Below are 57,671 nucleotides of genomic sequence, written 5' to 3' on the forward strand. Positions count from 1 at the left end.
GGTGAAGTACTGGTTCTCGATATAGAGGCAGTGGCGGGCCTCGCCGATCAGTCGGCACAGCCGGGTCTCAATCTCGCGCACCTCCGACTGGTCGCGCCAGGCCGGCAAGGTGCGCGCGATGCCCACCCGGGCGTCGTCGAGAGCGACGGCGACGTGCTCGGCCGGCCACGGGGCGGGCGGGTCGACGGGCCCGGGTGGATCCAGCCGTTCGCCGGTGGCCCGGTGCCAGCGCTCGCGTGCGAGATCGCCCAGGTCGCGGCAGATCGGCCCGGTGACCGCGAAGGCCAGGTCATGGAAGGGGGGGAACGGCTTGCCGTCCGGGTCGCGCCGCAGCGGCTCGTCGGCGGCGTGGGCGCGACGGTCCCAGCGCCACTTGGACGGGTCGAAGCCGCCCACCAGGGCGGCCCGGTCGTCGATCACCAGCATCTTCTGGTGGTGCGAGGCCCCCATGGGGTGTTCGCCGTCGTACTGCACCTTCAGGCGCGGGTGGCGGGCCATCGGGCGCGAGAACAGCGGCAGCCACTCGCGCTCGAAGGCGTAGATCATGGCGAAGTCCCAGGGCAGCAGGTGGATGGTCAGCCCCGGGTTCTGCTCGAGTGCGCGGTGCAGCACGGCGGTCAGGTGGCAGGGCGCCCGGCCGGCCTCGCAGGGGCGATGCATCTCGACCCGGCTGTCGACGTCCCAGCAGAGGATCACCGCCTGCTGGCGGGCCGCTCCCAGCATCTCGGCGAACGCCGGGAACCAGTGCTCGCCGTCGACGACCAGCCCGAGCCGGTCGGCACGATTGAGGCGCCAGAAACCCTCGGGGGTGGTCTCGTCGTTGCCGGTGGTCATCGTCATGCGGGCGTTCGTGCCTCCGTTGTGGGTGGCCAGGGGGGCGTCGTGCGTCGATCGTAGTGCACCTGGCCGGGCTCGCGTGGCGGGCGCCGCGATCGTCAGGCGCTCAGCAGGGCCCACCAGGTCAGCGCCGAGATCGCGAGCCAGATTGCCGGGGGTGTCAGCAACAGGCCGCGCAGCAGCACTCCGCGACGCCGTGGCAGCCGGGCCATCAACAGCAGGCCGATGGTGGTAATGGCCGTGGGATCGGGTGCGATGGCGACAAGTTCCGTGCCTGCCGGCGCCCGTCCGGCCACGAGCCAGGCGAACGGGTGGAGCAGCAGGCCCCAGAGTGCCAGCCCCAGCCCCAGCCAGTGGCGGGTTCGGGGTGGTGCCGGTGGCTCGAGCGCGAGGCCCGGGCCGGGCCAGGCCAGGAGCAGCAGGGCGGCCGCCTGGATGACGAACAGGCCGGCGAACCAGGGCGCGGCCAGGTTGATCTCCGCGTACAGCCCGAAAAACCGCCAGGCCACCCAGCCCCAGGCGGCGGCCAGCAGCGCGGCGGCCACCCGGTGGGCGGCCTCGTGGCGCGAGGCGGCCAGCGAAAGCATCGCCAGGACAAGTCCCGCCAGCAGCCAGTGGCCCGGCCAGATCGCCTCGTTGAGTCGTTCGAACAGCCGCGCGTAGCTGCCCGGCGAGAACATCAGCAGGTCGGTCGGGCGGTAACTGAGCCAGGTGTCCATCGGTGCGTTACCGCGCCCGCAGGTGCTCGGCCATGCGGCGGCGCAATCGTTCGTCGGGCAGCGGGCCGCGCAGGGCGGTCATGTTCTCGCGCATGTGCTCGACCCGGCTGGTGGCGGGGATCGCGCAGGTCACTGCGGGGTGGGCGATCAGGAACTTGAGCAGGAAGTCGGCCCAGTTCGTCAGCCCGGCCTCGAGCGCCCAATCGGGAAACGGGTGGCGCTTGACCCGATCGATCAGCCGGCCGCCCTGGAAGGGGCGGTTGGCGATGAAGGCAATACCCCGCTCCCCGGCCAATGGCAGCAGGCGCTCTTCGGCCTCGCGGTTGGCCAGGCTGTAGCTGGCCTGGACGAAGTCGATCGGCCACTCGCGCATGATCCGCTCGATCTCGGCGTGCCGACGGCCATGCGAGGTGGTGATGCCGACGAAGCGCAGGCGGCCTTGCTCGCGCATGTCGAGCAGGTGCTCCAGGTGCGGCTCCCAGGCGACCAGGTTGTGCACCTGCATCAGGTCCATGCGCGCGAGTCCCCAGCGGCGCTCCGATTGCGCGACCTGCTCGGCGGTGGCGTCCCCGTCCGGCGTCCAGACCTTGGAGGCGGCGAACACGGGCGGATTGCCGCCGATCTCGGCCAGTGCGTGGCCGACCACCGCCTCGGACGAGCCGTACATGGGCGAGGAGTCGACCAGCTCGCCGCCGGCGTCGAGAAAGGCGCGCAGCACCTCGGTGCGCTGCGTCCGGGCCTCGGGGTCCGAGCCGACGTTGAAGGTGATCCAGGTGCCCATGCCGATCGCGGGCAGATCCTGACCATCCGGCAGCGGACGGGTGATGCACTCTCCATCGAGTGGCTCGGCGCCGAGGGAGGCGGGCGCCCAGCCGGAGCCCAGCGCGGCCCCGAGGGTGCCGCCCAGGCCGGCGGCGGCCAGTTGCAGCGCGCGGCGTCGCGACAGGTCGGTCTCCGCCATGGCCGTGCCTCCGTGGAAGGGAAAGACTGGGTTGACCATAGTCGTCGCGACCCGGAGAGGCCAGCCATTTTGGTTCGATTTCGACGATCTCCGCGCGGCGCGTTGTCGGGCAAAAGCTGGGCGTGGTTCGGTTATTGAAAACAGAATATTCAAACATTTGATAACGCTGATTTTTATTCTGATTTCAGTCGCCGCTTTGACGACGTTATGCTGGCGTGCCAATAATGACCACACGGGGTTTGTGGTCTTGTGGTCGCGAGCCAGGACGCGGCCCAGGGACGACTTGATAACAGCCGAGCGGGTTGGCGGCTTTCTGGACCAGGGAAGGGAAAGGGCCGATGGAAAACGCGACGGAATCACCGCGGGGCAAGCCGGCCGGTCCGATCGGGCGCGTGTTCGGCTGGTTGCGCTCGCTGCGCGCGCTGATGCTGATCGTCGCGCTGGTCGTTTCGGTGCTGGTGACCGCGGCGGTCTACCTGGTCACCGAATCGGTCTTCACCCAGGCGGTGCAGCGCGCCTCGGTGCAGAACGCCCGCGTGTTGGCCGACGGCACCTTCAACGCCATGTACCAGATCATGCGCCAGGGCTGGACGCGTGATCAGCTCAACGAGTTCCTCGATTCTCTCAACCAGCGCGCCGACCCCGGCGCGGTGATCAACGTCTATCGCGGCTCGCGGGTCAACGAGCTGTTCGGTCGCCTCGAGCAGCCCGCCCCCGACCCCACCGCCATGGCCGCCTTCGAGACGCGCCGGACCCACGTCGAGGCCGGCGACCAGATGGTGCGCTACGACCGCCCGTTGGTCGCCAACGCCGAGTGCCTGCAGTGCCACGTCAATGCCGATGCCGGCCACGTGCTCGGCGTGCTCTCGATTCGCCAGCCGATCGGTCCGATGATCGAGCAGGCGCACGACGAGCTGGTCGACCGGCTGATGCTGATCGTGCCGGCGCCGCTGCTGGCCGCCCTGCTGATCGCGGGGCTGCTGAGCTGGCGGCTGGGGCGCTCGGTCAAGCGGCTCAATCGCTCGGTCGAGCAGGTCAACCGGGTCGAGGACCTGGCCGCCCTGCGCTTTGCCGGTGCCTCGACCGGGTTCACCGAGTTCGACGAGGTGCTCTCGCGGGTCGACGCGCTGACCGACAAGGTCCGCCACGTGGCGATCGACCGCAACCTGCTCGAGTTCGAGATCGGCCTGCTCGAGCACTTCGTGATCACCTCCGACGTGGTGCGCGACTGGCGCCGCTACGTGCGCGACCTGCTCGAGGAGATCAACCGGCAGTTCAGCGTCCACGGCGTGTTCACCGCCTTTTCGATCGCCGATCGGCCCATCGGCGTGGACGTGTTCTGGCACGGCCCGGTCGACGAGGTAGTCGCCGCGCGGCTCGACCAGGAGATCAGCCGACAGGTGGGCGAGGGCCTGGGAGATGGCCTGGGGGGTCAGACCCACGAGGTCACCCCGCGCCAGCACCCCGGCAAGGACGGGGTGCCGGTGACCGATGCCGGTCGCCTCGACCTGCACACCAAGATCCTGTCGATGGACCTGCCGCCAATGCGGGGCATGGTCGGGCTGATCGTGCCGATGGGCGAGGCGCGCGTGCCGGTGAAGAAGCTGGTGATCGAGTCGATCCTCTCCACCCTGATCAACGTGGTCGGTTCGGTGCGCGCGATCGAACGCCACACCGAGGACCTCGAGTACTTCGCCACCCGCGACCCGCTCACCCGTCTGTACAACCAGCGCATGTTCTGGTCGCTGCTCGACTACGAGATCGGCCGCGCCCGGCGCCACGAGTACCGTTTCGGCCTGATGGTGATCGACCTCGACGACTTCAAGCGGGTCAATGATCGCTACGGTCACGGCTTCGGCGACGACTACCTGCGCCGCGTCGCCGACCTGCTCGCCGACGGCCTGCGCGACGGTGACATCGTTGCCCGGTACGGCGGCGACGAGTTCGTCGCGATCCTGCCGGACGCCGACGACGACATCGCCGACCAGGTGGCCGGCCGCCTGCTCGCCCGCGCGCAGCAGACGGTGATCGCCGCACCGGACGGCGAGTCGTTGCGGCTGTCGCTGTCGATCGGCCTGGCCGTGGGGCCGGTGGACGCGGCCGACCCGGCCTCGGCGCAGGCGCTGTTCTCGTTGGCGGACCAGGCGATGTACCGCGCCAAAGCCGCCGGCAAGAACCGGCTGGCGGTGGCCAATCGCGACGAGGTGCGGGCCGTCGAGCAGGTCGAGGGCGCCTCGGCGGAAGCGATCACCGCGATCGATCCGGACACGGTGTCGGTGGTCTACCAGTCGATCCGGCAGGCGAATGGCGAGGTGATCGGCGCCGAGGTGTTCGCCCGTGCCCGCGTCGGCGAGCGGTTGGTGCCGGCCGCCGACTTCGTGCGTGCGCTGGGGCGTGACCAGTTGATCGATCGCGTCGACCGGCAGGTGGTCGAACGCGTGCTGGGCGATCCGGCGATCCGCGGTTTCGCCGGCCGACTGTTCTTCAATATCGCCCCCACCAGCCTGATGGAGGCGCGGTTCGTCGACTTCCTGCTGACCGCGGTCGAGCGCTCGACGCTGGCCCCCGGGCAGGTGGTGGTCGAGATCAGCGAGAGCCCGCTGGCCGGCGAGATCGGCGCGCTGGCCGGGCCGCTGGGCGATCTGCGGGCCGCCGGACTGCGTCTGGCGATCGACCATGCCGGCTCCGGGCGCGAGACGCTCAGTTACCTGCGCCGGTTCGAGGTCGACTACGTCAAGATCGAGGCCGACTGGCTGTGCGATCGCAAGGTCAGTCGCCGTGACCGGGCCTTCATCGACGGGCTACTCACCATCGCCGAGACCCTGGGGGTGACCGTGATCGCCCACAACGTCGAGACCGACGCCCAGGTGGAATTGATCCGCGGGTTGGCGATCGATCTCATGCAGGGCTATCGCTTCGCCCGCGAAAGCAGCACCCCGCCCGTCGTGCCGGCGACGGTCAGCGACCGGGGCGGGCCAGCGTGATGTCGCCGAGCCGCTCGCCGGCCTGTTCGCGCGCCAGTCGCAGGAAGGCGTCCAGGTAGGCCAGCCGGTGTTCGTCACGGCGCACCGCCAGGTGCATGGTCGCGGTCAGGCCATCGCCCAGCGGCCGGGCGGTGACGGTGCCCCGGGTGAGCTCCTCGCTGATGGCCCACTTGGGCAGGGCGGCCACGCCGTGACCGCTGGCGACCCACTGGGCGATCATCGCGGTGAGCTCCGATCGGCGTGATCCGGCCGGCTCGACCCCGGCGGGATCGAGAAAGCGGCGATAGATGTCGAGTCGATCGCGCTCGACCGGGTAGCCGATCACGGTCTGGTCGGCAAGCATCTCCGGGGTGATGCGTGTCTCGGCGGCCAGGGGATGGCCGGGGGCGAGCACCAGCACCACCGGGTAATGGAACAAGGGCTCGAAGTGCAGCTCCGGGTCGTCGACCGGATCGGAGCTGATCACGCCGTCGAGCTGACCGCGGCGCAGGGCGTCGATGGCATCGAAGCTGAACGACATCGACAGGTCGGTCTCGATCGAGGGCCACTGCGCGCGGTAGTGCTCGAGGGTCGGGATCAGCCAGGTGAAGCAGGAGTGGCACTCCAGTGCCAGGAACAGCCGCCCGGTCGCCCCGCCGGCGATCTGGCGCAGGTCGCGGTCGAGCCGATCCACCTCGGGCAGCACGGTGTCCGCCGCGGCCAGCAGCCGTCGCCCGGCCTCGGTCAGTCGCATCGGGCGCGAGCTGCGCGAGAACAGCGGCGTCTCGTAGTACGACTCCAGCGCACGGATCTGGTGCGACAGGGCCGACTGCGTCAGATGCAGTCGGTCGGCCGCCGCCGCCAGCGAGCCGGTCTGCTCGATCGCGCGGATGGTCTTGAGGTGGCGCAGTTCCAGGAACATGGGTGTTGCCTTCGCTCAAAAAAATTGGCCGACCGGGTTGTCCCGCGCCGGCCAATGGGGTTGCGTGGCGAGTGGCTGTCGCGGTCAGTCCCGCGGGGTCTTCAGGGTCACCAGCTCCTCGGCCGAAGTCGGGTGCAGGGCGACGGTGTCGTCGAACTGGCCCTTGGTCAGGCCAGCCTTCACCGCGACGGCGAAGCCCTGCAGCATCTCGTCGGCGCCGTCGCCGACGATGTGCAGGCCGGCGACGCGCTCTTCCTTGCCGACGCAGACGAGCTTCATCGCCGTCTTGAAGCCGTGCGAGGAGAGCGCGTAGCGCATCGGCGTGAAGGTGGTCTCGTAGACCGTCACCAGCTTCTTCCCAAAGCGCTCGACCGCCTGCGGCTCGGTCAGGCCGACGGTGCCCAGTGCCGGGTGGGCAAAGACCACCGTCGGGATGGTCTCGTACTCGAGGTGCGCGTCGTTCTGGCCGTCGAACAGGCGATCGGACAGGCGGCGACCCGCGGCGATGGCCACCGGCGTGAGCGGGTACTTGCCGATGATGTCGCCGATCGCGTAGATGCCGGGAACATTCGTGTTCTGGTAGGCATCGACCGGGATCATGCCGTTTTTCTCCACCTCAACGCCGGCCTTGTCCAGCCCGATGTCGTCGGTGTTCGGCTTGCGGCCGACCGCCCAGATCACCTGGTCGAACGGGCCGAGTGTCTCGCCGTCCGCACCGTGGATGATCGTGCCCTCGTCGGTCTTCTCCAGCTTCGAGACCTTGTACGGCAGGTGGGTCTTGATGCCCATCTGGTGCAGGTTCTCGGTGGCCGTCTCGCGGATCAGCGGATCGAACGGCGCAAGCACCGTGTCGAGCATGTCGAGCAGGGTCACCTCGCTACCCAGTGAGCGCAGCACGCCGGCGAGCTCCACGCCGATGTAGCCGCCGCCGATCACGGCGGTGCACTCGGGCAGTTCGTCGAGCTCGAAGAAGCCGTCGGAGGTGATGCCGTGCTCGGCCCCCGGTACCGGCGGCACCAGCGGGCGGCCCCCGGTGGAGATCACGATGTGGTCGGCGGTGTAGGTGGTGCCGTCGACATCCACCTTGTTGTCGCCGGCCAGACGGCCGTAGCCCTCGAGCACCTCGAGGTCGAGGTCCTTGGCGTAACCGTTCCAGAAGTTCGTGATGCCGGCGATGAACTCGCGGCGCTTTTTGGTCAGCGTGCCGAAGTCCACCGTGCCCGGGGCCTCGGGGAAGCCCCAGTCGACGGCGTCGGCCCGATCGTGGGCGAGGTTGGCGGCGTACCACATGACCTTCTTCGGCACGCAGCCGACGTTGACGCAGGTGCCACCGAGCGCGGTGGGCTCGACCACGGCGACGCGCTTGCCGTGCTGGGACGCGCGTTCGGCGACCGCGAGGCCGCCGGAGCCGCCGCCGAGGACGATCATGTCGAAATGCTTGCCACTCATGGATGCCTCCAGAAAGGGATATCGAATAAGGGGGCGGGCGTCGTGCCCCTCGTGGTGTCAATGCGGCTTTCGGCTGCCGGGCCATCACCGGGTCATCGTGGTGAGGGCGGGGCAGTCGAAAGCCGACCCGGGTTGCCCGGGCCGGAGTTGGCGTCGGCCTGAACGGCGATCAGTAGCCGTTCTGCTTCAGCCAGGTCTCGACTTCCTCGCTGCCGCCGACGTGCTTGCCGTCGATGTAGCACTGCGGCACGGTCTCGGTCTGGGCAACCGCACGCAGGGCGCGCAGGTTCACGTCGTCACCGACGACGATCTCGTCGAACTCCAGTTCCGCGTCGTGCAGCATGCCCTTGGCGCGGGCGCAGAACGGGCAGCCCTTGCGGGTGAACAGCATGATCGAGTGCGGCTTCTTGGCGTTGGGTGCCAGCCAGTCGAGCATGGTGTCGGCGTCGGAGACCTCGTAGGGGTCGCCCGGCTTCTCCGGCTCGATGAACATCTTCTCGACCGTGCCGTCCTTGACCAGCATGGAGTAGCGCCAGGAGCGCTTGCCGAAGCCCAGGTCGTCCTTGTCGACCAGCATGCCCATGCCCTCGGTGAAGTCACCGTTGCCGTCCGGGATGAAGCGGATGCGGTCGGCGTCCTGGTCCAGGGCCCACTCGTTCATGACGAAGGCATCGTTGACCGAGATGCAGACGATCTCGTCGACGCCGTGCTTCTTGAATACCGGCGCCAGCTCGTTGAAGCGCGGCACGTGGCTCGACGAGCAGGTCGGGGTGAAAGCGCCCGGCAGGGAGAAGACGGCGACGGTCTTGCCCTTGAAGATCTCGTCGGTGGTCACGTTGACCCAGTCGTGGTCCTGGCGGGTGCGGAAGGTGACGTTGGGTACCTTCTGGCCTTCACGATTCTCGAGCATGCAAAGTCTCCTTATATCGGTGAGAGGAAAAACGGGACGAAAGAATCCGACCGGGCCGCGCCGCGAAGGTCGGGCAACCCGGTGCTCGGAAACTCTGGGGTCGAAACCCGCAAATGCAATGCCTCCGGGGCCCCGGCAGTGCCTGGGGAAGGCCCGGGAACATGCCCCGCGGGCATGCTCCGACGGCATTGCTATGAATGGGTTTCAGCTTAGTCGAGGGTTTCGATCAAGGGAAATAGAATTTCCCGATCTTTTTGATAGCGGTTGGCTATCAAAAAGACGGTAACCAGCGGGGGGTGCCGGGGATCGAGCTGGCAGGTCAGTCGGTGGTGGGCAACTGCTCCAGCGCCCAGAGGGAATCGAGCGGCTCGCGGCGGCGGATCTCGTGGCAGGTACCGCCGTCGACCAGCACCTCGGCCGGGCGGGGTCGGGTGTTGTAGTTCGAGGCCATGGAAAAGCCGTAGGCGCCCGCGCCCAGCACGGCGAGCAGGTCGCCCTCGGCCAGATCCATCGCGCGCTCGTGGCCGAGGAAGTCGCCGGTCTCGCAGATCGGGCCGACGATCTCCCAGGTGCCGGGCTGGCGTTCGCCGGGGGCCTGTCCCGCGGGCACGATCGCCATGTCGCTGCCGTACAGTGCCGGGCGCATCAGGTCGTTCATGGCCGCGTCGACGATGGCGAACGACTTGTGCTCGCCGGGCTTGAGGTACTCGACCCGGGTGAGCAGCGCACCGGCCGGGCCGGCGATGAAACGGCCCGGCTCGATCCAGATGGGCAGCTCGCGGGCCAGCGGGTCGGCGTCGACCACCGAGCGGATCGCCTCGATCCAGTCGGCGGCTGCCGGCGGGGTCTCGTCGGTGTAGCGGATGCCGAGCCCGCCCCCGAGGTCGAGGTGTTCGAGCGTGATGCCGCGCTCGGCCAGGCGGTGGGCGAGCGCCATCACGCGCTCGGCGGCATCGCGGAACGGGCTGACGTCGGTCAGTTGCGAGCCGATGTGGCAGTCGATGCCCGTGACCTCGAGTGCCGGGTGGGCATGGGCCCATTCATAGAGAGGCAGCGCGTCGTCGATGGCGATGCCGAACTTGTTGTCCTTGAGCCCGGTGGAGATGTAGGGGTGGGTGCGGGCATCGACGTCCGGATTGACGCGAAGGGAAATCGGCGCTTTTTGCTGCATTTCGCTAGCGATTTCGGCAATTCGACGCAATTCCGCCTCGGACTCGACGTTCAGGCAGCCGATGCCGGCCTCGAGCGCGCCCTGGATCTCGGCGGCTGACTTGCCCACGCCGGAGAACACCGTTCGGCCGGGGTCGCCGCCGGCGGCCATGACCCGCGCCAGCTCGCCGTAGGAGACGATGTCGAAGCCGGCCCCCAGGCGGGCGAGCACGCTGAGGATGCCGATGTTGCTGTTGGCCTTGACCGCGTAGCAGATGCGGTGGGCACGCTCGCCGAAGGCCTCGCTCAGCGCGCGGTAGGCCGATTCGATCGCCGCACGCGAGTAGACGTAGGTGGGCGAGTTGTAGCGTGCCACGATCTCGCTGGCGTCGACCTGTTCGATCTGCAGGTCGCCGGCGTCGTTGCGGGAGAAGAAGGGGGGCAGGTCGCTCTGGGGCACGGTGGGGCTCCGGGTCAGTCCTGGTCGGTGTTGGTGGTCTCGGCGTCGGCGCGCGCGTCGGTCTCGGCCGACGGCGCGTCGTCCGGGAGGTGGAGCGGGCCTTTCTGGCCACAGCCGGCCAGCAGCGTGGCCAGCAGGAAGCCGGCGCCGAGGTGGCGGGCCAGCGTCGGGATCGATGAGGCGCGTTGCATGCGGACTCCGGGGCCGCTCAGGGCCGTTGTTGCAGCGTGTTCGGGTTGGTTTCGATGGGCTCGATTATGCCTGAACATGCGCCTTCAGGCCGTCGGTTGCTCGTCGGGTGCCTGCACGCAGGCGATAAAAAAGCCGTCGCAACCGTGCCGGTCGGGCCGCAGGCGGATCCATCCGGCGGGCGTCACGGCGTCGTCCGGCAGGCCGTCGAGGGCGGGCCGGGTAGCGTGCCAGCCGGGGTGGCGGGCGAGAAAGTCCTCGACGATGGCCTCGTTCTCCACGGGCCACAGGCTGCAGGTGGCGTACACCAGCCGCCCGCCGGGGCGCGTGGCGTTGGCGGCCTGCTCGAGCAGCCGTCGTTGCGTGTCGGCCAGGCCCGCCCAGTCGATGCGTGCCCAGCGCAATTCCGGGTGGCGGCGCCAGGTGCCCGAGCCGCTGCAGGGGGCGTCGACCAACACCCGGTCGAAGCCGGACAGATCCGCCGGCAGGGGGCGGGTGGCGTCCAGTGCCCGCTGGTCGAGGCGCGTGTCGCCGTGACGTGCGGCGCGCCGGGCCAATCGCTCGAGCCGTTCGGCATGCAGATCGCAGGCGGTCAGCGCCAGATCCCCGCGCGCCTCGTCGAGCAGGCCGAGGCTCTTGCCGCCGGCGCCGGCACACAGATCGAGCACCCGCTCGCCCGGCCGGGCCTCGAGGGCGCGCACCACCCATTGGCTGCCGGCGTCCTGGACCTCGAAGCCACCGGCCTCGAAGGCCGGCAGGCGGGTCAGGCGCGCCGGGCGCCCGAGGCGAAGACCCAGTGGCAAGCCGGCGATGGGGGTCGCCTCGATGTCGGCCTCGGCCAGTTCGCCGATCAGCGCGTCGCGATCCGCGTGGCGCGGGTTGGCGTGCAGGTCCACCGGCGCGCGGGCGTCCAGCGCCCGGGCGAGGGTGTCGGGATCGTCGGGCTGCCAGGCTCGCCATTGGCCGGCGGCGGCTGCCGACAGGTTGAAGCGGACGTCGTCCGGCAATTGGTCGAACGGCTCGGCGGCTCGTGCGGCGAGCCGGGTGGTCGTCTCGGCCGCCAGTCCGGCTGCCTCGGCGAGTACCGGGTCGAGGGCGTCGGCCAGCGATAGCGCGGCGGCGAGTCGGGCGGCCATGCTCGGCGCGTCGTCATCGAGTAGCCAGTCGAGCACCCGCCGCTGGCGCAGCACGAACAGGGTCAGCTCGCGGACCCGTTCGCGATCGCGTCGCCCCATCTTGCGCCGGGCGGCCAGCTCGCGCTGCAGGCTGCGGTCGGCCGGCAGTCCCTCCTCGGTAATGCGCTCGAGCAGTTCCGCGGCCAGGTGCAGTTGCGCGGGGAAGGTCCGGCCGCGAGGCAGGTCGGGCCTCGGCCAGTCTCCGCCGGCCGGCGATGGATGGGTCGGGGTGGGGTGGGTCATGGGCTCGGCGGTCGCTTAAGGAAACTCTGCATGATGCGATGGCATCTCTGGCGTGGCGGGTCGTTCGTGATCATGGCGTCGTCGCCGACGTGCCGGTAGTCACGGCAAGACGGTGCCGCACCGGGGGCGGACGCGGCGCGGCACCGGGTCCCTGCGGCCCTTCCCGGCGCGTTTGGTAGTATCTCACGATCTCGCATGCCCCCGATTGGGGGCCGATTTCATTAATAGGACCATGTCATTTCAATGAGCACGCAAGCAACAGAGGCGGCAAAAGGGGCGCCGAACGCGGCGGTCGACCTGCACTTCGAGGAGCGTGGTGGCGGTCTGCCGGTCATCATCATGCACGGCCTGTTCGGTTCGCTGTCCAACTGGCGCGGCATTGCCCAGTCGTTGAGCGCGAACTACCGCGTCATCAACGTCGACCTGCGCAACCACGGCCGGTCGCCCCACGCCCCCGGTCTCTCTTACGAGGCGATGGCCAACGACGTTCTCGCGGTGATGGATCGGCTCGGGGTCGAGCGCGCCCACCTGATCGGCCACTCGCTGGGCGGCAAGCTCGGCATGGTGCTGGCGGACCGTCACCCCGAGCGGGTCGCGCGACTGGCCGTGGTCGATATCGCGCCGAAGTGGTACCCGCCCTGGCACAAGGACGTCTTCGCCGCGCTGGATGCCGTCGACCTCCAGGCGCTCGAGTCGCGTGAGCAGGCGCGCCAGCAGATGGCCGCGCACGTGTTCGAGCCCGAGGTGCGCGCCTTCCTCGCCGCGAATCTCGAGCAGGTCGACGGACAGTGGCGCTGGCGGTTCAATCTGCCCGAGCTCAAGGCCGCCTACGAGCAGACCTCGGACATGCCGGCGCTGTCGGGCTTCTACCTGGGGCCGGCGTTGTTCATTCGCGGTGCCCAGTCGGCCTACATCGAGGCCGGCGACGAGGAGCGTATCGCCCGCGATTTCCCGCAGAGCTGCATCGTCACGCTGGAGCGGGCGCGCCACTGGCCGCACATCGAGGACACGGCCGGGTTCCTCGACGCCGTCACGCGCTTCTTCGCCCACGGCTGCCAGGATTTCCCGGCGCGTCCGATCGGCTGACGGGGTCCGGCGAGCCGTTTGTAGGAAAATTCCTACAAGAGAAATGGAAAATTCCTACGAAACTTTCGGCGATTTCATCTATTCACCGCGCGTTCCGGGGCGCATCATGCACCCGTGCTTGGATGCACGGGGCAGGAAGCCCACCCGGCCAGGAGGCCGAGGGATCGTACGGCGGACAGGAGGTCCGCGCAGGATGCACCGGCAGAGGATCTGCCAGACCGGGTGGTCGGGTTCGCCCGACGCGCGCACGGCGCTCTGTTAAGGAAGCGCACCGTAAACAACCGGACCTCGGGATAGAGTCCAGGTTTTTTGCGGGCCGCCAGGAAGGCCGCGGCGCGTTCGGCAAGGATGCCGGGCCCGGTAACGGATCTAGCCAAGCGCCCAGGACGGGCGCTGCCACGGACGGCAAGGGACGATTCCGCGCAGGACGCGCGCCCGATGCAGGATGGCATCGCCGAAAAAAGACGGTGGTAGACGCCGGCAACAACAAGCAACCGCAGGAACGGTCAGCGGCGAGACAAGAAGCAACAGGACCGGCAACGGATTTGCCCTAGTCTCAGGGATAAGCACTCGCCACACCGGACCCAGGGATTGGGACCCACGACTCCGCGCAGGGACAACGCGCCGCATCCATGCCGCAAGGCAGGATTGTTTCCCGGCCAGGACGGCCCTTCTCCTTTTTCTTTCGTCCTCGACGAACCAACCCGATTTATCCGCAGCCACCCTCCGATCGATTCGGAACCGGGTGTTTTTCGCGTGGGCGCGTTTCTTGGGATTGCAGTGATCACCAGATCGCGGCGGGCAGGCGCCCCAACGGTGGCGCCCCCCCCTATGCGTATTACGCGTCCGGCAAGGTGGGTGGGTTCCGGTGCGGTGGTGCTCCCTGGTGGCCTGTCTTCACGCGCCGGGGTAGACTGCGCCGGCCATGAAGCTCGACGTCTTTGATTACCACCTGCCTCCCGAACGGATCGCCGCCCGCCCGGCCGAGCCGCGCGAGTCGGCGCGCCTGCTGGTGCTGCCCGTGCAGGGCGAATTCGAGCACCGGACCATCAACGACCTTCCCGACCTGATCGAACCCGGTGACCTCCTGATCCTGAACGATACCCGCGTGATCCCGGCGCGGGCCTACGGCCACAAGGCCTCGGGGGGCAAGGTGGAATTCCTGCTCGAGCGCCTGCTGGATGCCGACCGGGCGCTGTGTCACATCAAGAGCAGTCGCTCGCCGAAGGTCGGCGCGACGCTCTACATGGAGGGTGGGGCCACGCTCGAGGTGGTCGGCCGTGCTGGCGCGCTGTTCGAGCTGCAGCTGCGCGAATCGGCCACGCCGGGCGGTCTGCTCGGCTGGCTGGAGGCGCACGGCCACATGCCGCTGCCCACCTACATCGAGCGCGCGGACGACGATCAGGACCGCCACGACTACCAGACGGTGTTTGCCCGCCGCGACGGGGCGGTCGCCGCGCCCACGGCCGGCCTGCACCTGACCGAGGCGCTGCTCGAGCGTCTGCGGGACAAGGGCGTCGAGACCACCTTCGTCACCCTGCACGTGGGCGCGGGCACCTTCCAGCCAGTGCGCAGCGAGACCATCGAGGCGCACGAGATGCATCGTGAGTGGACCGAGGTGCCGGCGGCCGCGGTCGAGGCCGTGGCCGCCGCCCGGCAGCGTGGGGGTCGCGTGATCGCCATCGGCACCACCGCCGTTCGGGCGATCGAGACGGCCGCCCGCGCGCATCCCGAGCGGGCGAAGCAGGGCGAGATCGGCCCGTTCGTCGGCGACACCCAGTTGTTCCTGTACCCCGGCCAGCCCCTGTACGTGATCGACGCGATGCTGACCAATTTCCACCTGCCGCGCTCGACGCTCCTGATGCTGGTCTCGGCCTTCGCCGGCCGCGAGCGGGTGCTCGCCGCCTACCACGAGGCCATCGAGCGCGGCTACCGCTTCTACTCCTTCGGCGATGCCATGTTCATCGAGGCGTGCGCCGGCATCGAGGCCGCAGAGACCGCATGAAGTTCGACCTGCACGACTGCACACTCGCCAAGACCGAGGCCGAGCGGCTCGCCGGGCCGCGGCGTGGCCAGATCCGCTTCGCGCGTGGCGTGATCGACACCCCTGCGTTCATGCCCGTGGGCACCTACGGCACGGTCAAGGCGGTCACGCCCGAGGAATTGATCGACCTGGGCGCGCAGATCGTGCTCGGCAACACCTTCCACCTGATGCTGCGCCCGGGCACCGAGATCATCCGCCTGCACGGTGACCTGCACGATTTCATGCACTGGGAGCGGCCGATCCTGACCGACTCGGGCGGCTTCCAGGTTTTCTCGCTGGCCGACATGCGCAAGATCACGGAGGAAGGGGTGCGCTTCGCCTCGCCGGTCAACGGCGACCCGGTGATGCTCACCCCCGAGTCCTCGATGCAGGTGCAGCACGAGCTCGGTTCGGATATCCAGATGATCTTCGACGAATGCACGCCCTACCCGGCCACGCCCGAGGTGGCGGGTGCCTCGATGCGCCTGTCGCTGCGCTGGGCGGCGCGCTCGAAGGTCGCCTTCGAGGCGTTGAAGCCCGAGGGCTCGGACCGGGCGCTGTTCGGCATCGTCCAGGGTGGCATGCACGAGGCCCTGCGGCGCGAATCGGCCGCCGGGCTGGTCGAGCTGGGCTTCGACGGCTACGCCGTGGGTGGCCTGTCGGTGGGCGAGCCGCTCGCCGAGCGCAACGCGGTGCTCGAGGTGACCCTGCCCGAGCTGCCGGGTGATCGGCCGCGTTACCTGATGGGCGTGGGCAAGCCCGAGGACCTGGTCGAGTCGGTCGCCCGCGGCATCGACATGTTCGACTGCGTCATGCCCACCCGCAATGCGCGCAACGGCCACCTGTTCACCCGCTACGGCGACGTGCGCCTGAAGAATGCCCGCTACGCCACCGACGTGGCCCCGCTCGACGCCGACTGCGACTGCTACACCTGTCGGCACTACTCGCGTGCCTACCTCAAGCACCTGCACAAGGCGCGCGAGGTGCTGGGCGCGCGGCTGTGCACCATCCACAACCTGCATTACTACCAGGTGCTGATGGCCGAGATGCGCGCGGCCATCGAGGCCGACGCCTTCGAGGCGTTCCGGACGCGCTTCTATGCCGAGCGCGAACGCGGCGTCTGAGCGTGCGTACCGAGATTGCCCGGGCTTGTGGCATACTCCGGGGCTGTTTTAAAAACCATCTAGACGACACGAAAACCGGGAGCAACCACCACGATGTTCTTTATCAGCGATGCCATGGCCCAGGCGGAAGGGGCCGGTGAGCCGAGCCTGCTGGCGACCTTCCTGCCGCTGCTGCTCATCTTTGCCGTCATGTACTTCCTGCTGATCCGCCCGCAGATCAAGCGTCAGAAGGAACACAAGAAGCTGGTCGAGGCGATCGAGAAGGGCGACGAGGTGGCAACCTCCGGTGGCCTGCTGGGCCGGGTAATCAACGTCGGCGACACCCTCCTGGTGCTGGAGATCGCCGACGGCACCACCGTGGTCGTGCAGCGTTTCGCCGTCACCACCGTGATGCCCAAGGGCACCATCAAGGACGCGCGCGAGGCCTGATCCTCGCCACCGTATCAAGGGCTCGCCACGGCGGGCCCTCTCGTTTATCCGCCCGCCGGCCAGGGATGCGTGTCGGCGGGCCGCGCCCCGCTCCACGGGGCGTTTTCCACGCGAAGGCCTAGAAGATGAACCGCTACCCCCTGTGGAAGAATCTGATCGTCGTCGTTGTCGTGCTGGTGGGGTTGTTCTACGCCCTGCCGAACTTCTTCGGCGAAGAGCCGGCCCTGCAGATCTCCAAGCGCGACGGCAGCATGGAGCAGGTCGCCCTGTCCGAGGCGCAGAGCGCCCTGCGGGCGGCCGGTATCGAGTACGGCCGCTCGGAGATCCAGGGCGATTCCGGCCTGATCCGCTTCAACTCCACGGATGACCAGCTCGAGGCGGTCGACGTGGTGCGTGCCGCCCTGGGCGGCGACTACCCCGTCGCCCTCAACCTCGCCCCGGCCGCCCCGACCTGGCTGACCGACCTCGGCGCGCTGCCGATGTACCTCGGCCTCGACCTGCGTGGCGGCGTGCACTTCCTGATGCAGGTGGACATGGGCGCGGCGATCAAGACCGCGCTCGAGCGTCGTGTCGACGGCATGCGGGCGGACCTGCGCGGCGAGCGCCTGCGCTACGTCTCCGCCGAGGTCACCGACGAGCAGCGCATCCAGGTGCGGTTCCGCGACGCCGAGTCGCGCGACCAGGCCATCGAGCAGTTGACGGAAGGCTACGAGGATCTCGAGTTCGATTCGACCGAGATCGACGGCGAGCCCTACCTGACGGCGACGATGACCGAGGAAGGCGTCGAGACCGAGCGCCGCGCCGCCCTCGAGCAGAACATCACCACGCTGCGCAACCGCGTCAACGAGCTGGGCGTGGCCGAGCCGCTGATCCAGCAGCAGGGCGACAGCCGCATCGTGGTCGAGCTGCCGGGTATCCAGGACACCGTGCGCGCCAAGGAAATCCTCGGCGCGACCGCCACCCTGGAATTCCGGCTCGTCCACGGTTCGCCCGCCGACTGGGTCGACGCCGACGAGTCCGGCAGCATTCCACCGCAGGCGCGGCTCTACCAGCGTCGCGATGGCGGCCCGGTGCTCCTGAAGCGCCAGGTGATCGTCACGGGCGACCGCGTCACCGGGGCGTCCTCGGGCTTCGATCAGGATTCGGGCTCGCCGGCGGTGTTCGTCAACCTCGACAGCCAGGGTGCACGGCGCATGGCCGACATCACCGGCGACAACATCGGCCAGCAGATGGGCGTGGTGTTCATCGAGAACCGCATCGATACCCAGGTTGACGAGAACGGCAAGCTGATCGAGGAGAAGAAGCTGGTCGAGGAGGTGATCAACGTCGCCACGATTCGTGACCAGCTGGCCAACCGCTTCCAGATCACCGGGCTCGATTCCTCCGAGGAGGCGCGCAACCTCTCGCTGCTGCTGCGCGCCGGTGCCCTGCGCGCCCCGATGGACATCGTCGAGGAGCGCACCGTCGGCCCGAGCCTGGGGGCCGAGAACATCCAGGCGGGCGTCAATGCCGCGATCCTGGGCTTCGTGCTGGTCGCGATCTTCATGATGATCTACTACCGCGTGTTCGGCGTGATCGCCGTGGTCGCGCTGGTCACCAACCTGGTGCTGATCGTCGCGGTGCTCTCGATGCTGCAGGCCACGCTCACCCTGCCGGGCATCGCGGGTATCGTGCTGACCGTGGGCATGGCGGTGGACGCCAACGTGCTGATCTTCGAACGCATCCGCGAGGAGCTCAGGAACGGCATGACGCCGCACGCGGCGATGAAGGCCGGCTACGAGCGGGCCTTCGCCACCATCCTCGACGCCAACATCACCACCCTGCTGGCCGCGCTCGCGCTGTTCGCCTTCGGTACCGGGCCGATCAAGGGCTTCGCGGTGACGCTGTCGATCGGCATCCTGGCCTCGGTGTTCACTGCGGTGATGCTGTCGCGCGCGCTGGCCAACCTGGTCTACGGCCGCCAGGCGCGCCTGAAGGGACTTTCCATCTGAGCCGGTCACGTGCCGGCATTCGAATCAGACGAGTGACACCATGAACCTGTTCCCATCCGACGCGCGATTCGACTTCTTCGGCAAGCGCTACTTCGCCTACGCCCTGTCGGCGATCCTGCTGCTGGTGGCCGCCGGCTCGCTGGCGACCAAGGGCCTGAACCTGGGCCTCGACTTCACCGGCGGCGTGGTGATCGAGCTCGGCTACCCGGGCGGGGCGGACATCGACGCCGTGCGCGAGACGCTCGACGCCAAGGGCTTCGAGAACGCCGTCGCGCAGCTGTTCGGCTCCTCGGAGTCGGTGATGATCCGCCTGCCGCCGACCGACGACAGCCACAGCCGGCTGGCGGACGAACTGCTGATCGCGATGCAGTCCGAGACCGCCGACGTGGAGATGCGCCGGGTCGAGTACGTCGGCCCCGCGGTAGGCAAGGAGCTGTTCAATGCCGGCGGTCTCGCGCTGCTGGTGGTGCTGGCCGGCATCCTCGTCTACGTCGGCTTTCGCTTCCAGGTGCGGCTGGCCGGCGGCGCGATCCTCGCGCTGGCGCATGACCTCGTCGTGGTGCTGGGCATTGTCAGCCTGCTGGGGCTGCGCTTCGACCTGACCGTGCTGGCCGCCTTCCTGGCGCTGGCGGGTTATTCGATCAACGACACCATCGTCGTGTTCGACCGCATCCGCGAGAACTTCCAGAAGATGCGCAAGGGCACCGAGAAGGAGGTGATGAACGCCTCGGTCAACCAGACCATGTCGCGCACGGTGATCACCTCGGGCACCACCTTCCTCACGGCCCTGGCACTGTTCGTCTTCGGCGGCGAGGCCCTGTCCGGCTTTTCGCTGACCCTGCTGCTGGGCATCGCGATCGGGACGTTCTCCTCGATCTACGTCGCCTCGGCGGTGTCCCTGGACATGGGGCTCAAGCGCCAGGACCTGCTCAAGATCGACGACAAGGAACGGCTCAAGCAGGCCGAGGACAGCAATACGCCCTGATGGCAGGCGTCGAGCCGACAGCAAAAAGCCCGCATTGACTGCGGGCTTTTTCGTTTTCGGGTTGCGGGCAGGGCTTAGGTGTCAGCCGGTCTCGGGTCGCGACACGGAACGCCAGGCCTGCTCGCCCTTGCTGATGGCCTGGAGCATGGCGTGGACCAGCTTGGGGTTGGCGCAGATGACGTTGCCACTGGCGAGGTAGTCGTCGCCGCCCTGGTTGTCGATGACGACCCCGCCGGCCTCGCGGACCAGCAGCACGCCGGCGGCCATGTCCCAGGGCTTGAGACCGAATTCCCAGAAGCCGTCGAACCGGCCCGCGGCCACGTACGCCAGATCCAGGGCGGCCGAACCGGGGCGGCGGATGCCCGCGATCGGACCGTGCAGCGCGCGCAGGGTCGCGATGTAGCGCTCGAGGTTCTGGTCGTCGCGGAACGGAATCCCGGTGCCCAGCAGTGCGCCGTCGAGGCCCTTGCGCGGCGCGACGCGGATGCGCCGGTTGTCGAGGAAGGCGCCGGCGCCGCGTTCGGCCGTGAACAGCTCCTGGTTGACCGGGTTGTAGATCACCCCGAGCTCCAGGCGGCCCTGGCGTTCCAGCGCGATGGAGACCGCGTAGTGGCCGATGCCGTGCAGGAAGTTGGTGGTGCCGTCGAGCGGATCGATGATCCAGCGGTACTCGGCGTTCTCCCGTCCGCCTGCGCCGGTTTCCTCGGCAAGGATGCCGTGGTCCGGGTAGGCGCGCAGGAGCGTGTCGATAATCGCCGCCTCGGCCTGATGATCGACCTCGCTGACGAAGTCGTTGCGCTTTTTCGACTCGATGGTGAGATCGGTGACGCGGTCGTGGCTGCGGGAAATGATGCTGCCGGCGGCGCGGGCGGCGCGCACGGCGATATTGAGCATGGGGTGCGGCATAATGGTCTGGTCGGCTCGACGAGCGAATGGTGGATGACGGGCCGTGACAGGCGGTTTGCTCGCTGCCGTTGGCGCGTCCGGGCCGGTCGATCGGACCGTGATGCCCGGTCGGGGCGCTGATGTGCCCCGTTCCTCGGATCCGGAATTATACGCGTAAACGTCCCCGTGTCAGCCATGCCGCAACCGTCCCCTCCCGCCGCCACCCCGTCCCGCGCCCGGTTTCTCGACCGGATCGAGGTCGTGCTTTGCCAGACCTCGATGGCCGAGAACATCGGCGCTGCCGCGCGGGCGATGAAGACCATGGGCCTGTCGCGACTGGTGCTGGTCGCGCCGCGAGTCGACCGCGCGGCCATCGACGACAGGGCCCGGGCGGTGGCCACGCACGCCGCCGACCTGCTCGATGCCGCGCGTATCGTCGACTCGGTCGACCAAGCCGTCGCCGACTCGGTCGCCGTCTGGGCGACCAGTGCCCGCGTGCGCAGTCTCGCGCTGCCGCTGCTCGACGGGCGGGCCGCGGCGGCCGAGATCGTCCAGCGGGCCGGCTCGCTGGACGAGGGCTCGAACGAACGGATCAGCATCCTGTTCGGCGCCGAGCGCACCGGCCTGACCAACGAGGAGCTCGGCGTGGCCGATCACCTGCTGGCCCTGCACGCCAATCCCGACTACCCGGTGCTCAACCTCGCCCAGGCGGTCCAGCTGGTGGCCTACGAGCTGTTCCATGCCGCGCAGACCCCCGAGCCGTCCGAGGCCGGCGGCGACCCCCCGGCCCCCCGGGGCGAGCTTGCTACACTCTGCGCTCGCCTGGAGGGCGCGCTGGCCGAACGCGGCTACTTCCCGGGCAACGAGCCGGCCGAGACGGCGCGGCACGCACGCCGCCTGATGCAGCGCATCGGCGTCATGCTCAACCGGGCTGAGCCGCGACGCGACGAGTTGCAGATCCTGCAAGGCATGCTGACCGCGCTCTCCCGGGAGCGGCGCGACGGGGCGGATTGACCGATAGATTGCGGAGCTGAGTCCATGGGATGGTGGAAAACGATACTCGATGACGTCGACAGCGTGTTCGACCGCGACCCGGCGGCGCGCAGCCGCTGGGAGATCGCGTTGACCTATCCCGGCCTGCACGCGGTCTGGTGGCATCGCGTCGCCCATGCCCTGTGGCGGCGCAACTGGCGCCTGCTGGCGCGGCTGATCTCGAACGTCAGTCGCTGGCTGACCGGCATCGAGATCCACCCGGGCGCCCGGATCGGGCGACGGTTTTTCATCGATCACGGCATGGGCGTGGTGATCGGCGAGACGGCCGAGATTGGCGACGACTGCACCCTGTATCACGGCGTCACGCTGGGCGGTACCACCTGGCGGGAGGGCAAGCGTCACCCGACGCTGGGTGCCGGCGTGGTGGTCGGGGCCGGGGCGAAGATCCTCGGGCCAATCACCCTCGGCGAGGGCGTGCGGGTCGGCTCGAATGCCGTGGTGCTCAAGGACGCACCCGACGGGGCGACCCTGGTGGGCATCCCGGCGCGGGTGGTCGAGCAGCGCGCCGAGCAGAGCGAGACCAAGCGACGCGTCGCCCAGCGACTGGGCTTCGATGCCTACGGCGTGGCCCGCGACATGCCCGACCCGGTGGCGACCGTGGTCGACCGTCTGCTTGACCACGTCCAGGCCGTCGACGGCCAGCTCGACGAGATGGCCGATGCCTTGCGCTCGCTCGGCGTGGATGTGTCCCGACCCAGTCGACCGAGCCTGGATGGCTGCCACCTGGACGAGGAGGACGGTGTCGCCGGCTGCGGCCGCGCGCCGACCGGCGAGAAGCCCCCCGAGAACACCGCGGAGAACACAACCGGGGCGCGGGACTGACCGGGTGCATCGCGGACCATATACAGCGCCCGGTCGCCGGACTATCATGGGCCACTATCCCCGAGAAGACTGCTCGGGTTTCAGTCGTTTGGGGCGGCCCGGACTGGGGCTGCCGGGAGGTTTGCAATGAGGCTGACGACCAAGGGCCGCTATGCCGTCACGGCCATGCTGGACCTGGCCATCCATGATCGTGGCCAGCCGACCGCGCTGGCCGACATCGCCGAACGACAGTCGTTGTCGCTCTCCTATCTCGAACAGCTGTTCGCCCAGCTGCGGCGTGGTCAGCTGGTCAGTAGCGTGCGTGGCCCGGGTGGGGGTTACCAGCTGGCCCGCGAGCCGTCGCGGATCAACATCGCCGAGATCATCCACGCCGTCGACGAGGTGGTCGACGTCACCCGTTGCGGCGGCAAGGGTAACTGCCAGGGCGGCGGCAAGTGCATCGCGCACGACCTGTGGATGGGCCTGTCGGCCCAGATCCAGGGGTTCCTCGAGTCCATCTCGCTGGCCGACCTGGTGGAGCAGCCCGACGTGCTCGACGTCTCCGCCCGCCAGGACGACCGGCTGCAAGCGGCCCGGGACGAGCGCTCGGAGGCCGTCGCGGCCGGCATGCGGGGCGTCGGGCCCTGATCGAATGCCCTGACGAACGGTGTGGGTAAATCATTCCCACACGCTTCGCGTGGATTGTTTTCCGGTGAATCGTTAAACTGTTGCGCTTTGCGGCCGCTCGCCCCCCGGTGAGCGGCAGCTACCTGTTTCCCTTTTCTTTTTCACGTTTCACCGGGGTGGGTCGATCCCGCCCGATCAGGAGAGAATTTCATGGCCGTAGAACGCACCCTTTCGATCATCAAGCCCGACGCCGTTGCCAAGAACGTGATCGGTCAGATCATCTCGCGCTTCGAGGACGCCGGTCTGTCGGTGGTCGGTGCGCGCATGCTGCAACTGACCCGCGAGCAGGCCGAGGGCTTCTACGCGGTGCACAAGGAGCGTCCGTTCTTCGGCGAGCTGGTCGACTTCATGATCTCCGGCCCGGTGTTCGTCCAGGTACTCGAGGGCGAGGACGCCATCGCCAAGAACCGTGACCTGATGGGCGCGACCAACCCGAAGGAAGCCGATCCGGGCACCATCCGCGCCGACTTCGCCGAGTCGATCGACGCCAACGCGGTTCACGGCTCGGACAGTGCCGAGAACGCGCGCACCGAGATCGATTTCTTCTTCAAGTCCGACGAGCTCTGCAGCCGCTGAGTGCTGACGGCGACTCGGGCTAACTAGTACGGTGGCCTGAATGACCTCGACCGACGAACGCATCAACCTGCTGGGCCTCTCGCCCAGCCGCCTGCGTGCCTGGTTCGCCGAGATGGGCGAGAAGCCCTTCCGCGCCAACCAGGTGCTCAAGTGGGTGCATCAGCGGCGGGTCGACGACTTCGACGCGATGACCGATCTCGCCAAGAGCCTGCGCGAGCGGCTCAAGGAAGTCGCCTGCATCCAGGCCCCCGAGATCCTGCTCGACCAGGAATCGAAGGACGGGACGCGCAAGTTTCTCGTCGACACGGGCGGCGGCAACTCCGTGGAGATGGTCTACATCCCCGAGGACGACCGCGCGACCCTCTGCATTTCCTCCCAGGTGGGCTGCTCGCTCACCTGCACCTTCTGTTCGACCGGCCGACAGGGCTTCAACCGCAACCTGTCGACCGCCGAGATCGTCGGTCAGCTCTGGCTGGCCGAACGGTTGATCGAGCGTCGCCTGCCGACCGGCAAGGCGATCAGCAACGTGGTCTTCATGGGCATGGGCGAGCCGCTGTTGAACGAGCAGGCGGTGGTCGATGCCGCCGAGCTGATGCTCGACGACCACGCCTACGGGCTTTCCAAGCGCCGCGTGACCATCTCGACCTCCGGCATCGTGCCGGCCATCGACCGGCTGGGCGAACGCCTGCCGATCTCGCTGGCGATCTCGCTGCACGCGCCCAACGACGCGCTGCGTGACGAGCTGGTGCCGATCAACGAGAAGTACCCGCTCGATCAGCTGATGGCCGCCTGCGACCGCTACGCGAAGGTCGTGCCGCACGGGGCGATCATCTACGAGTACGTGATGATCCAGGGCGTCAACGACACCCCCGAGCACGCCGACGAACTGATCGCGCTGCTCGGCCCGCGCAAGGACGCGGTCAAGGTCAACCTGATTCCCTTCAACCCCTTCGAGGGCTCCGGTTACGAGCGTTCCTCGCGCAACCGCATCGAGCGGTTCCGGGCGCAACTCAAGGCCGTGGGGATCAACACCGTGCCGCGCAAGACGCGCGGTGACGACATCGACGCCGCCTGCGGGCAGCTCGCCGGCAAGGTCGCCGACAAGTCCCGGCGCAAGGACCGGCTGGCACAGATGGGGCTGGATCGTGGCGTCGTGGAGGTGACCCGATGAGCCGCCTGCTGACGCTTTGCGCCGTCATCCTCGTGGGGCTGAGCGGCTGCGCCACCACCGGCATGCAGGGGGGTGACGGTGACTCGATCGAGCGCCACGTGGGCGAGAATCGCCAGGCCGCCGAGATCAACACCGAGCTGGCCGCCGGCTACATGCGCGAGGGCGAGCTCAAGGTCGCGATGGAGAAGATCAAGCGGGCGATCCGATTCGACAGCGGTTACGCCCCGGCCCACCACGTCCATGCCCTGCTGCTCCAGCGCCTGGGCGAGACGGACGAGGCCGGCGATGCCTTCGCCCGCGCCGTGCGCCTCGATGGCGACAACTCCGACCTGGCCAACAACTACGGTGGCTTTTTGTGCTCTCAGGGTGATTACGAGCGTGCCCAGGCGATGTTCCGCCGCGCCTACGACGACCCCCTCTACGAGACCCCGGAATACGCCCTGGTCAACTCCGGGCGCTGCTATCAGCAGGCCGGTGACCAGGCCCAGGCGCTGGCCCAGTTCCGCCGCGCCCTGGACGAGGGCGCGCGCCAGCCGAGCGCGTTGCTGGGCGTTGCCCAGGCCCTGCTCGAGACCGGTGAGGCGGACGAGGCCGCCGAGGCGATGCGTCGTTACGAGTCGCGTCACCGGCACACGGCCCGCTCGCTCGGGGTGGCGATCGCGATCGATCGCGCCGTGGGTGACGAGCAAGCATTGAAGAATCACCGCCTGATCCTGCGCGGCCGCTTCCCGGATTCGCCCGAGGCACAGGCACTGGAACAGGGAGGCAGTCGATGAGCGAGCAGGAGCGGCGTGAACCCGCGGTCGGAGCGACGACCGGCGAGACCGACGAGGCGATCACCCTCGGCCAGGAGGCCTCCGGCCCCACGGTCGGCGAACGAATTCGGAAGGGGCGCGAGGCCGCCGGCCTGAGCGCGGCCGACCTCGCTCAGCCGCTCAACCTCGACCTCAAGGTGATCGAGCTCATCGAGCGAGATCAGCTCGACGCCGTCCCCGGCCGGCCCTACATCCTGGCCTACCTGCGTACCTGGGCCGGTCAGCTCGACCTCGACGGTGACGAGCTGATCGCCCAGTACAACGCCCAGCACGCCCCGGACAACGGCGGCGTGCAGGGGGGCATCCACCCGACGCTCGACGTGATGGAACCCAAGGGCGGCGGCCTGGGCCGTCGTCTGCTGGGCTGGGTCGGCATCTTGGTCGTCATCGCGATCGTGGTGCTGGCCCTGTCGCGCCTGGATGCCGACCGCGTCCAGGCCTGGTGGGCCGACCTGAGCGGCGCGAACAGCGAATCGCCCGCCGATACCGCTACCGAGTCGCCGTCTGCCGAGGATGCCGATGCGTCAGACTCGCGGCCGGCCATCGAGGGTGCCCTCGACGAGCCGCCCGCGCCCCCGACCGCCGAGCAGGCTGCCGCAAGCCAGGACGAGGGCTCGACCGCCACGCTGGCGCTGCCCGGTGAGCGGCTGGCCGCGATCGATACCGCGACCCGGAGCGAGCCGGCGGCCCCGGCCGACCCGGATGCTGAGGCCAGCCAGGGTGACGCCGCGGCCCCGGCCACGACCGATGGCGCCGCCGACGCCGAGGGCGCGGCCGGTGAAACGAGCGAGGCGGCCTCCGAACCGGCCGAGTCGCGTCCGCCGGCGCTCGTGCTGCGTGCCACCCGTGCCGACAGCTGGGTCGAGGTGCGCGACGGCAACGGCGAGCGGCTGATGTACGACGTCCTGGCCGCCGGCGAGGAGCGCGCGTTCGCCGAGGCGACCGGCCCGTTCTCGTTGGTCCTCGGTCAGCCCGAGGGGCTGGAGGTCGAATACCAGGGCGAGCCGGTGGAGCTGGGTGAACCGAGCGGTGCCACCGGCGTGCTGCGAACCACCGTGGGGAATTCATGAGCTTTCAACCGGTTCCGGTGACGCGTCGCCTGTCCCGTCGGATCCAGGTCGGGTCCGTGGGCGTGGGGGGCGATGCGCCCATCTCCGTCCAGTCGATGACCAACACCGACACCTGCGACGTCGAGGCGACGGTCGCCCAGATCGAGCGCCTGGCCGCCGCCGGCGCCGACCTCGTGCGGGTCTCGGTGCCCAACATGGATGCCGCCGAGGCCTTCGGCAAGATCAAGCAACGGGTCTCCATCCCGTTGATCACCGACATCCACTTCGACTACCGCATCGCCCTGCGCGTCGCGGATCTGGGTGCCGATTGCCTGCGCATCAACCCGGGCAATATCGGTCGCGAGGACCGCGTGCGCCAGGTGATCGATTCGGCGCGTGATCACGGCATCCCGCTGCGCATCGGCGTCAATGCCGGGTCGCTGGAAAAGGACCTGCAGCAGAAGTACGGCGAGCCCACGCCCGACGCGCTGGTCGAATCGGCCCTGCGCCACATCGATATCCTCGACCGGCTCGATTACCCCGAATTCAAGGTTTCGCTCAAGGCATCGGATGTCTGGATGACCCTGGGCGCGTATCGCAAGCTGGCCTCCCAGATCGAGCAGCCACTGCATCTCGGCATCACCGAGGCGGGCGGCCCGCGCGCCGGGGCGGTCAAGTCGGCCGTGGGTCTCGGCATGCTGCTGGCCGAGGGGATCGGCGACACCCTGCGCGTGTCGCTGGCCGCCGATCCGGTCGAGGAGGTCAAGGTCGGCTGGGACATCCTCAAGTCGCTGAAGCTCCGCAGCCGTGGCGTCAACCTGATCGCCTGCCCGTCCTGCGCTCGCCAGGAGTTCGACGTGATCAAGACCGTCAACGCCCTGGAAGAGCGCATCGAGGACATCGACCTGCCCATGGACGTCGCCGTGATCGGTTGCGTGGTCAACGGCCCCGGCGAGGCCCGCGAGGCGTCCATCGGCCTGACCGGCGGCCAGCCCAATCTCCTCTACGTCGACGGCAAGCCCTCGCGCAAGCTCACCGAAGAGGAGCTGGTCGACCAGATCGAACACACCATCCGCGAGCGCGTCGCCCGGGACAAGGCCGCCCATGAGGCCGCCCACGACTCCAGCGACGACCGATAACCTGATCCCACGATGAGCAAGACGCCCAAGAGCATCCGGGGCATGCACGACGTGCTGCCCGACGACACTCCCGCCTGGCAGCGACTGGAGACGGCACTGCGCGAGACCGCTGCCGCCTACGGCTACGAAGAGATCCGCATGCCGATCGTCGAGCAGACCGCGCTGTTCGCCCGGTCGATCGGCGAGGTGACCGACATCGTCGAGAAGGAGATGTACACCTTCGACGACCGCAACGGCGACTCGCTCACCCTGCGTCCCGAGGGCACGGCCGGTTGCGTGCGCGCCTGCCTGCAGCACGGCATCATCCACAACCAGCAGCGTCGCCTCTGGTATACCGGGCCGATGTTCCGCCACGAGCGCCCGCAGAAAGGCCGCTACCGCCAGTTCCACCAGTTCGGCGTCGAGACCTTCGGCGTGGCCGGACCAGAGCTGGAAATCGAGCTGATCCAGATGGCCGCCTCGCTGTGGCAGCGCCTCGGTATCGAGGACGTGCGCCTCGAGATCAATACCCTCGGCCAGCCGGAGGCCCGGGCCCGCCACCGCGAGGTGCTGATCGAGTATCTCGAGGGTCATGCCGATCAGCTCGACGAGGAGGCGCGCCGGCGCCTGCACGAGAACCCGCTGCGGGTGCTCGACAGCAAGAATCCCGAGATCCAGCCGATCCTCGAAGCCGCGCCGAAACTGGCCGACTACCTCGACGAGGAATCGGCCGCCGACTTCGCCAAGACCCGCGAACTGCTCGACGCACTGGGCATCCCCTACCGCGTCAATCCGCGGCTGGTGCGCGGTCTCGACTACTACAACAAGCTGGTGTTCGAGTGGGTCACCGAGTCGCTCGGCGCCCAGGGCACCATCTGCGCGGGTGGCCGCTATGACGGCCTGGTCGAGCAGCTCGGCGGCCGCGCGACGCCGGCGGCGGGGTTTGCCATCGGTATCGAGCGGTTGCTCTCGCTGGCCGACACGCCGACGGACACGGGCCGGGCGGACGTCTACGTGATCGTGCCGGAAACCGGTCGCCAGGGCGCGGCCCTGCGCCTGGCCGACCGCCTGCGCCGCACCTTGGCCGGCCAGCGGGTGCAGTGTAATCTCGACGGCGGCGGCCTCAAGGCGCAGTTCAAGCGCGCCGACCGCAGCGGTGCCGGCACCGCCGTGATTATCGAGGACGAGGCCGGCGAGCGGGTCTCGGTCAAGCCGCTGCGCGGCGAGGGCGAGCAGCAGACGGTCGCCGCTAGCGACCTCGACACGCTGCTGGCCGCCAACCAACACGCATAACGACACACTTCGGGAACCCCTATGGTCGCCTCAGACGAAGAACAGATTGAACGCATCCGCGACTGGTGGTCGGAGCACGGCAAGACGGTGATCGCCGGCGTCGTGCTCGGTGTCGCCGGCCTGATCGGCTGGCAGGGCTGGCAGGGCTGGCAGGACAACCGCGTGGCCTCGGCGGCCGCCGCGTTCGCCAACCTCGAGCAGATAGCAGCCGCGGGCGAAGGCGACGTGGTCGAGCGCGCCCGCGACGTGGCCACCAGCCACGACGGCACCAGCTACACCGTGCTGGCCTGGCTGATCGGTGCCGGCGCCGCGGTCGACAACAACGACCTCGAGACGGCCGTCTCCTACCTGGAACGTGCCCGCGCCAGCGCCGAGCGCGCCCAGCTCGTGGCCACCGTCGACCTGCGGCTGGCGCGTGTCCTCTGGGCCCAGGGCGAGCACGACGCTGCCCTCGAGCGCCTGGCCGAGCCGCCGGCTGGTTTCGACGGGCTGTTCGCCGAGCTGCGCGGCGACATCCTCGCCGAGCGTGGTGACCTGGTCGCCGCCCGCGAGGCCTACGAGACCGCGGTCGAATCCGACGCGGCCAACGGCCTGCTGCAGATGAAGCTCGACAGCCTGCCGGCCAACGCGGAGGAGGCGTCATGATGACCACGCAACCCCATCGTTGGACCCTGCCGCTCGTGGCCGGTCTGGCCGTCGCACTGGCCGGCTGCTCGGCCCCGCGTGAGCTGGTCAAGCCCACGCCGCTCGAGGAAATCGACAACCAGCAGCCGCCCAAGGTGGTCTGGGATGCCTCGTCCGGCGGCGATCAGGAAAACCACCTGACGGCCATCGCGCCGGTCGAGGACGAGGGGCGTGTCTTCGTCGCCGGTCCGGACGGCGACGTGTTTGCCTACGACCTCGAGTCGGGCAAGCGGCTGTGGTCTGCCGAGCTCGACGCCGACCTGAGCGTCGGCGGCGGTGCCGGCGAAGGGATCGTCGTCTTCGGCAGCGAGGATGGCCGCGTGTTTGCCCTGGCCGCGGACAGCGGCGAACGTCGCTGGGACACCTCGATCCGCAGCTCCGTCGATGCCGCCCCGTCGGTCGGTTTCGGTGACGTGGCCGTGCGTGGTCGCGACGGCACGCTGCACGTGCTGGACGCCGAGAGCGGCGAGGTCCGGTGGCGTCAGTCGAAGGCCCCGCCGGCCCTGACCCTGCAGGGGCAGGGGCGCGTCCTGATGTTCCCCGACGCGCTGGCCGCCGGTTTCGACGACGGCACGCTGGCGGTCTTCGCCCGCGAGGACGGTCGCGAACTGTGGAGCCAGGCGGTCGCCCTGCCGACCGGGCGCACCGACGTCGATCGCATGGTCGACGTCGACGCCACCCCGGTGTTCGCCGATGGCGTGTTCTACGCCGCGACCTACCAGGGCAAGCTGGCCGCGCTGGCGGCCCAGGGCGGACGCGAGCTGTGGTCGCGCGACTTCTCCAACACCAACAACATCGCGGCCGGCGGACGCGCGCTCTACCTGAGCGACGCCGACGGCGTGATCTGGGCGATCGACCGGCGCAGCGGCGATGCCCTGTGGCGCCAGTCCGACCTCAAGCACCGTGGCCTGACCGGGCCGGCCCTGATCAACGGCTACCTGATCGTCGGCGATCGCGAAGGCTACGTGCACGTGCTCTCGACCACCAGCGGCGCGCTGGTCGGCCGGGCCGACTGGGGCGACCCGCTGGTCGACCCGATCCAGCAGGTCGACGGCCGAGGTCTCGCGGTCTCCCGCGACGGCGAGCTGCGGGTGTTCACGCTTGACTGATCCCGCTACCGCCGGCCGTTTTCCCTTGAGTCTATCGACGCGATGAAACCCGTTATTGCCCTGGTCGGCCGCCCCAACGTGGGCAAGTCGACCCTGTTCAACCAGCTCACCCGCTCCCGCGACGCGCTGGTGGCCGACTACGCCGGCCTGACACGCGACCGCCAGTATGGCGCGGCGCACCACGAGGGGCGTGACTGGCTGGTCATCGACACGGGTGGTCTGACCGGCGAGCGCGGCGGGATCGAGGCCCTGATGCAGGACCAGGCCTGGCTGGCCATGGAAGAGGCCGACCTGGTCGCCTTCCTGGTCGACGGCCGCGCGGGCCTGACCGCCGCCGACGAGCAGATCGCCGCCGAGTTGCGCCGGGCGGGCAAGCCGGTGCTCCTGGTGGTCAACAAGACCGACGGCGTCGACGAGCACGAGGTCCAGGCCGAGTTCTGGGCGCTGGGCATGGGCGAGCCCGAATACATCGCCGCCAGCCACGGGCGTGGCATCGGTGGGTTGTGGGAACGCCTCGAGGCGATGCTGCCGCCGGAACTGACCGAGGAACCCGCCGAGGAACCGGAAGACCAGGGCATCACCGTGGCCCTGGTCGGGCGGCCCAACGTGGGCAAGTCCACCCTGACCAACCGCCTGCTGGGCGAGTCGCGCGTGCTCGCTTTCGACGAGCCCGGCACCACCCGCGACTCGATCAAGATTCCCTTCGAGCGCGACGGCAAGCCCTACACGCTGATCGACACGGCCGGGGTGCGGCGCAAGTCGCGCGTCGGCGAGGCGATCGAGAAGTTCAGCATCGTCAAGACCCTGCAGGCGATCGACGCGGCCAACGTGGTGATCCTGGTGCTGGATGCGCATACCGGCATCACCGAGCAGGACCAGCATCTGCTCGGCTTCATCAACGAGCGTGGCCGGGCGCTGGTGATCGCGGTCAACAAGTGGGACGGGCTCGAGTCCGACGTGCGCGAGCGGGTGAGCACCGAGATCGAGCGCAAGCTCGGTTTCATCAACTACGCCGAGATCCACCGCATCTCCGCGCTGCACGGCACCGGCGTTGGCCACCTGTTCGAGAGCGTCGACCAGGCCTATGAGGCGGCGATGCGTTCGATCTCGACCAACGCCCTGACCCGCACCCTGAGCGCGGCGGTCGAGCAGCATCAGCCGCCGCTGATCCATGGTCGGCGCATCCGCCTGCGCTATGCCCACCAGGGCGGCAGCAACCCGCCGATCATCGTGATCCACGGCAAGCAGACCAAGCGCCTGCCGGGGCATTACCACCGCTACCTCGAGTCCTACTTCCGCCGCGAGCACGACCTGATGGGTACGCCCATCCGGATCGAGTTCCGCACCGATTCGAACCCTTACGAGGGCAAGATCGACCGGCGCACCCCGCTGCAGAAGGTCAAGCAGAAGAAGGCCGAGGCCCGTCGTCGCTCCAAGGGTCGCGAGCCGCGCAAGGGCTGAGTGCGGCGTGGCCCCGCAGGGGCTGCTCCGTCAATAGCCCCGATCCCGTCGAGGTTGGCTGCCAGATCGGCGTGGGACACGCGCCTGCGGCGCGTTTCGCTTGCAAGGCAAGCTCCCACAGTGGGGTGCTGCCAACCGCTTGCTGGGAGCCCATTGTGGGAGCGCGCCCCGCGCGCGAAGGCCGCCCCAGCGGCCGTCCCGGCCTGAACCCATGCCACGGCATGGCAGGCTGAGCTTCCAGCGCGTTCAGCCCTCTCGTCTGATCGCCTTCCCCTCGAACCCTTCCACCCACATCCGGGTCGCGCCGCACACGCCCACCGGCATGGCGAGGAAGTTCGCCACCGGCACCATGGTCATGAGCGTCATCAGGCTGCCGAACCCGAGCGTTAGCGCGGGGCGTTCGCGCAGACGGCGGCGTTGTTCGGCGAACGACAGGCCGTGGTTGCCGGCCGGGTTGTCGACGTACTCGAGACTCATCATCCAGGCCGAGAAGAGGAACCAGGCGAACGGCGCCAGCAGGTTCAGGCCGGGGATGAACCACAGGATCACCAGCGGGATGGCCCAGGCGGCGAGATAGAGCAGCCGGCCGACCTCGCCGGCCACGGCGCCGACCGCCCCGGTAATCATGCCCTGGTCGTCCCCGGCAGGAGGCTGGCCGGTCAGGTGGGTCTCGACCCGGGCGGCGAGCACCGCGTTGAACGGCGCGGCGATCAGGTTGGCCACCAGGGTGAAGGTAAAGAAGGTCGCCAGCAGCAGGCCGAGCACCACGATCGGCATGAGCAGCCAGTAGAGGAAGTCCAGCCAGTCCGGCAGCAGGCCCTCGACCCAGTCACCCGCCAAGCTCAAGAGCAGCCAGCCGGCCAGTCCGAACAGCAGGGTGTTGATCAACAGCGGAATCAGGGTGAAGCGGCGCAGGCCCGGTTGCCACATCAGGCGCCAACCGGCCAGCCAGTAACCCACCCCGCCCATCTCGCGCGCCGCTCGTGTCAGGGGTGTCGTCATCTGCCCGCTCCCTTCGTTTCCATGGCCACCGCCGCCAGGCGCGCGGCGCCCACGGCCGCCTCGGTGTGTGCCGCCAGCGTCACCGGCACGCCCAGGGCCCGTTCTCGGATGCGGGCGAACACCGGGTTGTGCGCCCCGCCGCCGGAGGAGAGCACCCGCCGCACGGTCGTGCCACCCAGCGCGGCGAAGCGCCGATAGCCCAGTGCCTCGATCCGGGCAATGCCGCGCAGCATCCCGGCAAGAAAGAGGGCCGGGTCGGCCGGGCGCGGTGTCAGGCGCGGCCCCATGGCCGGGGCGACCACCGGGAACCGCTCGCCGCGGCCGGCCAGCGGCCAGTAGCCGAGGGTGTCGGGTGCCTCGGGGTCGATCGACTCGCTCAGCCGGGCCAGCTCCTCGCTGTCGAAGAACGTGGCCAGCACGCGACCGCCGGTATTGGAGGCCCCCGAGACGGCGAAACGTTCGCCGAAGCGGTGGCTGTAGACCCCGCTGGCCGCATCGCTCACCGGGCGGGTGCTGATCAGTTTCAACGCCAGCGTCGAGCCCAGGCTGGTCACGCCGTCGCCTTCCTCGGTCGCCCCGCTGGCCCAGAGGGCGGCCATCGAGTCGGTGGTGCCGGCGGCCACGATGACGTTCGCCGCCAGGCCCCAGCGTTGGGCGAGGTCGGGTGTGACGGGCGCGATCGCGGTGCCCGGGCGATGCACCTCGGGCAGCCGGGCGCCGAATCGGTCGGCCAGCGGCGCCGGCCACCGTTCGGCCACCGCGTCGAAGCCCCACTTGAGCGCGTTGTTGCTGTCGCTGACGTGCCGTCCGGTCAGGCGCAGGACGAACCAGTCGGCCTGGCTGACCGGCCGCCCGAGCTGTCCACGCGCCTCGGCCAGGAGTCGCCAGCGGGCCAGGGCGGACAACTGGGCATCGGGGTCGATTTCGAGGGCCCGGAGGGCCGCGAGCTGATCGCCCCCCTGCGGGTCGTCGTACATCAAGGCGGGTCCCTCGGCGGTGCCGTCGTCCGCCACGGTCAGCACCGTGCCGGAGGTGCCGGCAAAGGCGATCGAGGCGATGTCGGCCAGTCGTCCCTGCCCGCCCAGCCGGCGCATCAGCTCATCGAAGGCCGCCCACCAGCCGGCGGGGGGCTGTTCGTGCCCGTCGCTGGCCGGCGGTGCCGGCCAACTCGCCTTCTCCAGCCACAGGCACTCGCCGTGGCCATTCAGGGCTGCCAGGCGCAGTCCCGAGGTGCCGACGTCGATACCCAGATGGCGGGCGGTCGTCATGGAATCAGGGCAGCTCGACCTTCGGCGCCGGCGCCCAGCCGTCCTGGCGGTGTTCGACCACCACGTTGGTCCAGATGCCGCCGCGCACGTTCCAGCGGCCGGTCAGGCGCAGGAAGCGCGGGTTGATCGCGGCGACGATGTCGTCGGCGATGCGGTTGGTCATCGCCTCGTGAAAGCCGCCTTCCTCGCGGAACGACCACATGTACATCTTCAGCGACTTGAGCTCGACGCACAGCTGGTCCGGGACGAAGTCGATCAGGATCGTGGCGAAGTCCGGCTGGCCGGTCTTGGGGCACAGGCAGGTGAACTCGGGCACCTCCATGTGGATGGTATAGTCCCGTTCCGGATGCGGGTTGGGGAAGGTTTCGAGTGTCTTGCTGGGTTGCGTCGACATGGATGACTGTCCTGCGGTATGTGACGAGGTTCTGTTGAATCGGGGGCGGAAGTATAAGTCCCCGATCCGGGCCTTGCCGACCGTCGCGGTCGATTACCGTTGCCACCCGTCGCGTGGGAGTGTGTCGATCCCATGCGCCTGACCCGCCTGTACCTGGCCGGCTTCAAGTCCTTCGCCTCGCCCACCGAGATCCGGCTGCCCGCGAACACGCTGGCGATCGTCGGACCGAACGGCTGCGGCAAATCCAACCTGATCGATGCCCTGCGCTGGGTGATGGGCGAATCGTCGGCCCGCCACCTGCGCGGCCAGGCCCTCGATGACCTGATCTTCGCCGGCAGCGGCGAGAGGGCCGCCGCCAGTCGGGCCGTGGTCGAACTGACGCTCGACAACCGCGAACGGCGCATCCACGGCCCCTTCGCCGCCTACAACGAACTCACCGTCCGGCGCAGCCTCGACCGCGACGGCCAGTCCCGCTACGAGATCAACAACACCCGCGTGCGCCGCCGCGACGTGGTCGACCTGTTCCTCGGCACCGGGGTGGGCGCGCGCTCCTACTCGGTGATCGAGCAGGGCCAGGTCAATCGCATCGTCGATGCCAAGCCCGACGAGCTGCGCGGCTACCTCGAGGAGGCCGCCGGCATCTCGGTCTACCGCGAGCGCCGCCGCGAGACCGCCAATCGCATCAGCCACACCGAGGAGAACCTCTCCCGACTCAACGACATCGCCGCCGAGCTTGAGCGCCAGGAGGCCACGCTCGCCCGTCAGGCGCGCGCCGCGAGGCGTTACCGCGAGCTTGCCGCCGTCCGTCGTCGCCGCCAGGTCGAGGCGGCCGCGGTCGCCCTGATCCAGGCCCGCGACGAGCGGGCCCGGCTCGACCGGATCGTCGCCGAGACGGGGCAGATCGAGACGACCTGCCAGCAACGGCTGGCCGCCGCCGAGGCCGCCCAGGACGAGGCCGAACGCGCCGTCCAGGCGGCCGCCGATCGGCTGGCCGAACTCTCGGCAGAGAAGTATCGACTCGCCAACGACCTCAACGCCGTCACCACCCGGCAGGCCGAGCTCGACGCGCGGCTCGAGGGGCTCGAACGCCAGACGCACCACGACCGGGAAACGGCCGAACGCCGCGAGGGCGAACGCCGCGAGGCCGAGACCCGTCGCGACCGCCTGATCGCCGAGCAGCGCGACACCCGCGCCTCGCTCGATGAACTGGCCGCCGCCCACGAGCGCGCCCGCGATGCCCGCGCGAATGCGGAGGCCGAACTTGACGCATTGCGCCGCGAGGCGATGACGGCCGCCGAGGCCCGCATCGGCCCGCAGCGCGAGCAGGCCCGCCTCGGCGAGCGACTGGAGGCCGTGGAGCGCGAATGCCGCCGACTCGAGGCGGCCCCGGCGGCCGCCGAACTGGTCCGGGCGCGCGAGGAGCTGGCCGAGCTCGAGCGGGAACGCCAGGAGCGTGCCGGCCAGATCGAGTCGGCCACGCGGTCCGTCGCCTCGCTGGACCGCCAACATGGCGAGGCCGTGGCCGCCGCCGAGGCGAGCGAGGTGGCCTGGCGCGAACGCGAGGAGGCGCATCGTCAGGCGCGCCAGGCGCGCGATGAACTGACCGCCGAACGCCAGGCCCTCGAGCGACTGATCGCCGCGCACGCCTCACAGAAGACGGAGACATCGACGGGGGCGCGGCTGGCCGACCGCCTGGTCGAGGCCGATATCCACGAGCCCTGGGTCGGCCATGCCCTGGGCGAGGCGTTGGAGGCCGAGCTGGTCGAGGACCTGGATGCCATGGTGGCCGCCGAGATCGAGCGCTTCCACGAGTCGGAAGGCGCGGGCGGCTGGTGGCTGGAGGCCCAGGCAGGCCTCGATTCCGACTGGCTTGCCGAGCGGATCGGCGATTTCCCGGGCCGCCCGGCCGAGGACCTCGAGACCGCCCTGTCCCGACGCCCCTCGTTGGGACGCGGCGAGTTCCTGATCACGCCGACGGGCTGGTGGGTCGGGCGGCACTGGCTCGGCCGCAGCGGCAATGGCGGGGCGGCGGCGCATCTCGCGCACCTGGCCCGCCGCCGGGAACTGGATGCCGCCATCGAGGCGGCCCGGGTCGAGCTCGAGCAGGCCGATGCCCGGCTCGCCGAGAGCCGCGCGGCGGTCGAGGCCGATCGCGAGGCGGTCGAGACCAGCCGTCGCGAGCGTGACCAGCAGGCACGCGCCCTCGAGTCGATAGAGCTGGCCGACCGGCACCTCGGTGAACGGCTCGAGCGCCTGGCGCAGACTATCGAGACGCTCGAGGCCCGGGCGGCCACCGAATCGGAGGAACTGGAAACTGCCCGCCGTGAACAGGCACGGCTGGTGGCCGAGCGCGATGCGGCGGCCGAGGCGGTGACCGAGGCCGATCGGCGCCGCAACCAGGCCGTCGAGCGGCAGGAGGCGGCGCGCGAGGCCCTGGAGGCCGCCCGCGAGACCGCGCGGGTCGCGGCCGACCGCTTTCACCGGGCGCGCCGCGAGATCGAGCAGCGCGACGAGACCATCGCGCGGCTGGGCGACGAGATCCGGCGACTCGACCAGGAACGCGAGGCCATCGCGCGCCGCCTGGCCGACCAGGACCGCGAGCGTGACCGGGTTCGCGGCGATCGCGAGGGGCTCTCGACCGAGCGCGACCGCCACGCGGCACGCCTGGCCGAGGCGGAGGCCGCCGAGGCCGAGGCGCGCGAGGCGCAGCGGGACGCCACCGAGGCGCAGGCCGCCGCCCGACAGGCGGTGACCGAGCTGCGCGGCGAGCGCGACGCGGCCCGGGCGACGAGCGAACAGGCCCGCATCGATCGCGCCCAGGGCGAAACCCGCGAGCAGCACGCCCGCGCCCGTCTCGAGGAGGCCCGCGAGCAGCTGGCCGAGGACGAGGACGAACCGGAGGCCGAGGCGATCGAGGCGCTGGCCGCCGAGCCGGGCGTGGCCGACCGCCTGGCGACGGAGCTGGCCGATCTCGAGGGTCAGATCCGGCGGCTGGGCGCGGTCAATCTCTCGGCGATCGAGGACCACCGCGAGGTCGAGGCCCGCCGCGACGAGCTGGCCGGCCAGATCGCGGACGTCGAATCGGCACTGGCGCAGCTGGCCGAGGCGATCGAGACCATGGATCGCCAGACCCGCGAGCGCTTCCGCGAGACCTTCCACGCGGTCAACCAGCGCCTGGGGCCACGCTTCGATGCGCTGTTCGGGGGCGGCGAGGCCCGCCTGGAGCTGACCGGCGACGATCCGCTCGATGCCGGGGTCGCGCTGATGGCCCGGCCGCCGGGCAAGCGCATCAGTCATCTGTCGTTGCTGTCGGGGGGCGAACGGGCGCTCACGGCCACCGCGCTGATCTTCGCGATCTTCGAGCTCAACCCCGCACCGTTCTGCATTCTCGACGAGGTCGACGCCCCGCTGGACGAGGCTAACGTGGGGCGGTTCTGTGCTATGGTTTCGGCCATGTCCGACCGGGTGCAGTTCATGTACATCACCCATAACAAGACCACCATGGCGAGCGCCTCCGCGCTGGTCGGCGTGACTATGCGCGAGGCCGGCGTGTCGCGGATCGTATCCGTCGACATCGACGCGGCGGTGGACCTGGTCGAGACCTGATCCGAATGCCCTTGGAATTTGTCGTGAGCCGACCAGTGAGCCAGCAAACGTATCGAACCGACGGACCCGTCACGAGTCTCTGGACGACGGGCGGCGACGCAGCGGTTTTCGGGGAGTAGACGGTATGGAATGGTTGCGCTGGATTGTTCTGCTGGTGGGCTTGCTGGTGATCGGCGGCATCGTGTGGATGTACCGTCGCCACCGCAGCGAGCAGGCCGTCGACCTCGGTGGCGATCAGCCGCATCGCGGTGACTACCACGACCCGATCGACGCGAGCGTCGGCGCCAGCGTGAATGCCGAGGGGGGAGACGGTCGCGGCGAGCGGCGCGAACCCCAACTCGAGCTGGGCGGCGACGGCTGGTCGCAACCGGACGCCGACGGGTTCATCGACGGCGCCTCCGCCGGCCGGGTGGTCTGGCGCGCCCCGGATGCCGACGACGAGCCCGAGTGGCCGTCGCCGGGCGGTGCGCGCCAGGAGCCCGCCCTCGAGCCCGAACCGGCCCCGGAGGCCGATTCGAACCGGGCCGAGCCGGCCGTGCGCGAGGAGCCGCCGGTTGCCGAGGAGCCGCCGGTGCGCGAGGACCCCCCGGCCCGGCCCCAGCCCGGCTTTTCCAGTCTCTTTACCCGCCAGGGGCAGACCGCTGCTCGGTCGCCTGCCGGCGAACCGCCGGCGCCTCCGGCCGACGAGCCGGTCGCGCAGGAGCCCCGGGTGGACGACGGGGCGTCGGAACCGGCAGACGAACCGCCGGTCGATGGCGGCGAGGCCGCATCCGGCGCGGTGATCTCGATGATGATCGTCGACCGCGAGCAGGCGGCCATGCCGCCCGAGCGGGTCCGGCGTGCGATCGAGGAGTCCGGCTTCGAGTTCGGCGAGTTCTCGATCTACCACTTCCAGGATCTCGACGGCGCCGACTGGTTCTCGCTGATGAACGCCGTCTCGCCGGGGCAGTTCAACCCCGACGACCTGTCCTCCTTCGAAACCCCCGCGCTGGCGCTGTTCATGCAGTTGCCGGTGCGCGGCGGGGCCGACCTCTCGCTGGTCTTCGAGCGCATGCACCAGGTGGCCACCTCGCTGGCCGAATCGCTGGATGCCATGCTGATCGACGATCGCCGCGAACCGCTGGACAGCGAATCGATCGATCGGTATCGCGAGTTGATTGACGAGCACGGGTGATGGCGGCATGAGTGAGGCCGACGATCGCAAGCGCCTTGCGGCCCTGCGCGCCGAGATCAACCAGCACAACTTCCGCTACTACGTCCTCGATCGCCCCACGGTGCCGGACGCCGAGTACGACGCCCTGATGCGCGAGCTCGAGGCGATCGAGGCAAAACATCCCGACTGGATCACCCCCGACTCGCCCACCCAGACGGTGGGCGCCCCGCCGAGCCATGCCTTCGAGACCGTCGAGCACCAGGTGCCGATGCTCTCGCTCGACAACGCCTTCGATGCCGACGAGTTCACCGCCTTCGACCGCCGCGTGCGCGAGCGCCTGGGCCGCGACGAGCCGATCACCTATCTGGCCGAGCCCAAGTTCGACGGCCTGGCCATCAGCCTGACCTACGAGGGCGGCGTGCTCGCCCGGGCGGCGACCCGTGGCGACGGGCGACGTGGTGAGGACGTCACCGACAACGTCCGCACCATCGAGACCGTGCCGTATTCGATCGACCTGCCGGTCGACAGCCGCATCGAGATCCGCGGCGAGGTGGTGATGACCCACGAGTCGTTTGCCGAGATCAACCGGCGCGCCGAACGACGCGGCGAGAAGGTATTCGCCAACCCGCGCAACGCCGCGGCCGGCTCGTTGCGCCAGAAGGACCCCAAGGTCACGGCCAGCCGGCCGCTGCACTTCTTTGCCTACGGCATTGGTGCGGCCGAGGGCATCGAGGCGCCCGAGACCCAGTCGGGCTGGCTCGACTGGTTCGAACGGCTGGGGTTTGTCGTCGCGGAACACCGTGATCGAGTCGAGGGGCTGGAGGCCGCACAAGCCTTCCACGCGTCGCTGGGCGAGAAGCGTGCGGGGCTGGCCTTCGATATCGACGGCGTGGTCTTCAAGGTGGATTCGCTGGCCGACCAGCAGCGGTTGGGGTTCGTCGCCCGCGCGCCGCGCTGGGCGATCGCCTGGAAGTTCCCGGCCGAGGAAAAGCTCACCCAGGTGCGCGACGTCGAGTTCCAGGTGGGGCGCACGGGCGCACTGACCCCGGTCGCCCGCGTCGAACCGGTGGCGGTGGGCGGGGTGACCGTCGCCAATGTCACCCTGCACAACATGGACGAGATCGAGCGCAAGGACGTGCGCGTCGGCGACTGGGTGCGCGTGCGTCGCGCCGGTGACGTGATCCCCGAGATCATCGAGGTGTTGCCCGAGAAGCGCCCCCACGATGCCCGAAAGATCGAGCTTCCCGACACCTGCCCGGAGTGCGGCTCCGAGGTGCTGCGCGACGAGGAGCAGGCGGTCGCGCGCTGCACCGGTGGGCTGTTCTGCCCCGCGCAACGCCGCGAGGCGATTCGCCACTTCGCCAGTCGCAAGGCGATGGACATCGACGGACTGGGCGAGAAGTGGATCACCCTGTTTCTCGAGCGCGAGCTGGTCGAACACGTCGACGACCTGTTCCGCCTGAATCGGGACGACCTGGTCGCCTTGCCGCGCATGGGGGCGAAATCCGCCGACAACCTGCTCGACTCGCTGGAAAAGGCCAAGGAGACCACCCTGGGGCGTTTCCTCTACGCGTTGGGTATCCGCGAGGTGGGCGAGGTGACCGCCGAGTCGCTCGCCCGCCATTTCCGCGACCTCGACGCGCTGATGGCGGCCTCCGAGGAAGAGCTGCAGACGGTCGAGGACGTCGGTCCGGTGGTCGCCCGCCACGTGCGCGCCTTCTTCCAGCAGCCGCACAACCGCGAGGTGATCGACGGGCTGCTGGCCGCCGGCATCCACTGGCCCACGCCCGAGGGGCCGGCCGACGATGCGCCGCTGGCGGGCAAGACCTTCGTGATCACCGGCACCTTGCCGGACATGACCCGCGACGAGGCCTCGGATCGACTGACCGCGCTCGGGGCCAAGGTCACCGGTTCGGTATCGAAGAAGACCACCGCCCTGGTCGCCGGCGAGGCCGGCGGCAGCAAGCTCGACAAGGCCGAGAAGCTCGGCGTGCCGGTGCTCGATGCCGAGGCCTTCGCCCGTTTGCTGGAGAATCCCTCCACACTCGACACGGACCGCTGACCTTTTTCCTTCCTGTCGCCAAATCGTCAAGACGGCGACACGCCGCTGTCATCGAATCGCCCTAGCGTCCTGACTTGTGGGGCAATTTTGCCCCGGAGTCAGACCGAGGTGCCGATTGGATATCCGACTGGTGACGGAAACCTTTCCGCCCGACATCAACGGGGTGGCGACCACCCTGGGTTGCCTGGTCGCGGGCCTGCGTGAACGCGGCCATCGCGTGGTGGTGACCTGCCCGAAAGCCGCGGTGGCACGCGATCTCGGCGATGGGGAAGAGGTGCCGGGCGTCGCCCTGCCGTTCTACCGCGAGGTGCGGCTCGGCCTCCCGCGCCGGCGTGCCTTTCTCGCCGACTGGCGCGAGGATCCGCCCGACGTGGTGCACATCGCCACCGAGGGGCCGCTGGGCGCCTCGGCCCTGGCCGCGGCCCGCGCCCTGGATCTGCCCGTCACCACCTCGCTGCACACCAATTTCCACGCCTATGCACGCGACTACCGGCTGGGGTGGTTGGCCAGTCCGGTGATGCGGTACCTGCGGCGTTTCCACAACCGATCGGCGAACACCTTCATCCCCACGGCGACACAGGCCGCCGAACTCGGGGCGCAGGGTTTCGAGCGCCTGATGGTGCTGGGTCGGGGCGTCGACACCGATCTGTTCAACCCCGAGCGGCGCGATGCGTCATTGCGGGCGGTCTGGGGCGCGGATGATGCGACGCCCGTGCTGTTGCACGTGGGTCGTCTGGCCGCCGAGAAGAACCTCGCCCTGCTGGCGGACAGTTGGTCGCGGGCGCGCGCGATCGATCCACAGACCCGCCTGGTGGTGGTCGGCGACGGCCCCGAGCGCACCCGGCTCGAGCGGCAATTGCCCGGGGCCGTCTTCGCCGGGGCGCTGCGCGGCGAGGCATTGGCACGCCACTACGCCTCGGCCGATGCCTTCCTGTTTCCCAGTCTGACCGAGACCTTCGGCATCGTGATGCTCGAGGCCATGGCCAGCGGGCTCGACTGCCTGGGCTTCGACTACGCCGCCGGGCGCCAGCTGATCGACCCGGGTGTTAACGGTCTGCTTGCCCCCTTCGCCGACACCGCGGGCTTTCTCGACCGCGTGCCCGATCTCCTGGCGCCCGAATCGCGCCGGCGTCGCGTGCGTGCGGCCGAGACCGGTCGCGCCCACAGCTGGGCGGCGATCGTCGATGCCTTCGAGCAGAACCTGGCCGACGTGGCGGACACGTCGACGACCGATGCCGCGGCACGGGAGCGTCTGACATGACGCCCTTGCGTGCCGGTTCGCCGATGGCCGCGCGTTGCTCGCGGGCGATTCAGGCCTACCTGGGCTGGGAGGCGCTCGTGACCGAGCGCTGCAATCACGCCCACCGGGTGCGGGCGTTGCGCTGGTTGTTCGCCGCGGCCTCACGGTTGGGTGACGGCATGGGTTGGTACCTGCTCGCCTTGCTTGTGCTGGTGGGACATGGGGCCGAGGCCGTGGTGCCAATGGCGCTGATGCTCGCCTCTGGCGGGGCGGGCGTGCTGATCTACCTCACGATCAAGCGGCGGACTGCCCGCTTGCGCCCGCTCAACCGCAACCAGCGGCTGGAAATCAGCGTCGCCCCGCTCGACCAGTACAGCTTTCCCTCCGGGCACACCCTCCACGCGGTCAACTTTGGAATCCAGCTGGTGGCCTTCCAGCCGGCGCTGTGGTGGATCGTCTTGCCCTTCGCCCTGCTGGTGGCGATGTCCCGCATGGTGCTCGGGCTGCACTATCTCTCCGATGTGCTGGTCGGTGCGGCCATCGGTGCGGTGCTCGCCGCATCGACCCTCCATCTGCTCTGACGGCTCGGCCCTTCCCGTGGGTTTGGTGGTCCGTCGTGATTGCCGATTTCCGAATATCTAGAAAACAATAACGAGATTGACCAAGAGGCAGCCCTGCTTCATTCGGGACGCTATTGGGGCATAAAAAAGATGCAATGAGAGTGCAAGTGTCTGACGGATAGTGCGTATGCCCTGGTGCGTCGCCTGGCTATTGAATATGCCAACAAAAAACGTCTATATAAGCATTGCAAAGACGTAATTTTCGGGGGTATGGTTGCAACGCTTGGGCAGGGACGGCTCGTGCTTGTCCGGGCGGCAAGACACATTGAGGAGGATTAGGGATGTCAAACAATCGAGAAGCGGCCGCGAGCCGCCGACTACCCGCCAGGGCCCTCGCCGCGGTCGGGCTCGGCCTGACGCTGTTCGCCGGCGTTTCGTTGGCCGACGATCATGGCGAGGCGATGGAAATGAGCAACGGGTCGATCATCGGTTCCACCTGCATGGGCTGTCACGGTTTCGAGGGCAAAGGCTCGGGCAATATCCCGCGTCTGGCCGGCCTGCCGAAGGAAGTGATCGCCGGGAAGATGCTGGCGTACAAGTCGGATGGCCAGGAAGGCACGGTTATGAATCGCATCGCCAAGGGGTATTCCGACGAGGAGATTCAGGCGGTGTCTGAATTCTTCGCCAACCAGTAACGCCCCGCAGGCACAAGGAACACGAGAGGTAACCGCAATGAGTCTTTCCCGACGCGGATTTCTGAAACTGAGCATGGCCATGGCCGGCGTGGGCGCGGTGACCGGTCTGGCCGGCTGCCAGAGCAACGGCAGCGTCACTGGCGCCAAGCGCGTAGTCGTCATCGGTGGCGGCTTCGGTGGTGCCACCGCGGCCAAGTACGTCAAGCTGTTCGACCCGACCGTCGACGTCACCATGATCGACGGTCAGTCCAGCCACACCACCTGCCCGTTCTCCAACCTGGTCATCGGTGGTCTCAAGGACATCGACGAGATCACGCACGACTTTTCCGCGCTGGAAAAACGCGGCGTCAACGTGGTCAAGGGCTGGGTCACCGGCATCGATGCCGAGGCACGCACGGTCACCCTGAAGGACGGCAGTAGCTACGAGTACGACCGGCTGGTCGTCTCCCCGGGCATCGACTTCAATTACGATGCCATCGAGGGCTACTCCGAGGAAGTCGCCAACACCACGATGCCGCATGCCTGGCAGGCGGGTGAGCAGACCCTGCTGCTGCGCAAGCAACTCGAGGAAATGGAAGACGGCGGCACGTTCATCATGGCCGCGCCGCCCAACCCGTTCCGTTGCCCGCCGGGGCCCTACGAGCGCGTCTCGCTGGTCGCCAACTACCTCAAGGAAAACAAGCCCAACTCCAAGATCCTGGTTCTCGATCCCAAGACCGGCTTCTCCAAGGAGCCGCTGTTCCGCGAGGGCTGGACGGCCAACTACGGCAACATGATCGAGTGGATCGGCGGCGACTTCGGTGGCGGCGTGACCAAGGTCGACCCCGACACCATGACGGTTACCGCCGGTGGCACCGAGTACCAGGGCGACGTCATCAACGTCATCCCGTCGCAGAAGGCCGGCTGGATTGCCCACGAGGCGGGCCTGGCCGACGACTCCGGCTGGTGCCCGATCAACACCGGCACCTACGAGTCGACCATGAAGCCCGGTGTGCATGTGGTGGGTGATGCCTGCATCGGCTCGCCGCTGCCCAAATCCGGTTTCGCGGCCAACTCGCAGGCGAAGAACTGTGCCGCGGCCATCGTGGCGATGTTCCACAACGAGAACCCGCCCGAACCGAGCTGGGTGAACACCTGCTATAGCCTGGTCGCCCCGGACTACGGCATTTCCGTCGCTGCGGTCTACGAGGTCAAGGAAGGCAAGACCGTCTCCGTGGAAGGCGCTGGTGGCGTCTCGCCATTGGGCGGCAAGAACGCCGAGAAGGAAGCCGGCTACGCCCACGACTGGTATGCCTCGATCACCGAGGACATCTGGGGCAGTTGACCGCCTCCCGAGCCGCCCACCTGGCGGCCGACGCCAGAAGGCCCGTCATCGCGAGATGGCGGGCCTTCAATCGTTATCAGGGCATCATGACGCCGGGCCGATATGCGAGCGCGACTCGCCCGCGAAGGCAACGGCAGCCGACGTCCCCTCTCAAACGTGGCCACAAGTCGAGACCGGGCCGCATATGCGGCGGTGCATTTCGTTTGCGAGGCTGCCCCTACCACACAGGCATGCAACAGCCGTAGGAGCGCCTTCAGGCGCGATACGCCGACGTGGCGCCGGACAGGCATCGCGGCTAACGCCGCTCCTACGCAGGACTTTTTGCAACAGCCTTCCCCTTATGCGGGCGGGCCTTGTTCGCGAAGTGCGCCGCAGGAGGGGGACTTGACCGTCGGGCGAAAGCCGAGACCTTCGCTCAGCTCTCAGCTCTCAGCTCTCAGCTCTCAGCTCTCAGCTCTCAGCTCTCAGCTCTCCCAGCCAGTCCTCCAGCAACTCGACATGCGTCGCCGCCACCGCCGAGCGCGGTAATGGCTCGAGCGGCCGGTCGAGGTAATCGAGTTCACCGTCAAGATCGGCGGATGCCCCGCCGGCCTCGTGCAGGATCAGCTGCCCGGCGGCGTAATCCCACAACTTCTGCTTGCCGTGCACGTACACCTGCACGCGATGCGCCGCCACCCAGCACCAATCGAGTGCTACCGAGCCGATCGATCGCTGTGAGGCATAGGGCGGGTCGCAGGCCAGATGCGTGGCGACATCGCGAGGCAGGCGCTTGAAGTCCACCGTGGCCAGGCAGCTCTTGAGAGCCTGCCTAGGTTCGTTGACGAGCGACAGTCGCTCTCCGTTCAGCCAGGCCCCGTCACCACGCGCGGCATGGAAGCACTCGTCCCGGCTGGGGTCGAAAACCACGCCGAACACCGTCTGGCCACCGACCAGCAACGCGACCGTCACCGAGAACACCGGGAACCCCACCCGGAAGTTGCTGGTGCCATCGAGCGGATCGACCACCCATGTCGGCCGCCCGTCCAGGCACTCGCGCCAAGCCGCTTCCTGAGCGGCGAGGTCCATCTCCTCGCCCAGAAAGCCATGCTCGGGGAACCGTTCGGCCAGGCCCGCCTGCAGATCCGACTGCATCGCGTGGTCGGTGGCGGTGACCCAGCTGCCGTCGGTCTTGCGGTCGGCGGCCTGGGTGCCGCCGTGCAGCAGGTGCCTGTGGGCCGTTTCGCGTACGAGTTGGGTTACCGATGACTGGTCGGAGGGGGTAAGCGAGTGCATGATAAAAAAACCTTTGGTCGGGTCCTGGAGGCGTCGCTTGATAACGACGCGGCCGATAGCAGTGACCCATCGGATGAAAGGGTTGATTAAGCCGTGATTCTACGTGACTTGCATCACCCCTTGACCGTTCATCGGTCGCGACCCGCCTTTCGTCGCGTGGCCCCTGGAAGCGGTCGCTCAGACATGATTGGATCCATATGTGAAAAAGGAATCGAACCGCATGACACGAATACGCGCCCCGCAACGACGGTTTAGTCGGTCTTCAGGCTTCAGCTTGATCGAGCTGATGGTCACGATCGCCGTGGCGGCTGTGTTGCTGACCATCGCCATCCCGAGCTTTCGCAATCTGATTCTGTCCAATCAGCTGACGACGATCAGCAATGAATGGGTGGCCGCCGTCAATTACGGACGCTCCGAGGCGATCAAGCGCGGTTCGGCGACCGTCGTCTGCGGCGAGGGCGGTAACCAGGGCGGTACGGCGTTGAGTGCTGGATGCGCCAATGCCCTTGGCGAAGTACGTACCCGCCCCGCGAATGATCCGGCCGCCACGACGATCGTGCGGGCTGGGTTGGGCGTGGAAAGACCCGACAGCGTGACATTGCAGGATACGGAGTCGGTTCGTTTCGGTGGTGACGGTGTCGGCAGACAGCCCGGCACCAATCAACTCTTTAGCGGGCTGGTCGCCGAGGTCAATTCCGACCAACTGGACAACGGCAACCTGCGTTGCGTGTATCTCGAAACCGGAACAACCGTGACCACCTGCACCATTACCGGAGCCCAGGGAGGCTGCCCAGACAATGATCCGCCGAACCCCTGCAATCCCTGACGTGCCCGGACGCCAGAGCGGCGTCGGGCTGATCGAGATCCTGATCGCGGTGCTTGTGCTGTCGGTCGGATTTCTCGGCATGGCCGCACTGCAATCAAAGGCGCTGAGCAACAACAACAGTGCCATGGCTCGCAGCATGGGAACGATTGCCAGTTATTCGATCCTCGACGCGATGAGGATCGATCCTGCGGGTGTGGATGCAGGTAGCTACGACGGGGTCGAGATCGAGGTGCCGGCTGATGGCGATTGTGCTGGCGTTGACGGCGGCGCGGCCGACCTGGCGGGGGTGAACCTTGAGAGTTGGTGTGGCGAATTGGCCGAACTGGTCGGCCCGGGCACCACCGGCACCATCACCTCTTTGGGAGGTGGCAATTACCGGATCACCATCGAGTTCGACGACAGTCGCGCGACTGGCGGGGAAGATGCCGAAACCCTCGTGACGCAGGCCAAGCTATGAAACACGACATGACCCTTTTCCGCGAATTCAGGTGTGGCCGATCGGCACGGTCCGGCGCGTGTCAAGGCGGGTTCACGCTGGTCGAGTTGATGATTGCCCTCGTGCTGGGTCTTCTGGTCGTCGCCGGCGTAGGCAGTGTGTTCATCGCCAACAAGGACGCGTATCGTACCAACGAGGCACTTTCCCAGGTGCAGGATGCATCGCGCACGGCGTTTGAATTTCTTGCTCGTGACGTCCGTGAGGCGGGCTCGAACGCCTGCGGCACGGTCCGTGTGGAGAGTGTTTTGGAGTCAGGTGGTGATGAGCTGCTTTACGACCTGACCCCCTTAGAAGGCTGGGACGATGCGTCTGATGTGGACGATCTGCCGGCCTCCGGGAATGGTCAACCAGTCGCAGGGGAATCAGCGCTTCGCCTGTCTGGCACCAGAGACGCTGGTATTAGGCTAGAGGCCCAGAGCAGTCCTCGCGCAAATATTCGGCTCGCAAACGACGCATTGGGAAGAATCGCCAACGGCGACGTCTTGATGATGTGCGATTCGAATAAGGCCACCATATTCCAAGTGATCAACTTCAATGGCACAAACCCGGTTGTGGTTAACCAAGGGAGCGGGGAAACACCAGGGAATCGCACCAAATGTCTCGATCACCCGGTGCCTCAGAGTCCCCCCGACTGCACAAATTTCAGTGCATCTGCCTATCTCGTCGTCCCGACCAATTACATTTGGTATGTCGGCACAAATGCGGATGGTGTTCGCGGGCTTTATCGATATGGACGAGCCGAAGAGGCCACTTCAAGCCCTACCGAGATGGTTCGGGGGGTAGAAGGAATGCAGATCGTCTATCACCGCCGCGACCAGAACGCCTTCGAGACGGCAACGCAGGTCGATGCGGTTGCCAACGGCTGGGAACAGGTCGACGCCGTCCGGATCACCTTAACCGTGCGCAGTCGTGGACTGAACCCGAATGATCCGAATTTCGGCACCAGCACCGATCGTGAGCGCCTGCTGCGGGACTTCTCGACCACGATTGCCATTCGAAACCGACTGGACGGCTGACAACATGACCGTGCAACCGATTACTAACATCGCTCGATGCAACCGGACCAATCAGCGTGGCGTGGCGTTGGTGATTGCGTTGGTGCTGCTGATCGCAGTCACACTCGTCGGGCTGGCAGGCATTCGCGGGACAACGCTTCAGGAAAAGATGTCCAGCAACAGTTTCGACCGAGAGACCGCGTTTCAGGCTGCCGAGGCGGCGATGCAGGTGGCCGCAGCGCGGTTAACGACAGAGTTCGCAACTTTTGAGACCGCCATCAATACTCACGCTGAGCTTGACTGCACCAATCGGCTCTGCGCGATCAATCCGGGAGATGATGTCCCCGCGGCCGCATGGTTTGATGTGACCGACGGAGTCGGTGACATCAACTTTTCTGCGCGCGATTCCGCGATTCGACCACAATTCGTGGTCCAGGACATGGGTAGCTGCTCCACCGGGGTTGGTGGAGGCGACTTTGTCGGCACCACCGATCAGAACGAGGCCGGTGGTGGTGCTGGCAGCTATTTCAACGACACCGGGCAATGTTTCCGTGTCACGGCCCGAGCCATCGACCCGGCCCTGGAAATCGATGGTGCCAACGTCAATGCCGACCGCGCGCAGGTCGTCCTGCAAGCGACCTATCGACTGTGAGAGGTGATCTCATGACTATCTTTTCCTCAGCCTTTGATCTCTCGCGTCGTGGTTTGCTGACTTTTGTTTCCGCGATGACGCTATCCCTGCTAACCGGCACGGCCGCTGCCGCGGTGGATGTGAGCCAAAGTCCCCTCATCGTCAGCGAGCCACTGCCCCCGAACATCGTGCTACTCCACGACGATTCCGGGTCGATGGCGCGGAATTACATGCCGGACGGCTTGTCTAGCGCGGAGTCGATAAGCCAGGATCCTGCCGAAAATGGGGTGTATTACGACCCCAATGCTAGATATCCCGCGCCGCCCACCGCGACGGGCAACACCTATCTTGATGTTGAATCATTTCCTTGGGCGCCGACCGATGTGTTTGGCTCTACGTCCGTCGCCAATATCGAAAGCTATACCAGTCGATTCGACTATTGGACAGAGGTGAACTATTCGGGTGGTTGTCCTAGCAATACTCAATCCAGTAGTCGGCACGACGGATACTGTTACCGCGACACTCGGCTGAGCTCAATCGAAGATGAGTTCGCCTTTCGAGACCCTGGGAACGACCTTTACTACTATTACGGAGGCGGTTCGCGCCAGGTGTTCACTTACCGTCTCGATGGCGAGTCATACTATGTGACCGGCTCGTGCGAGCGCATGCCGGCAGATGAAGCTTCACGGTGCTCCGATTCTGATGCCGACAAACAAAACGTGGCGAACTGGTTTACCTACTACCGGACCCGCGAGCTGGCAGCAAAGAGCGGGATCATGTCCGCTTTTGGCACGCTGGATCCATCGTTCCGGTTTGGCTTCGGCGCGATTAACGACTCGAATTCGGGCGATCTTGGTTCTGGCCAGTTTGATTATTTCATGAAGGTCAAAGAGGTGGAGCCTTTCGGTGATGGCGCTAGCGGCACCCAACGCGAGCGATTTTGGAACTGGCTTGAAGGCGTCGGCGCCAATGGAGGCACCCCGCTGAGGCGGGCACTGGATACGGCCGGGCGCTACTACCAGACTTCGCAGCCTTGGCTTGAAGGTGGGGAGGAGTATTCCTGTCGACAGTCCTACACGATTTTGGTTTCGGATGGGTATTGGAGCGGTTCGGCACCCTCTACACGAGTAAACCGCTCGGACAACACCTCCACCGATAACTATGATGCCGTCGATCCCTTTGTTGGGGGGAATGCGGATGACGGAAGTGCGACGCTGGCGGATGTAGCCAATTACTACTGGAAAACGGATCTACGTGATGACACGAATGATCCCGGCCAAGACAATCGCGTCCCCGCCACGCCCAACGATCCAGCTACCTGGCAACACATGACCACCTTCACCGTCGGGCTGGGACTCAGCGTGACGGGGTTGGGTGCGACCGAATCGGAGCTGTTCGATTGGGCGCGTAATGGCGATCAGGACGCTATCGATAACTGGAATGGCTGGCCCACCCCGGGCGACGGCAATGGTCAGGGCGAGCCCGAAAACGTCAGTGACATGCTCCACGCAGCCATCAATGGTCACGGCGACTTCTTCTCCGCCCGTAATCCGCAGGAGTTTGCCGCCGGCCTTCGGGCGGCGCTTGCGGCCATCGACAGTCAGCGTTCGGCCGGGGGGAGCCAGACGGTGTCCAGCCTGCAGTCGGGCGAGACGCTCGTCGATGGCTCCCGCGCCTATTCCGCGACGTATTTCACCAGCCAGTGGACCGGCGAATTGACCGCCCGGGGCTACAACCCCGATACGGAACAGTTCGACCAGGTGTTGTGGAACGGTGCCGGTGGCATCCCGGCACATGGCAGCCGCAACATCTGGACCACGGTCGCCGGCCAGGGCAATACGCCGACTGCTCCCGCGAAGTTCATGACAGGGGAGCTTGATAACGATCAGGTAAATGCGTTGGTCAACAACGTGGGTGGCGGAATCACCGTCGATGAGACGACCATCGTCAACTACCTGCGCGGCGACCGTTCCGAGGAAGGTAACGATCTCAGGCAGCGGATCACGCTGCTTGGTGACATCGTTACGTCCACCCCGGTGGCGATCGGTGCCCCCGATCCCGGCGTGTTCGGTGACAGTCAGTTCGAAGGCATCGACGAATACGAGACATTCGTCACTGATCAGGCCGACCGTGACACCTTGGTGTATATCGCCGCCAACGATGGGATGCTGCACGCCTTCGATGCCGAAACCGGCGAGGAGGTGTTCGCCTACATTCCGGGCGCCGTGTTGACTCAGACCGGTGATTCATCGCTCAGTCGGCTGGCCAACCCTGAATACGGGATCGTTGACCCCGTTGACGGTGACCAGCCGGTTCCTCACCAGTATTTCCACGATGGTGAGATGACCACGCAGAACGTATATCTCGATGGAGGTTGGAAAACGATCCTGGTCGGGACCACCGGACGCGGCCAGTCACGCACGGTTTATGCACTCGATATCACCGATCCGTCAGTGCTATCGGACGCTGATTCCGCCGGTGACGCGATCCTGTGGGAACGGTCGGCCGGTGATGGTGAGTCGAACGACGAATACATCGGCATGGCGTTGGGGCGTCCGACTATTGCGTTGGTCCAAGGCAATGGCAACAACACCGAATGGGTCGTTCACGTTGGCAACGGACCGAATAGCGATTCGGATCGCGCGGCCTTGCTGCAGTTCGATCTCGAAGATGGTGACTTGACCGTGTACGACGCCGGGAATGCCACGGACAACGGTCTGGCGGCCCCCTACGTGATTCAGACCGATGCCAGTGATGGCCTGAGTGATTACGCGTTCGCCGGGGATCTGCAGGGCAACCTGTGGCAGTTCCCCCTGAGCGCAAGCGGCGGTACGGCCGAGCGTATCTTCGTGGCCGAGGATGACGACGGCAATGCGCAACCCATCACGGCCCGCATGCTGGCGGCCAGGAACCCGAATGATGGCTCGATCTGGGCATTCTTCGGCACGGGCCGCTTCCTCTCACGTGATGACATCACGGATACGAGCGTGCAGACCTGGTATGGCTTGCGCGTTATGGGGCCGGACGGTGGACCGGCAACGGTTGATGACACCACGGGGCGAGGCGACTTGCAGGAGCGCACTATTGACGCCGAAGAGACGGTTGGCGGCAACGTTGGGCGCGCGACCAGCACAGGCTCGGCCGCCGATCTGGCCGAGGACGACGATGCCGGCTGGTACATGGATCTCGTCTCTCCGGTCGAGGGCGAAGAGGGCGAGCGCATCGTCTACACCACGCAGTTGATCGCCGGGCGGCTGGTGGTCAATACGCTGATCCCGAAAGCCGATGACCCGTGTGACACCCTGCCGGCGGGTGCGCTGATGATTGTCGAGCCCTTCAGCGGCGCGAACCCGAACACACGGCTGCTCGACGTGAACGGAGATGGCGTGATCGGCGATGACGAGTTGTCTTCCGGAGGCGTGTATTTCAACGGGATCCGATTCGACGTGGGGCTTGCAGGCGCCTTGACGGCCGCCAAGGATAGTGACGGCAATCTGAAGCTGCTGGGCGGTGACCTTGCCGGCGACGATGTGAACCTGGAGATGTCAGGTGGCGCGGCTGGCGCAATGCAGCGCCTAAATTGGCGTGAGCTTTACATTCAGTGATCCGACCCGGAGGAGCAATGAGTAACCAACCGACTGTTCTAGGTCATCGTCCGGTAGCGCCGCGAAGCGTAATAGAGGGCTTCACCCTGATCGAGCTGATGATCGTCGTGGCGATCATCGGCATCATCGCGGCGATCGCCTACCCGTCCTACATCGACTCGGTGGTCAAAACGAAGCGCGCCGCGGCGGCGGCCTGTCTTTCGGAACAGGCCAATTACATGGAGCGGTTCTATACCACCAACCTTCGCTACGACCAGGATCAGGACGGGAACGACAACCCGCTTGATGATGGGTCCCTGACTCTGGAATGCATGAGTAATCAGCAGACGGGGGAGGATTACACCTACACAGTCGGGAACCTCACGCGCTCGACCTACACGCTCACCGCGACCCCGCAGGAGCCGCAGGCAAGCCGAGATGACTGCGGTGCGCTGACAGTCGACCAAGCCGGCACGCGAGGCGCGGGAGACGATGTGGATGTGTGCTGGTAATGCGTGGAAATAACGTAAACAGCGCGTAGCTGATCTCGACGAATAGGCCAGCCAAGGATGGCGGGCCTGAATTGAACACAAGGAGGTGTCTCCATGCTCAAGGAAGAGCGTGCGGCCCCGGCGTGGGGCGTGTTTCCTGTTTGCCGTCCGGTCGCTTGTCGCGCCCACGAGGGCGGCTTTTCCCTGATCGAGCTGATGATCGCCGTCGGCCTGACGGCGATCCTGCTTTCGATCGCCATCCCCGCATTCTCCTCGATGATCACCCAGAACCAACTGACGACAGCGACCAATGCCGCCCGTGGGGCCCTGATGGCGGCCAGGCAGTCGGCCGTCACCAAGGGGCGCCCGGTATCGCTCTGTGCCGGGACGCCCGGCGCGGGCTGCACGGGTGATTGGTCGGCGGGTCATTGGGTGGTCTTTGACGACGCCGATCACAGCGGCGATATCGAGGGCGACGAGCGCGTCCTGCGTCACGGGCGGGTGCCGGCCTTGAGCGATGCCGTACGTCTGGACGCCAATGGCCCCTTGCGAACGGCCCTGGTCTACGTGCCGATGGGACATGCCGAGCGCGCCAGCGGGGCGTTCGGTGCCGGACGATTGCGGGTCTGCGCCGAAGCGGATCTCGCGCCGAATGCTCGAGAACTCGTGATTTCGGCGAGTGGTCGGGTTCGCTTGCAGTCGGTCGATCTCGACGGCGCGTGTCCCGACTTGTAAGTCGGGTGTGGGTCTCGGTTTCCACGTGCAACGCGAGTGAGCGGCGGCGCGGGCTTGCCTGTTACAATCAGCGGCTTGCAGTCTTCCGGCGAACTGAACCGACGTGGCCCAACCGTGACCGATTACAAATCGACGCTCAACCTTCCCAAGACCGACTTTCCCATGCGCGGCAACCTGCCCAAGCGCGAGCCCGAGCGGCTAGCGCAGTGGCGGGAGCGTGATCTCTATCGCGCGGTGCGCCAGCACGCGGCCGGGCGGCCCAAGTTCGTGCTGCACGACGGCCCGCCGTATGCCAACGGTGATATCCATATTGGGCATGCGGTCAACAAGATCCTCAAGGACGTGATCAACAAGACCCGGCTGCTGGAAGGGTTTGATACCCCCTACGTGCCGGGCTGGGACTGCCACGGCCTGCCGATCGAATTGGTGGTCGAGCGCGAGCACGGCAAGCCGGGCGTCAAGCTCGACGAGCGTGCCTTCCGCCAGGCCTGTCGCGACTACGCGGCCAGCCAGATCGACCGTCAGCGCGAGGACTTCATCCGCCTGGGCGTGATGGGCGACTGGGATAATCCATATCGGTCGATGGACTTTGCCTTTGAGGCCGATACCCTGCGCGCGCTGGCGGGCATCATCGAGCGCGGCCACCTGCATCGCGGCGAGAAGCCGGTGCACTGGTGCGTCGACTGCGGCTCGGCGCTGGCCGAGGCCGAGGTGGAGTACCAGGACAAGACCTCCGACCAGATCGACGTGGCCTTCGCCACGGTCGACCCGGCGGCGGTCAACCGTGCCTTCGGCGTGGAAGACGATGCGCCGGTGGACCTGGTCATCTGGACCACCACCCCGTGGACGCTGCCGGCCAACCAGGCCGTGGCGGTCAACGCCGAGCTGAGCTACCAGCTGATCGAAGTCGACGGTCGTCGCCTCGTGCTGGCCGAGGGGCTGGCCGAGGACGCGCTGGCGCGCATGGGTGCCGAGTCGCCGCGCGTGTTGGGTGAATGCAGTGGTGCCGCCCTGGAGGGCCAGGAGCTGGCGCATCCGCTCCTCGAGCGCCGCGTGCCGGTGATCCTCGGCGAACACGTCACGCTGGATGCCGGTACCGGGCTGGTGCACACCGCCCCGGCCCACGGCGAGGATGACTTCGCGGTCGGCAAGCGCTACCACCTGCCGGTCGACAACCCGGTCGACGGCGAGGGACGCTTCTTCGCCGACACGCCGCTGGTGGGCGGCATGGATCTCAAGGCCGGCGGCAAGGCGATTCTCAAGCGACTGGAGGCCGACAGTCGGCTGCTGGCGCACTCGAAATTCGAGCACAGCTACCCGCACTGCTGGCGGCACAAGACCCCGCTGATCTTCCGCGCCACGCACCAGTGGTTCGTCTCGATGACCCAGCAGCACCTGCGCGATGACGCCATCAAGGCGCTGGAAAAAGTCGAGTTCACCCCGGACTGGGGTCGGGCGCGCATTGAGGGCATGGTCGAGAATCGCCCGGACTGGTGCATTTCGCGCCAGCGCTTCTGGGGCGTGCCGATCGCGCTGTTCGCCCACAAGCAGACCGGCCACGCGCATCCGGATTCAGCCGAGCTGATGCGGAAGGTAGCCGAGCAGGTCGAACAGCACGGCGTGGACTGGTGGTTTGACCTGGATGCCGCCGAGCTGATCGGCGCGGACGCGGCCGAGTACGAGAAGGTTGTCGATACCCTCGATGTCTGGTTCGACTCGGGCGTGACCCACTGGGCCGTGCTCGACCGCCGCGAGGAACTGACCTGGCCGGCGGACCTGTACCTCGAGGGCTCCGACCAGCACCGCGGCTGGTTCCAGTCATCCCTGCTCACCGCCACCGCGCTGCGCGAGCAGGCCCCGTACCGCGGCGTGCTCACCCACGGTTTCACGGTGGACGCCAACGGTCGCAAGATGTCGAAGTCGCTGGGCAACGTCATCGCGCCGCAGGAGGTGATCGACCAGATGGGCGCCGACCCATTGCGCCTGTGGGTGGCCTCCACCGACTTCTCCGGCGAGATGACCGTGTCCAAGGAGATCCTCAAGCGCACGGCCGATGCCTATCGCCGCATCCGTAACACCTCGCGTTTCCTGCTGGCGAACATCGATGGCTTCGACCCGAACAAGGATGCTGTGGCCGACGAGGACCTTCTGGCGCTGGACGCCTGGCTGGTCGACCGCGCCGCGCGCCTCAACCGCGAAGTACGTGACGGCTTCGACGCCTACCAGTTCCACCAGACGATTGCGCGCATCCACCACTTCTGCTCGATCGAACTGGGCGCGTTCTACCTCGACATCGTCAAGGACCGCATCTACACCGGCCAAACCGATGCCCCCATGCGCCGCTCGGCGCAGACTGCCATGTGGCGCACCGTCGAGGCACTGGTGCGCTGGATCGCCCCGGTACTCTCGTTCACCGCCGAGGAGCTATGGGAGCACCTGCCGGCGGTCGCCGGACGCGAGGAGAGCGTGTTCATGGCCACCCACGTCGAGGGGCTCGAGCCGCTGCTCCATGACGGTCGTGGTGCCGTAACCCAGCGCGGTTTCTGGGACGATGTGATCGCCATTCGCGACGCGGTCAACCGCCACGCCGAGGCCGCGCGCAACGAGAAGCGCATCAAGGCCAACCTCTCGGCCAACGTCGAGATCTGGGCGGACGAGACCGTCACCGGGCGCCTGGCCGAGCTGGGCGACGAGCTGCGTTTCCTGCTGATCGTCTCCGAGGCCACCGTGCGTCCGCTGGCCGACAAGCCGGCGGACGTCGAGGTCGAGACCATCGAGGGGGTGGGTGAACTGGCCGTGCGCATTGCCCCGGCCGAGGTGGAGAAGTGCGAGCGCTGCTGGCACTTCCGCCCGGATGTGGGCGCGCACGTTGCGCACCCCACGCTCTGCGGGCGCTGCATCGAGAATATCGAGGGCGATGGGGAAACCCGGCGCTTTGTCTGAGGACGTGATGGCTCCCATCTCAACGCTGCCGGTAGGAGCGGCTTTAGCCGCGATGCCTAAGGAAACTCTGCACGATT

The 57,671-nt window shown here is 67.7% G+C and carries 48 protein-coding genes (1 of these 48 running past the window's edge); 34 read left to right on the forward strand and 14 right to left on the reverse strand.

Annotated elements, in window-relative coordinates:
• The 3 genes from LV475_RS05195 to LV475_RS05205 form a co-directional block, all read right to left on the reverse strand.
• Positions 1-840, reverse strand: partial view of a VTT domain-containing protein gene (locus LV475_RS05195; protein ID WP_136867456.1) — the 5' portion only. It extends 1,305 nt beyond the left edge of the window; 840 of the gene's 2,145 nt are visible here — the first part of the coding sequence; its start codon is at positions 838-840; its stop codon lies beyond the left edge, outside the window.
• Positions 841-935: 95 nt separating this feature from the next.
• Positions 936-1,556 (reverse strand): DUF6064 family protein, encoded by a 621-nt coding sequence (locus LV475_RS05200; protein WP_136867457.1) that lies wholly within the window; start codon positions 1,554-1,556, stop codon positions 936-938.
• A 7-nt stretch (positions 1,557-1,563) separates the two neighbouring features.
• Positions 1,564-2,517, reverse strand: coding sequence for an aldo/keto reductase (locus tag LV475_RS05205; protein ID WP_136867458.1), 954 nt, complete (start codon positions 2,515-2,517; stop codon positions 1,564-1,566).
• 338 nt (positions 2,518-2,855) lie between these two features.
• Here LV475_RS05205 and LV475_RS05210 point away from each other — a divergent pair, with 338 nt between their 5' ends.
• Complete coding sequence (locus tag LV475_RS05210) at positions 2,856-5,501, forward strand: diguanylate cyclase (protein WP_136867459.1); 2,646 nt, start codon at positions 2,856-2,858, stop codon at positions 5,499-5,501.
• On the opposite strand, the gene LV475_RS05215 is transcribed toward LV475_RS05210, so the two are convergent.
• The 6 genes from LV475_RS05215 to LV475_RS05240 form a co-directional block, all read right to left on the reverse strand.
• Complete coding sequence (locus LV475_RS05215; protein ID WP_136867460.1) at positions 5,476-6,402, reverse strand: LysR family transcriptional regulator; 927 nt, start codon at positions 6,400-6,402, stop codon at positions 5,476-5,478. The genes LV475_RS05210 and LV475_RS05215 overlap by 26 nt on opposite strands.
• An 84-nt stretch (positions 6,403-6,486) precedes the next feature.
• Positions 6,487-7,851, reverse strand: a complete 1,365-nt coding sequence (gene gorA / locus LV475_RS05220) for a glutathione-disulfide reductase (RefSeq protein WP_136867461.1) — start codon at positions 7,849-7,851, stop codon at positions 6,487-6,489.
• A 169-nt stretch (positions 7,852-8,020) separates the two neighbouring features.
• The gene (locus LV475_RS05225) at positions 8,021-8,761 is read right to left on the reverse strand and encodes a glutathione peroxidase (protein WP_136867462.1); all 741 of its coding nucleotides are present in this window, start codon (positions 8,759-8,761) and stop codon (positions 8,021-8,023) included.
• Positions 8,762-9,080: 319 nt separating this feature from the next.
• Positions 9,081-10,370 carry a diaminopimelate decarboxylase gene (lysA, locus tag LV475_RS05230; RefSeq protein ID WP_269321145.1) on the reverse strand — a complete coding sequence of 430 codons (1,290 nt, stop codon included), beginning with the start codon at positions 10,368-10,370 and terminating at the stop codon, positions 9,081-9,083.
• Positions 10,371-10,384: 14 nt separating this feature from the next.
• A complete protein-coding gene (lptM, locus tag LV475_RS11175; RefSeq protein WP_430886863.1) occupies positions 10,385-10,561 on the reverse strand; it encodes an LPS translocon maturation chaperone LptM in 177 nt (58 codons plus the stop codon).
• Between the two features lie 84 nt (positions 10,562-10,645).
• Positions 10,646-11,977, reverse strand: a complete 1,332-nt coding sequence (locus LV475_RS05240; RefSeq protein ID WP_136867464.1) for an RsmB/NOP family class I SAM-dependent RNA methyltransferase — start codon at positions 11,975-11,977, stop codon at positions 10,646-10,648.
• A 243-nt stretch (positions 11,978-12,220) separates the two neighbouring features.
• On the opposite strand from LV475_RS05240, the gene LV475_RS05245 reads away from it, so the two are divergent.
• The 6 genes from LV475_RS05245 to secF all read left to right on the forward strand — a co-directional run bounded on the left by LV475_RS05245 (position 12,221) and on the right by secF (position 19,615).
• On the forward strand, positions 12,221-13,063 hold the full coding sequence (locus LV475_RS05245) for an alpha/beta fold hydrolase (RefSeq protein ID WP_136867465.1): 843 nt from the start codon (positions 12,221-12,223) through the stop codon (positions 13,061-13,063).
• Between the two features lie 925 nt (positions 13,064-13,988).
• Positions 13,989-15,068: a tRNA preQ1(34) S-adenosylmethionine ribosyltransferase-isomerase QueA gene (gene queA / locus LV475_RS05250; RefSeq protein WP_250105867.1), complete on the forward strand. Its 1,080-nt coding sequence runs from the start codon at positions 13,989-13,991 to the stop codon at positions 15,066-15,068.
• On the forward strand, positions 15,065-16,210 hold the full coding sequence (gene tgt / locus LV475_RS05255) for a tRNA guanosine(34) transglycosylase Tgt (RefSeq protein WP_136867467.1): 1,146 nt from the start codon (positions 15,065-15,067) through the stop codon (positions 16,208-16,210). Before queA ends, tgt begins: the two co-directional genes overlap by 4 nt.
• Positions 16,211-16,303: 93 nt before the next feature.
• Positions 16,304-16,639: a preprotein translocase subunit YajC gene (yajC, locus tag LV475_RS05260; RefSeq protein ID WP_136867468.1), complete on the forward strand. Its 336-nt coding sequence runs from the start codon at positions 16,304-16,306 to the stop codon at positions 16,637-16,639.
• A 125-nt stretch (positions 16,640-16,764) separates the two neighbouring features.
• Positions 16,765-18,630 carry a protein translocase subunit SecD gene (gene secD, locus LV475_RS05265; protein ID WP_136867469.1) on the forward strand — a complete coding sequence of 622 codons (1,866 nt, stop codon included), beginning with the start codon at positions 16,765-16,767 and terminating at the stop codon, positions 18,628-18,630.
• A gap of 40 nt (positions 18,631-18,670) precedes the next feature.
• Positions 18,671-19,615, forward strand: a complete 945-nt coding sequence (gene secF, locus LV475_RS05270; RefSeq protein ID WP_136867470.1) for a protein translocase subunit SecF — start codon at positions 18,671-18,673, stop codon at positions 19,613-19,615.
• 81 nt (positions 19,616-19,696) lie between these two features.
• Here secF and LV475_RS05275 read toward each other — a convergent pair whose 3' ends face one another.
• Positions 19,697-20,521 carry an inositol monophosphatase family protein gene (locus LV475_RS05275; protein ID WP_247709528.1) on the reverse strand — a complete coding sequence of 275 codons (825 nt, stop codon included), beginning with the start codon at positions 20,519-20,521 and terminating at the stop codon, positions 19,697-19,699.
• Positions 20,522-20,695: 174 nt separating this feature from the next.
• Between LV475_RS05275 and LV475_RS05280 the strand changes: the two genes are divergently transcribed.
• The 12 genes from LV475_RS05280 to der all read left to right on the forward strand — a co-directional run bounded on the left by LV475_RS05280 (position 20,696) and on the right by der (position 32,317).
• Positions 20,696-21,514 (forward strand): RNA methyltransferase, encoded by an 819-nt coding sequence (locus LV475_RS05280; protein WP_136867471.1) that lies wholly within the window; start codon positions 20,696-20,698, stop codon positions 21,512-21,514.
• A 24-nt stretch (positions 21,515-21,538) separates the two neighbouring features.
• Entirely contained in the window at positions 21,539-22,375 is an 837-nt protein-coding gene (cysE, locus tag LV475_RS05285; RefSeq protein ID WP_136867472.1) for a serine O-acetyltransferase, read from the forward strand.
• 126 nt (positions 22,376-22,501) lie between these two features.
• A complete protein-coding gene (locus LV475_RS05290) occupies positions 22,502-23,002 on the forward strand; it encodes an Rrf2 family transcriptional regulator (RefSeq protein ID WP_136867473.1) in 501 nt (166 codons plus the stop codon).
• A 189-nt stretch (positions 23,003-23,191) separates the two neighbouring features.
• Positions 23,192-23,617 (forward strand): nucleoside-diphosphate kinase, encoded by a 426-nt coding sequence (gene ndk / locus LV475_RS05295; RefSeq protein ID WP_136867474.1) that lies wholly within the window; start codon positions 23,192-23,194, stop codon positions 23,615-23,617.
• 40 nt (positions 23,618-23,657) lie between these two features.
• Positions 23,658-24,788, forward strand: coding sequence for a dual-specificity RNA methyltransferase RlmN (gene rlmN, locus LV475_RS05300; protein WP_136867475.1), 1,131 nt, complete (start codon positions 23,658-23,660; stop codon positions 24,786-24,788).
• The gene (gene pilW / locus LV475_RS05305; protein WP_136867476.1) at positions 24,785-25,564 is read left to right on the forward strand and encodes a type IV pilus biogenesis/stability protein PilW; all 780 of its coding nucleotides are present in this window, start codon (positions 24,785-24,787) and stop codon (positions 25,562-25,564) included. Before rlmN ends, pilW begins: the two co-directional genes overlap by 4 nt.
• Entirely contained in the window at positions 25,561-26,673 is a 1,113-nt protein-coding gene (locus tag LV475_RS05310) for a helix-turn-helix domain-containing protein (protein WP_250105868.1), read from the forward strand. The genes pilW and LV475_RS05310 overlap by 4 nt, the downstream gene beginning before the upstream one ends.
• Positions 26,670-27,791 carry a flavodoxin-dependent (E)-4-hydroxy-3-methylbut-2-enyl-diphosphate synthase gene (ispG, locus tag LV475_RS05315; RefSeq protein ID WP_136867942.1) on the forward strand — a complete coding sequence of 374 codons (1,122 nt, stop codon included), beginning with the start codon at positions 26,670-26,672 and terminating at the stop codon, positions 27,789-27,791. The genes LV475_RS05310 and ispG overlap by 4 nt, the downstream gene beginning before the upstream one ends.
• A gap of 12 nt (positions 27,792-27,803) precedes the next feature.
• The gene (gene hisS / locus LV475_RS05320) at positions 27,804-29,063 is read left to right on the forward strand and encodes a histidine--tRNA ligase (RefSeq protein WP_136867941.1); all 1,260 of its coding nucleotides are present in this window, start codon (positions 27,804-27,806) and stop codon (positions 29,061-29,063) included.
• Between the two features lie 21 nt (positions 29,064-29,084).
• Entirely contained in the window at positions 29,085-29,708 is a 624-nt protein-coding gene (locus LV475_RS05325) for a YfgM family protein (protein ID WP_136867940.1), read from the forward strand.
• A complete protein-coding gene (bamB, locus tag LV475_RS05330) occupies positions 29,708-30,856 on the forward strand; it encodes an outer membrane protein assembly factor BamB (RefSeq protein ID WP_169303683.1) in 1,149 nt (382 codons plus the stop codon). The genes LV475_RS05325 and bamB overlap by 1 nt, the downstream gene beginning before the upstream one ends.
• 42 nt (positions 30,857-30,898) lie before the next feature.
• Positions 30,899-32,317: a ribosome biogenesis GTPase Der gene (gene der / locus LV475_RS05335; protein ID WP_136867938.1), complete on the forward strand. Its 1,419-nt coding sequence runs from the start codon at positions 30,899-30,901 to the stop codon at positions 32,315-32,317.
• 246 nt (positions 32,318-32,563) lie between these two features.
• Here the strand turns inward: der and cysZ are convergent, their stop codons facing one another.
• From cysZ to queF, 3 genes are read right to left on the reverse strand one after another with little or no spacing between them, the layout of a single operon-like run.
• Positions 32,564-33,319, reverse strand: coding sequence for a sulfate transporter CysZ (cysZ, locus tag LV475_RS05340; RefSeq protein WP_247709544.1), 756 nt, complete (start codon positions 33,317-33,319; stop codon positions 32,564-32,566).
• Positions 33,316-34,587 carry an FGGY-family carbohydrate kinase gene (locus tag LV475_RS05345; RefSeq protein WP_136867937.1) on the reverse strand — a complete coding sequence of 424 codons (1,272 nt, stop codon included), beginning with the start codon at positions 34,585-34,587 and terminating at the stop codon, positions 33,316-33,318. Before LV475_RS05345 ends, cysZ begins: the two co-directional genes overlap by 4 nt.
• Before the next feature lie 4 nt (positions 34,588-34,591).
• Positions 34,592-34,981: a preQ(1) synthase gene (gene queF, locus LV475_RS05350; protein ID WP_136867936.1), complete on the reverse strand. Its 390-nt coding sequence runs from the start codon at positions 34,979-34,981 to the stop codon at positions 34,592-34,594.
• A 132-nt stretch (positions 34,982-35,113) separates the two neighbouring features.
• Between queF and LV475_RS05355 the strand changes: the two genes are divergently transcribed.
• The 7 genes from LV475_RS05355 to LV475_RS05385 all read left to right on the forward strand — a co-directional run bounded on the left by LV475_RS05355 (position 35,114) and on the right by LV475_RS05385 (position 45,621).
• On the forward strand, positions 35,114-38,587 hold the full coding sequence (locus LV475_RS05355; protein WP_250105869.1) for an AAA family ATPase: 3,474 nt from the start codon (positions 35,114-35,116) through the stop codon (positions 38,585-38,587).
• A gap of 124 nt (positions 38,588-38,711) precedes the next feature.
• Positions 38,712-39,761: a cell division protein ZipA gene (locus LV475_RS05360; protein WP_250105870.1), complete on the forward strand. Its 1,050-nt coding sequence runs from the start codon at positions 38,712-38,714 to the stop codon at positions 39,759-39,761.
• 7 nt (positions 39,762-39,768) lie between these two features.
• Positions 39,769-41,802: an NAD-dependent DNA ligase LigA gene (gene ligA / locus LV475_RS05365; protein ID WP_250105871.1), complete on the forward strand. Its 2,034-nt coding sequence runs from the start codon at positions 39,769-39,771 to the stop codon at positions 41,800-41,802.
• Positions 41,803-41,932: 130 nt separating this feature from the next.
• Positions 41,933-43,063, forward strand: coding sequence for a glycosyltransferase family 4 protein (locus LV475_RS05370; protein WP_250105872.1), 1,131 nt, complete (start codon positions 41,933-41,935; stop codon positions 43,061-43,063).
• Positions 43,060-43,623, forward strand: coding sequence for a phosphatase PAP2 family protein (locus LV475_RS05375; RefSeq protein ID WP_250105873.1), 564 nt, complete (start codon positions 43,060-43,062; stop codon positions 43,621-43,623). Before LV475_RS05370 ends, LV475_RS05375 begins: the two co-directional genes overlap by 4 nt.
• Before the next feature lie 320 nt (positions 43,624-43,943).
• Complete coding sequence (locus LV475_RS05380; protein ID WP_250105874.1) at positions 43,944-44,297, forward strand: c-type cytochrome; 354 nt, start codon at positions 43,944-43,946, stop codon at positions 44,295-44,297.
• A 37-nt stretch (positions 44,298-44,334) separates the two neighbouring features.
• Positions 44,335-45,621, forward strand: a complete 1,287-nt coding sequence (locus LV475_RS05385; RefSeq protein ID WP_250105875.1) for an FCSD flavin-binding domain-containing protein — start codon at positions 44,335-44,337, stop codon at positions 45,619-45,621.
• A 450-nt stretch (positions 45,622-46,071) separates the two neighbouring features.
• Here the strand turns inward: LV475_RS05385 and LV475_RS05390 are convergent, their stop codons facing one another.
• Entirely contained in the window at positions 46,072-46,893 is an 822-nt protein-coding gene (locus LV475_RS05390; protein ID WP_250105876.1) for an inositol monophosphatase family protein, read from the reverse strand.
• A gap of 220 nt (positions 46,894-47,113) precedes the next feature.
• Here LV475_RS05390 and LV475_RS05395 point away from each other — a divergent pair, with 220 nt between their 5' ends.
• The 8 genes from LV475_RS05395 to ileS all read left to right on the forward strand — a co-directional run bounded on the left by LV475_RS05395 (position 47,114) and on the right by ileS (position 57,594).
• Entirely contained in the window at positions 47,114-47,719 is a 606-nt protein-coding gene (locus LV475_RS05395) for a GspH/FimT family pseudopilin (RefSeq protein WP_250105877.1), read from the forward strand.
• Positions 47,691-48,176 (forward strand): type IV pilus modification protein PilV, encoded by a 486-nt coding sequence (gene pilV, locus LV475_RS05400; protein ID WP_250105878.1) that lies wholly within the window; start codon positions 47,691-47,693, stop codon positions 48,174-48,176. Before LV475_RS05395 ends, pilV begins: the two co-directional genes overlap by 29 nt.
• A gap of 8 nt (positions 48,177-48,184) precedes the next feature.
• The gene (locus LV475_RS05405) at positions 48,185-49,231 is read left to right on the forward strand and encodes a PilW family protein (protein WP_250105879.1); all 1,047 of its coding nucleotides are present in this window, start codon (positions 48,185-48,187) and stop codon (positions 49,229-49,231) included.
• Positions 49,232-49,235: 4 nt separating this feature from the next.
• Positions 49,236-49,862: a pilus assembly PilX family protein gene (locus tag LV475_RS05410; protein WP_250105880.1), complete on the forward strand. Its 627-nt coding sequence runs from the start codon at positions 49,236-49,238 to the stop codon at positions 49,860-49,862.
• An 11-nt stretch (positions 49,863-49,873) separates the two neighbouring features.
• Positions 49,874-53,446 (forward strand): pilus assembly protein, encoded by a 3,573-nt coding sequence (locus LV475_RS05415; protein WP_250105881.1) that lies wholly within the window; start codon positions 49,874-49,876, stop codon positions 53,444-53,446.
• A 17-nt stretch (positions 53,447-53,463) separates the two neighbouring features.
• Positions 53,464-53,937, forward strand: coding sequence for a type IV pilin protein (locus LV475_RS05420; protein WP_250105882.1), 474 nt, complete (start codon positions 53,464-53,466; stop codon positions 53,935-53,937).
• Between the two features lie 93 nt (positions 53,938-54,030).
• Positions 54,031-54,651, forward strand: coding sequence for a GspH/FimT family pseudopilin (locus LV475_RS05425; protein ID WP_250105883.1), 621 nt, complete (start codon positions 54,031-54,033; stop codon positions 54,649-54,651).
• A 114-nt stretch (positions 54,652-54,765) separates the two neighbouring features.
• On the forward strand, positions 54,766-57,594 hold the full coding sequence (gene ileS / locus LV475_RS05430) for an isoleucine--tRNA ligase (RefSeq protein ID WP_250105884.1): 2,829 nt from the start codon (positions 54,766-54,768) through the stop codon (positions 57,592-57,594).
• Positions 57,595-57,671: the final 77 nt, after the last annotated feature.

Source organism: Guyparkeria hydrothermalis (assembly GCF_023555375.1).
Lineage (GTDB): Bacteria > Pseudomonadota > Gammaproteobacteria > Halothiobacillales > Halothiobacillaceae > Guyparkeria > Guyparkeria hydrothermalis.

What these genes read in the sequence shown, in the direction of transcription:
- secF (WP_136867470.1), top strand. Translation starts at nt 18,671, where the DNA reads ATGAACCTGTTCCCATCCGACGCGCGATTCGACTTCTTCGGCAAGCGC.
- ligA (WP_250105871.1), top strand. Translation starts at nt 39,769, where the DNA reads ATGAGTGAGGCCGACGATCGCAAGCGCCTTGCGGCCCTGCGCGCCGAG.
- tgt (WP_136867467.1), top strand. Translation starts at nt 15,065, where the DNA reads ATGAAGTTCGACCTGCACGACTGCACACTCGCCAAGACCGAGGCCGAG.
- der (WP_136867938.1), top strand. Translation starts at nt 30,899, where the DNA reads ATGAAACCCGTTATTGCCCTGGTCGGCCGCCCCAACGTGGGCAAGTCG.
- cysZ (WP_247709544.1), bottom strand. Translation starts at nt 33,319, where the DNA reads ATGACGACACCCCTGACACGAGCGGCGCGCGAGATGGGCGGGGTGGGT.
- LV475_RS05210 (WP_136867459.1), top strand. Translation starts at nt 2,856, where the DNA reads ATGGAAAACGCGACGGAATCACCGCGGGGCAAGCCGGCCGGTCCGATC.
- LV475_RS05390 (WP_250105876.1), bottom strand. Translation starts at nt 46,893, where the DNA reads ATGCACTCGCTTACCCCCTCCGACCAGTCATCGGTAACCCAACTCGTA.
- LV475_RS05395 (WP_250105877.1), top strand. Translation starts at nt 47,114, where the DNA reads ATGACACGAATACGCGCCCCGCAACGACGGTTTAGTCGGTCTTCAGGC.
- LV475_RS05310 (WP_250105868.1), top strand. Translation starts at nt 25,561, where the DNA reads ATGAGCGAGCAGGAGCGGCGTGAACCCGCGGTCGGAGCGACGACCGGC.
- LV475_RS05380 (WP_250105874.1), top strand. Translation starts at nt 43,944, where the DNA reads ATGTCAAACAATCGAGAAGCGGCCGCGAGCCGCCGACTACCCGCCAGG.
- pilV (WP_250105878.1), top strand. Translation starts at nt 47,691, where the DNA reads ATGATCCGCCGAACCCCTGCAATCCCTGACGTGCCCGGACGCCAGAGC.
- LV475_RS05355 (WP_250105869.1), top strand. Translation starts at nt 35,114, where the DNA reads ATGCGCCTGACCCGCCTGTACCTGGCCGGCTTCAAGTCCTTCGCCTCG.
- yajC (WP_136867468.1), top strand. Translation starts at nt 16,304, where the DNA reads ATGTTCTTTATCAGCGATGCCATGGCCCAGGCGGAAGGGGCCGGTGAG.
- rlmN (WP_136867475.1), top strand. Translation starts at nt 23,658, where the DNA reads ATGACCTCGACCGACGAACGCATCAACCTGCTGGGCCTCTCGCCCAGC.
- LV475_RS05415 (WP_250105881.1), top strand. Translation starts at nt 49,874, where the DNA reads ATGACTATCTTTTCCTCAGCCTTTGATCTCTCGCGTCGTGGTTTGCTG.
- secD (WP_136867469.1), top strand. Translation starts at nt 16,765, where the DNA reads ATGAACCGCTACCCCCTGTGGAAGAATCTGATCGTCGTCGTTGTCGTG.
- LV475_RS05420 (WP_250105882.1), top strand. Translation starts at nt 53,464, where the DNA reads ATGAGTAACCAACCGACTGTTCTAGGTCATCGTCCGGTAGCGCCGCGA.
- LV475_RS05375 (WP_250105873.1), top strand. Translation starts at nt 43,060, where the DNA reads ATGACGCCCTTGCGTGCCGGTTCGCCGATGGCCGCGCGTTGCTCGCGG.
- gorA (WP_136867461.1), bottom strand. Translation starts at nt 7,851, where the DNA reads ATGAGTGGCAAGCATTTCGACATGATCGTCCTCGGCGGCGGCTCCGGC.
- queA (WP_250105867.1), top strand. Translation starts at nt 13,989, where the DNA reads ATGAAGCTCGACGTCTTTGATTACCACCTGCCTCCCGAACGGATCGCC.
- LV475_RS05290 (WP_136867473.1), top strand. Translation starts at nt 22,502, where the DNA reads ATGAGGCTGACGACCAAGGGCCGCTATGCCGTCACGGCCATGCTGGAC.
- LV475_RS05360 (WP_250105870.1), top strand. Translation starts at nt 38,712, where the DNA reads ATGGAATGGTTGCGCTGGATTGTTCTGCTGGTGGGCTTGCTGGTGATC.
- LV475_RS05410 (WP_250105880.1), top strand. Translation starts at nt 49,236, where the DNA reads ATGACCGTGCAACCGATTACTAACATCGCTCGATGCAACCGGACCAAT.
- cysE (WP_136867472.1), top strand. Translation starts at nt 21,539, where the DNA reads ATGGGATGGTGGAAAACGATACTCGATGACGTCGACAGCGTGTTCGAC.
- ndk (WP_136867474.1), top strand. Translation starts at nt 23,192, where the DNA reads ATGGCCGTAGAACGCACCCTTTCGATCATCAAGCCCGACGCCGTTGCC.
- lptM (WP_430886863.1), bottom strand. Translation starts at nt 10,561, where the DNA reads ATGCAACGCGCCTCATCGATCCCGACGCTGGCCCGCCACCTCGGCGCC.
- LV475_RS05405 (WP_250105879.1), top strand. Translation starts at nt 48,185, where the DNA reads ATGACCCTTTTCCGCGAATTCAGGTGTGGCCGATCGGCACGGTCCGGC.
- hisS (WP_136867941.1), top strand. Translation starts at nt 27,804, where the DNA reads ATGAGCAAGACGCCCAAGAGCATCCGGGGCATGCACGACGTGCTGCCC.
- LV475_RS05425 (WP_250105883.1), top strand. Translation starts at nt 54,031, where the DNA reads ATGCTCAAGGAAGAGCGTGCGGCCCCGGCGTGGGGCGTGTTTCCTGTT.
- LV475_RS05280 (WP_136867471.1), top strand. Translation starts at nt 20,696, where the DNA reads ATGCCGCAACCGTCCCCTCCCGCCGCCACCCCGTCCCGCGCCCGGTTT.
- bamB (WP_169303683.1), top strand. Translation starts at nt 29,708, where the DNA reads ATGACCACGCAACCCCATCGTTGGACCCTGCCGCTCGTGGCCGGTCTG.
- LV475_RS05245 (WP_136867465.1), top strand. Translation starts at nt 12,221, where the DNA reads ATGAGCACGCAAGCAACAGAGGCGGCAAAAGGGGCGCCGAACGCGGCG.
- LV475_RS05205 (WP_136867458.1), bottom strand. Translation starts at nt 2,517, where the DNA reads ATGGCGGAGACCGACCTGTCGCGACGCCGCGCGCTGCAACTGGCCGCC.
- LV475_RS05240 (WP_136867464.1), bottom strand. Translation starts at nt 11,977, where the DNA reads ATGACCCACCCCACCCCGACCCATCCATCGCCGGCCGGCGGAGACTGG.
- ispG (WP_136867942.1), top strand. Translation starts at nt 26,670, where the DNA reads ATGAGCTTTCAACCGGTTCCGGTGACGCGTCGCCTGTCCCGTCGGATC.
- queF (WP_136867936.1), bottom strand. Translation starts at nt 34,981, where the DNA reads ATGTCGACGCAACCCAGCAAGACACTCGAAACCTTCCCCAACCCGCAT.
- LV475_RS05275 (WP_247709528.1), bottom strand. Translation starts at nt 20,521, where the DNA reads ATGCCGCACCCCATGCTCAATATCGCCGTGCGCGCCGCCCGCGCCGCC.
- LV475_RS05325 (WP_136867940.1), top strand. Translation starts at nt 29,085, where the DNA reads ATGGTCGCCTCAGACGAAGAACAGATTGAACGCATCCGCGACTGGTGG.
- LV475_RS05200 (WP_136867457.1), bottom strand. Translation starts at nt 1,556, where the DNA reads ATGGACACCTGGCTCAGTTACCGCCCGACCGACCTGCTGATGTTCTCG.
- LV475_RS05225 (WP_136867462.1), bottom strand. Translation starts at nt 8,761, where the DNA reads ATGCTCGAGAATCGTGAAGGCCAGAAGGTACCCAACGTCACCTTCCGC.
- pilW (WP_136867476.1), top strand. Translation starts at nt 24,785, where the DNA reads ATGAGCCGCCTGCTGACGCTTTGCGCCGTCATCCTCGTGGGGCTGAGC.
- LV475_RS05215 (WP_136867460.1), bottom strand. Translation starts at nt 6,402, where the DNA reads ATGTTCCTGGAACTGCGCCACCTCAAGACCATCCGCGCGATCGAGCAG.
- LV475_RS05345 (WP_136867937.1), bottom strand. Translation starts at nt 34,587, where the DNA reads ATGACGACCGCCCGCCATCTGGGTATCGACGTCGGCACCTCGGGACTG.
- LV475_RS05385 (WP_250105875.1), top strand. Translation starts at nt 44,335, where the DNA reads ATGAGTCTTTCCCGACGCGGATTTCTGAAACTGAGCATGGCCATGGCC.